This is a genomic window from Paraburkholderia podalyriae (genome assembly GCF_014397785.1).
GTDB classification, from domain to species: domain Bacteria; phylum Pseudomonadota; class Gammaproteobacteria; order Burkholderiales; family Burkholderiaceae; genus Paraburkholderia; species Paraburkholderia podalyriae.
The window spans coordinates 1-57,671 of sequence record NZ_VZQQ01000024.1; the positions used below are offsets into that span (position 1 = coordinate 1).

The following is a 57,671-nucleotide window of genomic DNA, read 5'->3' on the forward strand; positions in this document are numbered from 1 at the left end:
TTCCTTCAAGCTCCTGCTCAAACCACGCCCGATCTTCTACCTGTCGTCTCCCGGCCATTCTTCTCGCGCGTTCATCGTGATGCAAGCCAGGTTACCAGGATTCGCGAAAGAAGTGGGTAATCACAAGCGAGAAGACTGGTGGACGTCAGCTCATGCACTGGTAGCATTTCACCGCGAAACTGTAGTCGCTTTCCTGCGGACCTCGGTGAGGCAAGCAGCTTGAGCTCGCGTAGAGGAAAGTTGCGGGCCTCAAGACAGCGTATCAACTCGCCACCCACGGCGCCTGTGGCGCCCACAATGGCGACTCGTGGCGAAAGTGTTGCTGAATCTTTGTTCAGACCATGTTCAGACATCTTCAATTTTCCAGAATGGAGGTTGGGGAAGGAGCCGTTTCGACGGCCGCAACGGATCAACTACCTGCTCCGATTTAATACCTCGCCTGAATCCTGCATTGCCGCTAACACTCGCGCCATCGCAAAAGAACACACAGTCTCAACGCGCAATCCGTTTCTCTCACCCTCGGATCACCGCCGAGAATGCGACGAATGAGACAACAGCCAGTCCGACAAGCACCGGTATCGCGGCACCATCTGTCTTCATTGCGAGTGCCGCTAAGGCGAACAGAACAGGACCCACTGAGCGCGCAAAGGCGGAAACCATCTTCAGGACGCCCTGCACTGTCCCGTAGTTGGCCGTTCCAAACAACTCCGATGTGATCAGCGCTGCGACGACCAAGGTGAGACCGCCGACCACCCCATTGCAGATGGCAAACAGATACACAAGGACCGTCGCTGGCGACCCCGGGCGACATAACCAGAGCGCCGTCAACGCCACTATCTGAAGGCCGAGAGCCACTCGCCCCCAAAAGGCGGTGGTCAAACTTTCTCCTTTCATTGCTAACAACGCACGTACCGCGATCTGGGCGGGCCCAACCAGCGCCACAACGATCGAAATCTGAGCTGAACTGTATCGCTTGTCGTTCAGAATTCCAACGATGTGGACTGCTAAAGACGTCGATATAGCACCATTACAAGCCAGACCAATGGCAACTCCCCAAAACCGAGCACTGAAGAGAATTTTACGAAGAGAGTTCGAATTCTGAAGGGATTTCGGTTCCGACTTTTTCAGAGTCAGTGTCGATTCAAGCGTCCCTTTGCCTCGGGGCACGACGACTGCGAAACTGACCGCACATACGATGCAGATCAATGCAAGCACGACAACGGCACCGCGCCATCCTTCGTGGCAGACGAGAAACTGGCAGAGGGGGACAAAAATCGCGGCGGAGAGGCCCGTAAACAGACTCGATGTGACGACTGCCCTTTTCATTTCGGTGGGGAAGTGCTGGGCAAATACCACATTTGACGTTTGTAGTGCTGCAACTGAGGTAATCCCAAGACATCCCCACAGTGCAGAAAAAACGACGAAGTTACTGGTTCGACTCCAGAGCGCGAGGGCAAGGGCCGATAGAAGCGCGCCCAGGACCAGAAATGACCGCGCCCCGTACCGATCGGCCGCCCGGCCAATCGGTACGGCAGCTAAGCCTGAAATGAGCAGCGAAGCAGAAAATACCGCTGTTGCTGCCGTCGTGCTCCATCGTAGTTCTCTGCACATCGGCTCCAGGATAACTGCGAACGCGTAATACAACGCTCCCCAGAGTGCGGCCTGCCCCAGCGAAAGAGGCACAACTACCGACAACATGTTCGTATCAGGCGGCCGTTCATTCATGGACGAACTCCAGTGTTCCTTTCCAGCGGCATCAATTCCCCGATTGGCGGCGATATTCGAGCAAAATAACTCATTGAAGATTAGCCGCGACGACCTGCTGCCTAGCCATCTCGCCGCCAGTATCATTTTGGATTCCATAACAGAGTCCGAATGGCTCCCCGTGCGGCTTGCGTACGCGACCGTGATCGACTCCTTGTGACATCCACTCACAAGTACAGCGCTATCGTATTTCATGCTGGCCACCACGCTGGAAAGGAACTGTCCAAGCTAACGCTCGCGCGGCCCTTGCTCCATGCCAATCCCCGTCTAGCCTCAGCGCGGCGGCTAGCAATTAATCAGTCCACTGAAGTCATACCCGACTTCCAAACAACAAAACTCAGGTCATCGCCTGGAAGCGCGCATCACGCTCTCAGCAAGGACGACGATCGTACCGATGAAAAGCAGCGCGCCACCGACTACGCCCGAAACGCCCGCGAACTTTACCAAAATGGTAACGGCGCCGATAAGAAGGACGGTGAAAAATGCCAGCATGCCGTCGTCAACGAACATACCAACAAGTTCAGCAAGCCCGATGCGAATTACGTTCATTTCGATGGTTCCTTAGGCAAGGTAGTGGGTGCCGCGCAGCCAGCGCACGGTGGACAACGAAAAGACAGCGAGTACAATGAAAATGCCGATTAACATCAGATCAGCCCCCGGCCACTCCGCGCCGAATCCCTCACCTGTCCAGAAGATTCCGAAACTGGTCAGCATCAGACCAACAATAAATTTCAGAGTGTTTTCCGGTACTCGCGATAGCGGCTTATGAACCATGAGTCCGATCAATAGCACTGCGACGAATGCGGCCACAGCACCTAGCGCGGCGTAGAGTGTCGCTCCACGGGCTGCACCGACTGCAATTACGATGAAAACCACTTCAACGCCCTCGAGCAGCACAGCCTTGAATGCTGCGATCCCGGCAAGGTAGCTGGCGCGTTTGTCGTCACTCCGCCTCGCAAGCGTTTCGGTCTCTTTGGCGAAAGCTTTTTCCTCGTCGTGAAGTGCGAGATGGCCTGAAGCCCGAAGCACCGCCTTCCTCAGCCAGCGCATGCCAAACAGCATCAGTAAGATGCCGATGACATATTGAAGCAGTTGCAACGGGATCAGTGTCAGCAGGGGACCAATAAAAAACACGAGCGCGGCAAGTACAGTAAAGGCGACGCCGGTGCCGATGAGGGCCGACCGCCAACTTTGGGTAACTCCAACGGCTAGCACGATGGTGAAGGCTTCCACCACCTCGACCGTCGAGGCGAGGAAGGACGCGGTAATTGTCGATGTAATGGTTGTGATGTCGGTCATGATCATTCCGTTCAATAAGTCAATCCAAGCGTTCATTCAGAGAGAATTGTGCAGCGCACCGACGCCAGTAAGAAATCCAGTTTTTACCGTGCTATACGTGAAGCTAATCGATCCTCACCTGTGCCCGCGAATATCTAGCCAAGCTGCCAGCAGCGGCCCTGATAGCCTGTATGTACCGACGCGATAGGCCTATCCCGGTTCTCGGTAGGGACCAGTTAGAAAGTGTGGTGTATACCAAATTCGGTAACAAACTGAGAACTCGTCGAAGAGCTGCTTACGCCAGAGATGTCAGCCGTGACGCCTGACTTCCCTGAGTTGCTGACATGCTCGTATGCTGCTTGCATTATCAAAACGGTGCGTTTTGATAATGCGTAGCCCGCCTGACAGGTAATCTGCTGGTACTTCGGGCGTTCGCCGTTGAGGTGCGAGTCTGTATAGGTGTACGCGCCCAACAGAGTCAACGCCGGTGTAAACCGGTAGCTGCCGTTTAACTCATAGTTTGTGAAGCGTGCATTTCCTTTTAGGGGTAGATTGCTTGAAGTGCCAGCATAACCAGATCCGATAGCGGTGGCGTTGCTGAGTTGTGTTTGCGTAAACACAAAGCCAACGGTGGACGTGTCGAACGTGTACCGGGCGCCTGCGCCCCATGTGCGCTGACGCGCTGCGTAAAACGGGGAATCGCCGGCTACCACTGTACCGCTTGTGTTAGTCGTCGAGCCAACGTTATTTATTTGCAGGTAGCTGGACGCAAGAGTTAACCCTCCGTTCGCATACGACGCGCTGACGTCGTACGCGCGGCTGTCAGCGAAGCTTCCCGCGGCGTTCGAGAAGCCATAAAGTCCGCCGAACCGGAAACCGCCGTAGTTGGCGCTCTGATATTTGACAGAATTGTTAAGGCGGATCGACGCGCCGAGGTTGTCGTTATCGTACGGGTGCGTCGCCAGTGACCCCTGGACCAGCGCATCAAGACCAAGGAAGTTACTCTGGTATTGACGTCCTAGGGTGACTGTGCCGAAGCGGCTGTCCGATAAACCGACGAACGCCTGACGACCAAATTCACGACCATTCTGGCCGAACTTCCCATTCGACGGATTGAAGCCGTTTTCGAGGGTGAAGATTGCCTTGAGTCCGCTGCCAAGATCCTCCGAGCCGAGAAGTCCCCAACGTGAGCCAGACAGGAGGCCGTTACCCAGCTGGTAATTGCTGTGACCACCGGAGTTGTTGGTGTAGACGAGGCCGGCGTCGACCAGTCCATACAGCGTAACCGAACTTTGCGCGTCCGAGGCGCTGGCGACACCGAGCAGTGCGAGCGGGAGTGCGTAGCGAAGTAACTTTTCCATCTTTCTGTCACCAATTAGTACTACATATTAATCAGGTAAAAAAATGAATTCACGTGTGTTGCGGGCAATGCTCCGAACTGTTTATTCATGGAACGCAGCGTCACGGCAGATCAGACGAGCCGATAACATATTGCCCGGGCGCTGCCGAGGCCGTCGGCCAGTGTCCGGGGTTCACACCGGCATCGTGGTAGGACCAGACAAGTGCCGCAATGGTCACCGTCATAGAGATCCATTTGCGCGGGCCCATTACAGACATGGAGGAACTGTCCGACGTAGAGAGCCTGAGCAGATCGCAGGAATGCTTTGTCACTGTCGTTCCTTGAGGTCGAGCTCCTGCTTGACATGTTCAAGTTGCCGGACGTAGTCGTAATTGCTGTCTGAAGCCGTGACGATGCGCTCGACACCTCCCGGCAGCTCCGCCAGGCCTTCAGGATCCTGGAAGGTGATCAACGCATCCTGGTACGCCTTCCGGAAGTCCGCTGGAAGAGCGCCCCGAACGACGTAGGCGGGATTGGGAATAGGATTGGATTTCCAGACGGGAACCAGTTCACCCTTCCCGATCATGCCTTGCGTGACCGCGAGGCCGACGTAGGGGAAGGAGACGGCAGCAACGTCGACTTGCCTGTTACTAAGGGCAAGTGCGGCAGGAATGGCTCCGCCCGCAAATATGACTTCAGAGAAGAAGCGTTTTGGATCGACCTTGAGATCATCGAGAAAGTAGGCCATGGGCGCGAGGTAGCCGCTCGTAGAGTTTGGCTCGCTGAACGCGAGCCGTCTCCCTTTGGTCATGCTAATGGAGGACATGCCGGCATCCGCACGGACCCACAAGCCACCCAGATATCCGGTCCCCTCATGCGTTTTTTCCACGGCGACGGCGTCCACATTGCCCAGCCGTCTCGCTATCACATACGCTTCCCCCCCAATTCGGGCTGCGTCAACCTGACCGTTGGTCAACGCAACGATCACGGAGGCGACATCGCTTACGCGGTAAGAAACAACGGGGATCCCCATTCTTGCTTCCAGGTGCTTGAGGAGCCGGGTATACGCGGCTTGGGCCCCACCTCCTTCGTTGGGCACAATTGCGTAACGTAGCTGTTTGGGCCAAGCACTAGGTTGTGCCGCCCGCACTGTACCCGTTAACAGACTTGTTCCCATCAACGCCAGGATTGATCGTCTTGTCAGTGTCATTCTGCTGCTCCTATAAAGAGTCAAATATCCAAGGTTCCACACTTTCGTAGAGACCGGAGATCTCACGCGCCTCGAGCTTGCCAACCGGAAGACTGAACGGGAGGCGTCTTGTGAGCGAGCTTCGAGCAATCCCCAGCACTTCAGGTGATTGCTTGTTGATCAGGACATACGCAAAACGTGCGACATAGATGCATATGCTCCTTCGAATTCAGACAGACGCATCGATGCACGACTGCAATGGGTGAACGTGCGGCTAGTCGATTCGGTGACGGATGACCGCGGATACATTGTCGATGACCACAACAGTCAGGACGATGATGATGAGAATCGTTGAAACACTGCGGTTGTCGAATACTTGCATCGACTCCTGGAGAAAATAGCCAATTCCTCCAGCGCCCACGACGCCCAGAATAGTGGCCGCCCGCACGTTCGCTTCGAACCGGTAGAGAACAAATGAAACGAAAGCGGGAAGGATCTGGGGCACGAAGGCTTTCATAATAATGGGCAGGGGATTCGCGCCCGTCGATTTCACAGCTTCAACTTGCCCCATATCTATTGCCTCAACCGCCTCGCTCAGGAGTTTGCCAAGCGATCCGATCCCACCTACCGCAAGTGCCATGACACCGCTGAATGGCCCAAGACCTACGGCGGCGACGAAGATCAGCGCTATCACCAGTTCGTTCAGCGATCTGAGCAGATCGAGCACCCGACGTGAAACCCAGTAGACGACTCCTGACCCGACAACATTGCGGGCACCACAAAAAGCCAGCAGCAGTGCGAAGGGAATAGAAAGCGTAGTTCCCCAGATTGCCATTTTTATCGTTACGACCATTTGCGCCAGATAGTCGCCGATTCGCGCCGTACTTGGTGGAAAAAATCCTGACTGTGGCCGATCGGCGGATCCAGCCACGTAACGCCAGGCATTCCCTAAGCCTTCGAAGAGATGCGACGGGCTTATGCCAGCGTCGCCGTAGGACCAGCATAGGACTACCACCATGGCGATCAGGTAGAGCCAGTTGCGCTTGCCAGACCCAACCGCACTACGACTCTTTTTTCCGGGGGCAAACGCCGGACTTTTGAATAGGCGTACGTTCACGATTTCGCCCTGGTCTGAAGCTCAGTCTTGATCTGCTCGAGTTGCCGAACGAAGTCGTATTCGCTGTCGGACGTTGCAACAATCCGCTTCACGCCCCCCGGTAGTGCCGCGAGGCCCACCTCATCCTGATACGAAGTGAGCGCGCTCAAAAATGCTCGTCTAAAGTCCTTAGGAAAATCGCCCCGAACTACATAGGCAGGGTTCGGGATCAAAGGGGACTTCCAGATGGCCATGAGTTCGTCTTGTTTGACGAGTCCTTGCTTCACCGCGAGCGCCTCGTAAGGAAACGATGCCGCGCAAACGTCGACCTGCTTGTTCACCAACGCGAGAACAGCCGGAACTGCGCCGCCAGCGAAGACAATCCGCGAAAAAAATTTGTCCGGATCGACTTTCAGATCCTTCATGAAGTAATTCATCGGAGCAAGGTATCCGCTCGTCGAATTCGGACCGTTGAAAGCGAGGCATTTTCCACGAGTTTGGGCGACCGAATGGATACCGGAATCGGATCTGACCCAGAGACCACCGTAATACCCGGTTCCTTCGCTGGTTTCTTCAGTTGCCAAAGCGTCTACGTTTCCCTGCCGCCGTGCGATGACATAGGATTCACCTCCGATTCTTGCTACGTCTACCTGTCCGTTGGCTAACGCAACGATAACTGCAGGAACGTCATTCACTGGATAGGAGACGACCGGAATTCCGAGCTTTTTCTCGACGTGCTTGAGTAGACGCGCATACCCTGCAATTGCATTGTCACCTTCATTCGGGACGATGGCATAGCGTAACTGCTTCGGCCATCCGATCGGCGAGGCTGCCCAAAGCGGGCTAGAAATGAGACCCGCGCCGATCATGGCAAGGGCGGAGCGTCGTGAAATGGTCATAGTCGGCATACCTTTGTGATAGACGGCTACGATTCGTCGATATCGTAGAGGCTTGATACTTCGGAACGTCCCATTTGTGTAACCGGAACGCTGAAGACAACTCGACCTTTATTCAGGCCAACTGCAAAAGACGTAAAGTCGCGCACCGCGGAGACGGAATGAAGACTCGCGATAACAGAGATCCCGTCTCGAACAGCGATTGACTGAAGCGTCTCCATCACCAATGTCGCGCTTTTGGGATCCAGAGCGGAGATTGGTTCGTCTGCAAGGATCAGTTGCGGGCGTTGCGCGAGCGCTCTCGCTATCGCTATCCTTTGCTGCTGGCCGCCGGACAATGTATCCGCGCGCTGACGAGCACAGTCAGCGAGACCCACGCGCTCCAGCAGATTGAACGCGAACTCGATGTCGTCCGGCCGATATCTGCCTAACATGGTCCGCAATGTCGACTGATAGCCAAGACGCCCAACAAGAACGTTCTCCAGCGCTGTCATCCGCTTCACAAGATTGAACGTCTGAAAAATCATTCCGATGTTACGACGGATTTTTCGCAACTCCGAGCCACGTGCGGCGACTACATTCGATCCGTTGACTAATACATTTCCTGACGTCGGTCTCACCAGACCATTCAGCAGCCTCAGGACGGTCGACTTGCCCGCTCCGGACGGTCCAATTAACGCGACAAATCCTTTTCCATCAAGCTTAAGGTCGACGCCTTGCAGGACGTTCCTGCCTTTGGCGTAGCTATGATGGACGGCTTGCAATTCAATCGATGACGGCTTCATAACGTTTCCAAATCGAATCGTCGGCCATCGCGACGATGGCCGAATTGATTTCAGTCTCAGCGATGGGAGCCAGTGCTGCTCGGCGCGTCGCTACCACCGCTAATCAGATCGCCGGGCGCCCAAGGCGCGAAGTCATCGCGCGTCTTGTGAGCTTCGAGAAAACGATCCGGACGATATGCGTGAAGAAGCTCCGAAAGCCGGCCCGTCAGAATCTCATTCGCGTGCTCCCGTCCAATCAGGCCAGACAATGAGACTCCGCTGTGCATGACCGCAACTGATACGCCGGGGTGACCAGCAAGCTCGCCAACCGCCGGCACGCCGTCCGCCGGGATCGGGCGCACTCCAACGCGTACAGCTTCAATTTCGCTTTGACCGAAATGGCGAAGCCAGGGTTGGACAAGCGCCGCAGTTTCCCGTCCAGCTTCCTGCGCCGCGTCGACGCCAGGATGAACCGGCCGATAATCAGTGCGACCTGCCACGAGGCGTCCACCGCCATCCGGCTTGAAGTGGACCTTGCCCGCGTACACGACGTGTTTAAGGCCGATCGGCAGCGGCTTGGTTACAACAGTCACGCCTGAACGGGTCTGAACAGGCAGTTTCGCTCCCAATATCTCCAGCACGGCGGCGGTGCCCGGTCCACCACAGAGGATCACTCGGTCCGCTTCGACCTCGATTTCATTGCCGGCGACTTTGTATCCCGAGGCGGTTTGTTCGATACGGGTAATCTTCACGCCGCTGGACACTGTAGTGCCTGCAAGCTCCGCGCAAAGCAGAAGGCGTCCGATCATCGGCACCGACTCGAGCCATCCTTCGCCGGGCATTCGATAAACCGGAAAACCCGCCTCCGGGAAGATGAGGTTCGGCTCGAAATCTTTGACAAAAGTAGCCGCACGCATCCGTTCGAACGAGAGTCCCACTGCCGAAGATTCGGCGACGTGCTCCTCCATCAAGCGCACGTCTTCGTCGTTGTCGATGTAATAGACGCTGCCGTCGCAGTGTACGAACTGCTCAGCTTGCAGCTCCGAGCTCAACTGATGCCAGTAGTCAACCGCCTGAACTCGCAGGCGGCCATAATCGCCACCGAAGCGCACTGCATTCAGGTATGAAAACGTTGCGAGAGAGGTCCCATTACCCGGGCGCTGAGCTTCAAAGATATGTACCTTCGCCCCCCCCTTGGAGAGGTGATAAGCTAGGCTCGCACCGACAATCCCCGCACCGACAATTACCACGCGCATATTTCCAACTCCAATTTTTTTTTGACCAATAGACTTGTACAGCTTTAGTTCTTGTGACACACCGACCGATGCAAGCTATCTGGAGCGAGTGCGGTGCTGTCAACACTCATTCGCTCTCATCGCGCGATCACGCCGCAAGCCCGCTACGTCGGCGATGAAGACTTCGGCCCCGGTCGTACGAACTTATCGGCCAAGGGCGCCACGAGCGCCGTCCCCAGCGTCGTTGTGCCGTTACCCGCAATACGCCGGGTAGGCTGGGCTTGGGCATTCGAGAACTTGAGACAAGCTACGCCGCTCATTTCAACGAACGCCCGATACCAACAGCAACACCGCCATGAACTTGTTCGAACAAGATACAGTGAATCAGTTACAGTTACGTGACTACTCTAGGAAAGAGGAAGCCTGAATGTCTGACGGGATGAAAAGCACGGCTTGGGAGCGCGTAATGGGGGCGCTCAAGGCCGACATTGCAAACGGATCACTGCAACCGGGCGCCTCTCTGCCTCCCGAATCAGAGCTGGCGTCGCGGTTCGATGTGGGCCGAGGAACAATTCGCCGTGCTCTAACGCAGTTGCAGGCGGATGGCTACGTCCGCACGGAGCGCGGCTTGGGAAGTTTCGTTGATCTCAGCCCTTACCCCTACGACCTCGCGAGAGAAAGCAGGTTTTCCCATACGCTAGATGGAATGGGCGTCGTGGAAGAGCGTCAGACAGTTCGCAATGAGCTGGTTAAGGCTGACGGACGCATCGGCAAGTTGCTGGGCGTACCCTCGAGCGACAAGCTCGCACTTATCGAAGTATTGAGCTTCGCCGGTGGGCTTCCCTTGCTATTGGCTGCGAATTACATTCCTGCCGATCGGTTCCCCGGCATCGGCGACACCTACAATCGGAAACAGTCTCTTTCGGCTTCTCTACGGCTTTACGACATGACAGTGCAGGAGAGAACGCATACAGAAATTCAAAGCAGACTGCCGAGTCCGAACGAGGCAAAGCTTTTCAGGCAATCGAGAAGCCAACCGATTACCGAAGTCGAGAATGTCGTCGTGGATCAGCACGGTAACCCGAGTTGGGTCGAGGTTTTATGTTTCGCGGCAAGTCGAGTGCGACTTGTTCTGGATCGAGGAACTCGTCTGCCTTAGTTGGTCGCTTGTGCCATGCCTTCAGATCGACTTCGACCGCTGATTGGCCCATTCGGAATAGTGACTTCATGCATTGTGTTATCTCCTGTGTTTTTTGCGTTCAGTTGCAGCTGCGGACCGCGCGGATCGCATCTGCCAGGTCAGTTGGAGTCGGCAGCACCGCCTTCTTCAGGTCGACTGCATAAGGCATAGACACATCACGGCGGGGGCGCGCGTGATCGGAGCGCGCAACTTATCGAATGCGCGCTCCGCGATTACTGCACTGCGCTCAGCGGCAATTCGGCAGTCCTCGCAGTGTCGTCATAGAGAACGGCACGCCCAGTGCGCCGACCGTCATGGCTCGCGGACAGCGCACGGCGCGGTAGCGAAGCTGTTTTCGGTGCCGGAATGCAACCGCCCTCCTTCGCCTTCGGCGCGCTGTACCGGCTCGGACGCTGGACAGGCGGCCGGCAGACGACAGTCGGGCGTCCGATGGCCATCGCTGCGGAGGATGGCCCGCAACCGCTGTTCGACGAAGGAATGCCGCCACATCCATGACGGCGAACAGACGACTCGCATGGGCTTCTCCGCTCTGCCGAGCCATGATTGTGCAGCACGCGTCAGTGACACTGCGACCAATGCCGATAGTCGTTCGAAAGACCGTTCGTGCACGGAAACGGTCGACAAGCCCGCCGCGCCGAGGCCCACACCGTAGCGGGCGGTCGCAATTTTCACAGTGACGCGATCACTGCCTGGATCACGCGAGTCGCAGGCAGCGCTGCGACCATCCTGATCGCGTCTACTGCCTCCTAAAAAATGCCGGCGATGAGCGGCGTGATCACGACGACCGGAAGAGTCGGCGGCAAGCATCGCGTCGGCGAATCGCAACGCTCCGTCAACTGGCGCGCGCGTCCCTTCGCGCCGGCTGAACCAGGCTCCGCCGCGCCGCTGCCATGACCAGTTCACTGATCGCCGCGAGCGGCTCGGGCTCCTGCTCCCAGTGATGCCAGTAAAGATCGATCATCAGGTCGTGCCCGGGGGCGAGCGCCAGCAGTTTGCCGCCACTGATCAGCGGCTCCGCCTGCATGGCGGGGACCAGCCCGTAACCGAGCTCGTCCAGGATCGCATTGAGCAACGCCGCCGGCGAAGGAAAATAGTGTCTGGGGTACCGGCCGACCGTCACCCCGAAATGCAACCCGAAAAACACATCGTGCAGGGCATCCTTCCGGTCAAACAGGATGGCGGTGGCCGCGAGCACGCCCGGCAAGGTCAGGCCCCCGGCGAAATGCTCGCGGGCGAATCCGGGTGTGGCGACACACTGATAGCGCATCTGTCCGACCGGCTCCGCCACGAAACGATCGACCACCGGTTCCGGTTGCGTGGACAGAAAGCCTTTGACGTCGCCGCGCGCCAGCGCCTCGAGCGTATGATCCTGATCGTCCACGACGATCTCAAGCGCCACATGGTGTTGCGCCAGCTCACGCGTGACCGGCTCAAACCAGGTGGCAAGCGAATCGGCATTGACGGCAAGGGCAAGCGCTGTTGTCGCCGCCCTCCCCGGCGTGACACGCCGCAGCAGGTCATCCTCCTGAAGCCGGACCGTCATGAAATGACGAAACACGTCTTCGCCCGCTTTCGTCGGCATCACCGTCGGTTCGCGGATCAGGAGCAGCGCCCCGATCGACTGTTCGAGCCGCTTGACGCGGCGGGTCGCTGCAGCAGAGGAGATATTCAGCGCGACCGCCGCCTGCGTGAAACTGCGATGTTCGACCACCGCGGCAAACGTCTCCAGCTCGATCATGTTCAATATCGCGCCCACTTTCATGAAAGCCCGTTTCGTCAATGTTCCGCAACGATGTCTGGCGCGGAGGGACCTGAATAGAGATAGCCCTGAAGGCAGGTCGCCCCGCACTCCCGCGCCTGTTGCGCGTCGTCTTCAGTCTCGATGCCTTCGACGATGACGCTCGCCGCGTAAGTCTTCGCGAACTCGATAAGCGGGCGCAGACCCGGGGGACTTCGGGTGCCGCCTTCCTGTCTCAGGCAACGCAGGTCGATCTTGACGATATTGACGCCAAGCCCGATCAGGGCGATCAGATTGTTGTGGCCTTTGCCCAGGTCATCCAGTGCGATCTGGCAGCCGAGAGCCTGGAGCGTCCTGACGAAGTTCCGTACCTCTGTCGTCGACGTCAATGCGGCTGTTTCCGTGATCTCGATCGTCAGCCTCGAAGCAAGGCGTCTGTCTGCATGCAACTGGGAGACGATCGGTGTCCACCACGCATCGAGTGTGGCGCTATGCCCGGACACATTACAGCCGAGTCGCAGCGCAGGATTGCGGCGCAATGCGGCGATCGTCGAGTCGACGACCCATTCGTCGAGCCGCCTCACCATCCCCAGGCGCTCAATGGCCCCCACGAGACTACCGATACGGATGCGCTGGCCGTTCCTTATCTCGCAAAGCAGTACCTCGTAGTACGTTACATCCTGCGAATCGCCGGCGGCGCAAACGGGTTCCCGATCGAAATCGAGCCTTTTCTCCTCCAGCGCCGCGAAAACGGCAGCGGCTACCACCATATCTGCCCTGTACCGCTCACACCAGTGATGGCCCGCAGTCGCCAGGTTTGCCGCATCGATGAAATCCTGAAATGGTTGATACCCGGAGCGCATCGCTGACGCGCGTACCACAGGCATGATGGCCGCGTCTCCCAGTGGGACGGCGTGCGCGCCAAGTACCTTGACAACCCGGTGCTCGATAAGGGGCCCGCATAACTGCTCCGACGCGTTGCCCTTGCAGGACAGCCAGGACAGGTCGAAGATAAAAACGATATGCGCACCGGTTGTTGCAACGGTAGCCCTTCCTGATCGTGAGAGCGCCCGGGCCCGCTCATAGACGGCATGCCGTACGCCAAGTGCAGTCGTCTCGCCATACACCTGCTCGATCTCGCGCAGATTGACGATCGTAGCGACGACGCAGAGCTCCCCGACCGATCCGGCAGGCTCCGCCTGCGCGTCGACCCGTGTGGGCATCGACCACTGGTAAGAACGTGGACGATCTTCCGTCTGTCGCTGATCATCGAAACTCTCGTTCCTCGCGTCGCACTTACTATCACCGGCCTCCCGCCCGGCAGGCCGGATCGACGCGGATCTGGGCAGCTCGTGAGCAGGATTTCTGGATGCCATAATCACCTCGGTATGCTAAACGTCCACACGTACTTTCCATTGCACGCCGCGTAGCCACGCGTGGCGCGGATACACGCATTCACCGGTTCCCGGCCGGCACGCGTTCGATGATCGCAGCGAACCGGCCACGCAACCACGAATCAGGACGTGGAAAAACTGATCGCCATCAACGACGCTCACCCCCAGCACACGAAGAAAGTCACTGGCGCATCGTCGGTGGCGCCGAGCATGCTCCGAGCGTTCGGCCTAACGTTTAGTTACACCGTCAGTCCGGGCATACGAAACTTCAGCGATGCGCATGGCAGGTCTCTCTGGACCGGGTGGGAAAATGCACCATTTTCCGTTTCGGTGTCGAAAAAAGAACATCGCCTTTGACCCGCCGCCGTTATCTGCGACGACGCAAACGTAACGTCCCCTGCTGGATCGTCCGTAGTGGCTGACCCGAAACCCTCTGTTCGGGTCGGGCGCCAACCAATCCTCGACCATACTCCTCAACGACATTCCCACGCTCGTCATAACTTTCTCATCCTTGATGAAGGTTACGGTACGGCGACCTTCAAGATCGCACCTCAGGTCCTCCGAGTACTCCCTACCCCACGTGGAAAGGGGTGCCAATGGCCGCAGTCTGGGGGTGTGCAAGACATTGATGTCTGCGGTAGCCCACGCGCCGCCGCGTCAAGACCGGTGTCTGATCACACGAAAACAGCCATACCAAAACCTCCGCCCACGACGATGTGCAGGCGCGCTCCGCCCCCGTCTGCTCCAAAATCCCTCGCAGCCAGGCATTCGGTCCACCAGGCCAGTTGCGCTCACATCTTTTCCATACGGCCACCGAATCAAGGAGTGCTGAGCGCAAGTCAGGCCTGATCTCTCTGCATTGGGCGAAAAGATGCACTGTTTGAAGCTGAAGTCAGGCCGCCCGCTATACTGGATCGAGAAACCGGACGGCCGCCATGCCCGCTCCTGAGCGCACGAAGCGCGAGCTCGGCGATATGCAGGACCGGTCGCTTCACACCTTGTTCGATCTGCTCACGGCAACTGAAGCCGTTGGTCATGATCAATGCATCCGGCGGGGCTGCGCGCAAGAGCGGCAGCAGCTTGTCTTCCGCTACTTTCATCGACAGATCATAGTGCTCGTTGTTGAAACCGAACGATCCAGCCATGCCGCAGCATCCTGTATCGAGCAGCTTCCAGCGCACACCGAGTTTGTCGAGCAGCGCGGTTTCGCCATGCATGCCGAACAGCGATTTCTGATGACAATGCCCGTGCACGATGACATCGGCATCGAGCGTCGGCCACTGAAATTCCGTTTCGGCGAGGAAGTCCGACAAGAGATGCGTTTGCGCCGAGAGCTTTCGCGCAATGTCATCCTGCGGCAACTGCTTGAGTAATTCGTCCTTGAACACGGACAGACAACCGGGCTCAAGTCCGACGACCGGAACGCCGAGCAGGATGTCTTCCGATAGCTCGTCGACCGCGCGTCGCAACAAGGCCTTCGCCTGGTCAATGAGCCCGTAGTCATACAGCGGACGCCCGCAACACAGACGCTTGTGAGGCAATACCACGTCGTATCCGAGCAGTGTCAGGACATCGAATGCGGCGCTTGCAATTTGAGGCGAGAAATGATCGTTGAAGGTATCAACCCACAGAATGACCTTGCCCGTCTGCTTTGCATTCGGATGCCTGTCGCGTACGCGATGACCATCCGCAAGTTGTCTGAACGGTTTCGACGCGAAAAGCGGCAGATCGCGCTGCGGCGCGACGCCCGCGACCCACTTGCTGATAGGCGCGATGAAACGCGACGACGTCATAAGATTCGTGAGCCACGGAAAACGACTCGCCAGCGGCGCCCATTGCCCGATCCTGCCCATGAACATCGCCTGCCTGGGCCGGCGATGACGCTGGTAGTAGTGAGACAAGAACTCGGCCTTGTACGACGCCATGTCGGTATGCGTCGGACAGTCAGACTTGCAGCCCTTGCACGCGAGACAGCCATCTAGCGCTTCCTTCACCTCGCGGCTGTTCCATCCGTCGGTGATAACTTCTCCTTGCAGCATTTCCCAGAGCAGATGCGCGCGGCCACGGGTCGAATACTTTTCTTCGCGCGTCGCGCGAAAACTCGGACACATGGTGCCGCCATCAAGAGAACGGCACTTCCCCATGCCGATGCAACGCTCCACCGCGCGCTGCAAGCCATCGCCTTCGCGGCTGGCAAACGTCAGTTTCGTCGTGAGCTTCACGGGCTTGTACGACGGTCCCATGCGCAGATTCTCATCCGCGCGGTACGCGTTCACGACCTTACCTGGATTCAGCCGGTTCGCAGGATCCCAGATGGCCTTGAACTCCTCCATTGCCCGCATGACTTCGGGCCCGTACATAATCGGAAGGAACTCGGCCTTCGCTTGTCCATCGCCATGTTCGCCGGACAGTGACCCGCCGTAGTCGACAACAAGTTGCGCCGAATCGCGCAAGAATTCGCGCCACCTGAGCACGCCTTCCGGCGTTCGAATATCGAACGTGATTCGCGCATGCACGCAACCGTCGCCGAAGTGTCCGTAAAGGCACGTCTCGTAGCCGTAGCGGTCGACCAGCGTCTGGAACTGACGCAGATAATCGCCGAGACGCATTGGGTCGACCGCAGCATCTTCCCAGCCGACGATCGGGTCTGGCGTAGCCGGATCGATCGACAGCGAAACAGCGGATGCACCCGTCTCACGAATCGACCAGATCTTCTGCTGCTTCACCTTCTGCTCGACGACGAAACTCGTGACATTCTCACCACCCAGGCCCGCCTTGAAGTACCCATCCGCTTCCTGCGCTTGCGAAAGCGCGTCCTGAACCGTGTCGGCGCCGAATTCGAGCACGACCCAAGCGTCGCCTTCAGGCAGCAGCGCGATCTCTTCCGATTTCAGTCCGCGCACCTCCAGACCACGAATGATGCCGCGATCGAGCCCTTCGATGGCGAGGGGTGAAAAGCGATTGAAATGCGGTACCGCATCCGCCGCTGTGTAAATGTCCTTGAAGCCGAGCACCAACAGCACGCGACATGCCGGGCTATGCACCAGTCGAACCTTGGCCCGAAGCGTCACCGCGCACGTGCCTTCCGTGCCGACGAGCGCGCGCGCCACGTTGAAGCCGTTCTCCGGGAGCAACTGGTCGAGATTAAAACCAGAGACGCGTCGTTTGATTTGTGGAAACTCGTCGCGGATGTGACCCGCGTAGCGGTCGCGCAAATCGCGCAGCTTGCGATAAATCTCACCGCGCCTTCCACCTTCGCAAATGATGGCATCGAGTTCCGCGTCGCTCGTCGGGCCTACCCAGAAGCGCGCGCCATCGTAAGTGGCGATCTCGAGCGCCTCAACGTTTTCCACGGTCTTCCCAGCCATCACCGAATGCGCCCCGCACGAGTTGTTGGCGATCATGCCGCCGAGCGTGCATCGGCTGTGCGTGGCCGGGTCGGGGGCGAACGTGAGGCCGTGCGCTTCGGCGGCGTCGCGCAGCGTGTCGCAGATCGCGCCCGGCTCAACGATGGCCGTGCGCGTCTTCGCATCTACCGATACCACGCGATTCACATACTTGCTCGCGTCGGCCACCACGGCCACATTCACGCACTGCCCGTTCTGCGAGGTACCCCCTCCGCGGGTCAAAAATGGAACGTCCTTGCGACGGCATACGTCGAGCGTTGCGACAAGATCTTCGATATCGGCGGGCACGACGACGCCGAGCGGTATCTGCCGATAGTTTGATGCATCGGACGCATACAGCGCTTTGGAGCCCGCGTCGAAACGCACTTCGCCGCGCACCCTCGCACGCATTTCAGCTTCTAAGGCTTGCAGAAGGGGCAAGCTCGCCTGGAACGGTCTGGCTGATTTCACGTTACTTCGCTGCCTTGGCTGTCATCTTGAAGATACCGGTGGCGTTGCCCGCATCGAAGCGCAGGTCTACCTGCCAACCGCGCTTTGCCTGATCGAATTCACGCTTGCGCGTGATGAACTCATAGAACGAGCCCGGCACCTCTCGGGTAATCTCGTCGCCATCGGACGAACGGAAAGCGCGCCGCACTGTATCCGCCCTATAAGCCGTCTGGAACACGCGCCCAGAACGCGAACGTTCGACATCGGGCTTCATCGGACGACCCTTCGACTTCTCATCCTCCGAAAGGCTGAATACGTCCTCGACACGATCTGTTGCATGATTGAAGGCATTCCCCTCAGTCGCGATCCATGCCATCTCCGCCGATTCAAGCAGCAACGTGTCGTAATCCGTCTCTCGTGGAATGGCGTGCTGGCGCGAGAATGCGCCGACGATGACGGGCAGCAACTGTTCCGCCGCGTCGCCGGGCAACGATCCGTCGCGCTCCAGGTCCGAAAGCTGTGAGATCGCGAGCGCCGTCAACGGATCTTTGGATGAAGCGACGACGTTCGTCACAGCCTGCTGGAACTCCTTCGAAAAACGCTCCGGGTGTAGCTCACTGACGAAGAACTGGGCGATCTCATCGGGTGCGTCCTCGTGCGCATACGCACGGCCGGTCATGCCGAGCTTGACGAGTGGATAGCGGCCGTTGAGCCTGAAGCCGAGCGGACGAAGAATCCGAGTGAACGCGGCCTCGCCGGGCGGCAGCGCGCCGTTGTGGGGCCAGCGCACCGTGCGCAGCGCTCCGTGATCGAAGAACACTGACCCGCCCTTCGCAATCGCTTCCTTCGTGTAGGTGCGGCCGTTTTCCGACCGCTGTAGAAGATCATCGAAGAGCGCCATATTCATCGCTTGCGCCAACTCGGCGCGGGTTACAGTGCCTTCTTCCCAGTCGTTGAGAATGGAGGGGAAATTGAGCGTGGAAAAAAGGACACGAGTCTTTTCTTCGCCAAGTAGGACATTGAGCAGTCTGGATACGTTTGCGTTGTGCATTGATCTATTCTCTTGAACCCGCCGCCGCCGCGGAGTACGTGTTTGATGGTTTGACTTGGCCCATGGCCTTACTTTCTGCGAAGGGATCCGGCCTCTACGTCGGTGATCAGCTTTTGATCGTGACGGCTTTGGTAACCAAATAAGGTTCCAACGCCTCAGGACCGCCTTCCGAACCGTAACCGGAATCCCCGACGCCGCCGAACGGCATTTCAGGCCACGGCGTAGCGCCCTGATTAATCCATAGCATTCCAACATTCAGGCGTTGCGAAAGCTGATGTACGCTCTTCACGCAATTCGTGAATGCGTATCCCGCAAGTCCATACGGAAGCCTGTTCGCTTCTGATATCGCTTCGTCGAGGGCATCGAATCCTCGTATCGCAGCGACAGGACCAAATGGCTCCTCATTGAAGATCGCGGCGGTTAATGGCACGTCGGAAAGCACCGTAGGCGCGAAAAAATTGCCTCGATCGCCGATCTCGTTTCCACCCGTCAACAACCTGGCTCCAGACTCACGTGCGTTGCTCACGACCTCTTTCATGGCCGCCAAGCGACGCTTATTTGCCAACGGCCCTAGCGACGTGCTTTTTTCCAGACCGTCACCTATTTGCAACTGTTCGGCATACGCGACCATCGCAGCCTCGAACGACCCGCGCAAGCTGTTATGCACGAGGAATCGCGTGGGCGAAACGCAGACCTGTCCCGCGTTTCTGAATTTTGCGGCACCTAAAACTTTCGCAGCCTCCTCGACATCAGCGTCTGCAGCGATGATGACTGGCGCATGACCGCCCAGTTCCATCGTCGTCCGTTTCATATGTCGGCCGGCCAGACTGGCCAGCTGCTTGCCGATAGCCGTTGATCCTGTGAACGTGACCTTCCGAACTGCTGGATGGGAAACAAGAAACTCAGAAACTTCCGCAGGATTCCCGAAGACGAGACCTAAAACGCCCCGAGGAACGCCTGCGTCCGAAAATGCCCGAATAAGCGCCGCCGGCGAGGCGGGCGTCTCTTCCGGCGCTTTCACAATGAAAGAGCAGCCCGTGGTCAGCGCGGCCGACAGCTTTCGAGCGATCTGATTAACCGGAAAATTCCAGGGCGTAAAGGCTACGACCGGTCCGACCGGTTCCTTCAACACGAGTTGTTGAACATTCTGACTTCGCGACGGAACGACGCGTCCATAGACGCGCAAGCCTTCATCAGCGAACCATTCGATGATCTCCGACGCCGAGAAGACTTCCGCCCGCGCTTCAGCAAGCGGCTTTCCCTGCTCTTGCGTTAGGAGGGAAGCGATGGTCTCGACGCGCTCCCGCAGAAGCATTGCCGCGCCTCTCATTATCCTCGCTCTTTCAACCGCTGCGAAGTTGCGCCATTCAGCGAAGCCCGCTTCTGAAGCGGATGCAGCGCGTTCAAGGTCCTCCTTTGCCGCGCAGGCGACCACGCCAATCCTTTCGCCGGTCGAAGGGCTGATCACATTGATGGTCGCTCCATCAAGTGCGTCACACCAAGTTCCGTTAATGAAAAGCTTGGTATCTGAATAGGTCATTTAACTACCTTCCGTCATAATGCAGCTCAACGCGACTTTGCGAAGACGCTTCGCGAGTCAACTTGCGACGTCGTTGGTGACGCTTCTCAGGTGAGAAGAACGTATATCTTTCGAACTGCCTCGGTGACTCTCAAAGTTCCTGAGAAGCCGGCGGGGATAACGCCCGTGTCGCCCTTGGAGAATTCAGTCTGTGGTGTGGTTTCGCTCTCGAGCGAGAAGGTACCCTCCAGGACGTGGAAGATCTCGTTGCGCTTTGATGGATAGACGAACTTCCAGGCGCCAACCTCTGCCTCCCAGAAACCGACACCCGGACGTGATGGTTCAAAGTCCACCAAAGGACGGCTGATTCTCTTCGGCCTACCAGCGATTAGCATTTCGTCAGCGGGATAGCTCATATTCTCCTGCAGCTGAGTCGGGTCGATCTTACAAACCCGTTCGAAAGTCAACTGTTCCATAGCTTCTCCTAATAAAAAGCGCTGTTACGTTGCCCGTGTCATAGGGCAACGCGTAAGAGACGGCGCATGCGGGCCCTTCGGGCACCTTCGTGCTTAGCTGCTGACACCTGGTCTGCACGCCGCCGCACGCCAGCTCCCATAGCCCGACGAGCCCGCACGCGTGGTTGAAAATGGCGCTTCTAAAACAGTTATGTTCCGTCCACAAAACGTCCTTCCGCCGCCATGTCGACCAGTGGTCGACGGTCACTCGGCACCTCCTTTGGCTGGAGAAAATGCGGAAGTAGCGCAGCATCCCCAGCCCGACCCACTGCTACGCAAGCTTCGATTGAAAAATCGTCTGGAATGCTCAGTTCGCTACGGATGTGGTCGCTGTTGATCCCTGCAAGAGCATGAGCGCCCCACCCTATAAGGCTAGCCTGCAACGCAAGAAACGCCCAGGCAGCTCCAGCGTCAAATGAATGCGTGGGCAACGATAGTTCCTCATCTTTTCCAGTTATCCGAAATGTCCGCTTTGACATAACCACAACGATCGCCGCGGCACGGACTGCCCACGAGCGGTTGAAGTCATTCAAAAACGAAAGAAACGAGTCCCAGTGATCCGTGTCCCGATGGACGTAAACAAACCGCCAAGGCTGAGAGTTATAAGAGGAAGGAGCCCAACGGGCGGCTTCGAGAATAGTGAGAACGGTACCCTCATCGATAGGATCCAATGTGAAGGCGCGAGGTGACCAGCGCTCGACGAACTGCGTATCGATTGGATAGCTAGGTATGCGAAGCGTTTTGATAGCCATAGTCAGAGCTCGATAACGATCTATTCGAAACCAAAAATAGACGCAACATTTGAGACGGATGTCTCAGGAGTCACGCCTGAGTCTTAACCTATTCAAGAAATCAATCGACACCGCCGGTGCCACCCCGGGGTTAGAAGAGTCTCTGCGGAGTCATACAGGAGGTCTGCAAGCTGCGGCCACCTCAGCGAACCATCGGTCACGACACTCCTTCATAAACAAAACAAATGTTCGCCCTACTTTCGACAACGGGCGAGACCTTGGGTATAGCAGTCCAACCCTGAAGGTAATGCAAGGGTCTACGAGACGAACCTCGACCCGATCAAGGTATCCGTGAACACTGAATGGATCGATAAGACCGACACCCATTCCCAGTGCGGCCAACTCGCATGTTGAGTGGGAGAACGAGGTATCGACGCGCATGACACGGTGTACGTCTCGCGATTCGAAAAGGCGATCAACATGCGGCCGGGCTTGATAGTGCGCCGTGGTGGAAATAAACGTACGCCCTTCGAAATCCGTCGGTGAAAGCATCGACTTTTCCGCGAGCTGGTCCCCCTTCTTCATGACGGCGTAGTAGGGAACATTACAGAATTCGTCTACTGAAAGGTCCTCGCGGTCGTAAGGTACTTCTGCAAGGCCAAGATCGATTCGTTCCGTCGCAATCCAGTCTTCCACCTTCGTGGAGCTTTGAACATCCAGTGAGATATCAACGTCTGGATGAGCTTCACAAAACCGGGCTATGACTGCCGGCAAAAAAGTTATTCCTAGGGCCGGCATGCATGCGATCGAGACGCTGCCTACGCGAAGTTTCCTCACATCAGCGGCAAGTTCCCCGATCTTTTGGTACGCACGAAATGTGTTCTCTACTTGCTCGTGGATCATCCTTCCTTCAGGCGTCGGCACCAGCCTGCCAGCAGCGCGGTTGAACAATGTCACGCCGAGCTCCTTTTCGAGCTCGGTGATCAAGCGACTCACCGATGGCTGAGACAGCCCCAGTAAGTCCGCAGCACCGTTTACAGTGCCGACCATCATAGTCGTGCGGAATGCTTCAAGTTGCCGGATGTTCATAGTTTCCCAGTTGATAGCCCACTTTTAACAGCCATCATCTATGTTTCGGACCAGCGTCGCAAGGATGTACCGACCATGGTGTTCTGACGGTCGGGCCTTCCTGGTGCTTCGCGGCTGGCACTACTCAATAAAGATTCGGTCACGATGAGCGATTACACTGGCCGACAATCCGTTCGACTTGAAGCACCGGCGTCCGCAGTCAAATAGTCAGAGGTGCGCTCCGTGCAAAACCGCGTTCGTGCCACAGAAGGCATCCCGCATCAGCGGTCTCATTAAATGCAATCTCTCTGATCACTCCAACGATGATGGAGTGGGTGAATCCGTCATGCTGATCACTGATTTCACAGTCCAATGCAACCGTTGCATCAGCCAGGACCGGTGCACCGGTCACGAGAGATGCCCATTGGTTGGAAGTGAAGCGGGCTTGCCCTTTAGTTTTGCGAAATGTGTCAACGACCCCGCAGTGCGCTGTCGAAAGGAGATTTACGGCAAAACTACCTGCCCTCAGGATCGCGTCGTGGGACGAAGCGCTCTTGTTCACGCAGACGATGACCGACGGCGGGTCGTCGGATAGACTGCATACCGATGTAGCGATGAGGCCGACCGGCTTTGCGTCGTGCATTGCGGTAATAACTGTAACGCCGGCAGCGAACAACGACATCGCCTGCTGGAAGTTAGCTCTTGAATCGATGGTTTGCATTTGGTCACCTGCCTGGACTATGACGGATCACGCAAGCTTGAAGATGCTGGGTTTGAGGCCAAGGTTCTCGCGCAGAGTTCGTCCTTCATAGCGATCCCTGAACAACCCGCGGCGGCGCAGTTCCGGGATGAGGAGATCACTAATGTCTTCCATGCCGCCCGGAAGGATGGCCGGGCAAAAATTGAAGCCGTCGGCGCCATCATTCTTGAACCACTCTTCCATCTCATCAACGATGTCGCTCGCAGTTCCAATCGCGAGGCGTACCCAGAAAGTCGATGCGACGCGCTGGTAGAGTTGCCGAATTGAGAGTTTCTCGGTACGAGCCATCTCCAAGAGGTTTGATGCGATGCTCCTGAGTTTCTGACCACCGATGTCCGGCACCGGCCCGTCAAGCGGATACCCAGACAGGTCGCCCAGTGCGTTATAGAGCGAGGCCAGACCACTCAGCGGGTGGATAAGCTCCTGAAGCTGGTCGAACCTGTCTTGCGCCTCTTGCCTGGTCTTACCTACGAACGGTGTAATGCCCGGCATGATTAGCAACTCTTCGGGCTCGCGACCATACTTCGCAAGCCGCGCCTTAAGATCGCCGTAGTAATCTTGCGCATGTTTCAGGTCGTGCGAGTTACTGTAAACCACATCCGCGCATCTAGCAGCAAGTTCACGTCCGGCCTCGGAAGCTCCGGCCTGCACGATGATCGGCTCTCCCTGCGGTGTGCGCGCCGAATTCAGTGGACCCCGCACCTGGAAGTGCTTGCCCTTGTGATCAGGAACGTGCAACTTGTCTTCGTGGTAGAAAAGTCCGCTTTCCTTGTCTCGGACGAACGCGTCATCCTCCCAGCTTCGCCAAAGGGATTTGACGACATCGACGAACTCGTCGGCTCGTTCGTACCGGTCCTCATAAGCAAGGTTCTCGTTCCTGTTGAAGTTTTGAGCTTCCTCATCTGACCATGATGTGACGACATTCCATCCGGCGCGGCCACCGCTGATGTGATCGATCGAAGCGTATTTGCGCGCGATGTGAAATGGTTCGTTGTACGTGGTCGAAGCGGTTGCCACCAGGCCGATATTTGACGTCGTCGCGCCCAATGCGGCGAGGAGTGTGATCGGTTCCAACTCAGCATTCCGCATGTCACGCGCAAGAGATCCTTTCGGATTGTCATTGGCGCGGATCCCGAGACCGTCAGCAAAGAAAACCATGTCGAGATGCGCTGCTTCCGCCTTGCGGGCCGTGCTCAGGAAGTACTCGAAACTGAGCGCGCCGTCCGCGGGCACGTCCGGATGCCTCCAGGCGGCCACGTGATAGCCGAGATATCGCATCGAGAGGCCGAGCCTCATTTTTCCGTCTTTGGTCATTGCAAGCGCTCCCATTCGTGGACTGTTCCGCCCGAAACATGGCGGTATGGGTGAATATTCGCGCTTCACCGTCCGATAAACAATGTCGCCAAAAGCGGCCGACTATTTGAAAAGTGGATAAGGGTATCCCCCTATTCTTCGGGTAAAGGCTAGACGGATGCGGTGTACTGCCTGCAACGCAGCCCTGCATCTCCGGCGGTCTGTGCAGTGCGCACCGGTAGCCGCCTTATCGACATCGACGTTGGAGATCGACGGCCAAGAAATGCTCGGTGCGCGAGGCAATGAGTTTGCCGAGTGAAGTCTGTCCGTATCCGGGGAAACCCTCTATACGAATTTCAAATACCAGACCCTTTTTGACGGCATTGTGTCGTTCACGTCGACGGCACACCATCCTACTCATGCCACCCGTGCATGGCCCGGCGGCGCAACGAATAACCACCGCAACTGAAAGACACCGATTTCGGCGGCGAATGCCAAGAAGCGATGTCTCTCTCTGCCGCTGCTGTCGCGACGCGACGCGCGGCGATACACCCGTTGGGCTGCTCGCCAGCACCGACTGCAAAGGAAACAAGATGCCGAACAGAGCCAACACCCTTGACCCCATCGTCTGCCCGAAGCCAGCAACAAGTTGGATGCGCGATGTTATCGCCGCAAACTTTGGCACATTTTTCGAATGGTTCGACCTGCTCGTCTACGCAATGTTCGCAATCACTGTGTCGAAGCTATTTTTTCCGACCGGCGACGAACAATCGGCGCTGTTGCTTAGTCTGCTCACTTTCGCAAGCTCATTCCTCATCCGTCCGGTCGGTGCGATCATCCTGGGCGTGGTCGCCGACAAACATGGCCGGCGTTTCACGTTAAGCCTCACGGCGTTTCTGATGCTGTGCGGCACTGCCTCGATCACACTTGTGCCCACATACGACAAGATCGGCGTGTTCGCGCCGGTAATTCTAGTCGCGGGACGCCTGCTCCAAGGCTTCTCAGCAGGCGGCGAATTTGGAGCGGCCAATTCATTTTTGACCGAACAGGATGCGAAGCGCAGGGGGTTTTTCGGAAGCCTGCAATGGTCGACGTCAGGTCTCGCCGTACTGGTGGCGTCGCTCTTCGCCTACTGCGTGAATCGCTATCTGTCGCCGCAACAGGTCGAATCGTGGGGCTGGCGTCTGCCATTCGCCTTTGGCTGTCTGATAGGACCGATTGGTCTCTATATCCGACGAAAGGTGAACGAGACGGTGGCGTTCGCGCAGGCAAGTGCAGCGGTTCGCAAGCCGTTGCGCGAAACGGCGCAATCCCATATGTCGAGCGTGCTCATGGGGGCGGTCATTTCAGGCGCCGGTGGCCTCGCTAGCTTTATGAACATCTACATGCCGACGTTCGCAATTCATAATCTGGGAGTCAGCAAGGACGCAGCCTTCCTGTCGTCGACGCTCAGCGGCCTCGTATCCGTCGTTTTCCCGATAATCGGCGGCATCGCAGCGGACCGGCTCGGCACCGTCAAGGTGATGCGTGCCGCGCTACTGTGCGGCATGGTGCTCATCCTGCCGCTCTTTTACATGCTCACGCGTGCGCCGAGCACCGCAACGTTGATCACATTCCAGTGCACCCTTTCACTGGTGTTCTACAGCTTCTACTACGCGCCGGTCGGCTCGTTGCTCTCACAACTGTTTCCTACGTCCTGCCGTACCACCGGCTCGTCGCTCGCCTACGTAATCGCGATGACGCTGTTCGGCGGACTCACGCCTGTCGTGACCAACCTTCTCGTGAAATTGACGGGCAGCATCATGTCGCCGGCCTATTACCTGATAGTGATTTCGACTCTGGCGCTCGTGGCTCTGATCGCCAGCCGCAAGCGCGTCAACTGACATATCTCCGAGCTAACATGCTGCCCATTCAAGAAATCACATTGAAACCCGAATTGCCCAAGCAGGTCTCCGTCGCAATTATTGGCGGCGGAATCATTGGAATCAGTTGCGCGCTTGCGCTGGCGCGCAAAGGTGTCGACGTCGCGGTGTTCGAAAAAGGCGCGATCGGTTGCGAACAGTCTTCACGCAACTGGGGCTGGGTGCGCTCCATCGGACGCGACATTAAGGAACTGCAACTGTCTGTCCTCGCTAACGAATTGTGGCAGTCAATCCAGTCGCAAATCGACGTGGGCTACCGGATGACGGGACTCGCATATCTTGCGAAAGACGAGTCGGAGATGGCGCTGCATCAAAAATGGATCGATGCATCCGGCGCCAGCGGTGTCCGCGTCAGCCTTCTCGGCAGGGCCGAACTCGCGAGCTTTCTCCCACAGTCGAGCCGCACATGGGACGGGGCGCTGTATAGCGCGACCGACGGTGTCGCCGAACCCACGATGGCCACACGCGGCATCGCCGAACTCGCTCGCGCGAGCGGAGCATCCATCTTCGAGCACTGCGCGGTGCGCGGCATCGACGTGTCGGCGGGGCGCGTGTCGGGGGTCGTGACCGAGCACGGCGTCGTGAAATGCGCCGACGTGGTACTGGCAGGCGGCGCATGGTCGCGGCTATTCTGCGGCAACCATGCAATTGAGTTTCCGCAACTCAAGGTCCATGCCTCCGTGCTGCAAACCGCACCTATCGACGCTAAACTGAATGTCGCAATCAACGGGGGCGACTTCACATGCCGCAAACGCTGCGACGGCGGGTACACAGTGTCGAAACTCGGTGCCTCGGTCGCCGACCTCACGCCCGACAGCATTCGCCTGAGCACGAAATACCTGCGGGCCTGGCTCAAAGAGCGCAAGTACCTGCGACTCCGTTTCGGACGCCCCTTTTTTGATGAACTGAAGATTCCGCGCCGCTTCAGCATTGACCGCCCGACGCCGTTCGAATCGTACCGCGTGCTCGATCCTGAGGCGAACAACGGAATGCTCAACGACGCAATGAATTGCCTGAAGCAGACCTTTCCGTCGTTCGCCAATGCGACGATTGCACGTACGTGGGCAGGTATGATTGACGTCACGCCCGATGCGCTGCCGGTTATCTCGAAGGTCGAGCAGATACCGGGTTTCTATCTCGGTTCCGGCTTTTCAGGCCATGGCTTCGGCATAGGACCGGCCGCAGGCGCTGTGCTCGCCGATCTGGTGACAGGCGATCGCACACAGGTCGGCATCGAAGACTTCGCCCTAAGCCGTTTTTGCTCGTAGGGATGGAGGTTCCTCCTTTGACGGCGGGACCCATAGCTCGCACGGCTATATACATCCGCCACCGAGACGCCTTCGAGCCCAATGGAGCTCGGTGTGCGCTCAGCGGAGCGGCGGAAATGCTTGGGTGCGGGTTCGAGACCCGACGCAAACGCACGCGACGCAACGAGTTTCTTGACACGATGAACACGATCGTTCCGTGGGCCGAACTGTGTGCGCGGTAGTCGAACTGTATTACCGGAAACGCGGGGTCGCCCGCCGATTCGTTCGGAGCCGATGCTGTGGATTCTCTTCGTGCAGCGCTGCTTCAATCTGGCCGAGCTCGCTTGCAAAGAGGCCCTGTATGACACCACCAGCCTGCGTCGCTTTGTGGGCATTGATCTGGGCTGGGAAGCCGTACCGGATGTGACAACGCCGTCAAGTCCGACGCCTGCTTGAAGCACCAACTCTGCGAACGGCTCTTCGCCGAGGTACGGGGAGTGTATCGACGCCACTGCCGTTGTCCGCGCGGTGCCGGCACCGCAGGACGGGCCGGGCCACCCGCGTACGTGCACACGGCCAACACCGACGACACGTCATATATCGCGCGGCGTGCAGCAACGACCTTTCGGAAGATTGCGTCGGACTCCGGCGGTCGAGTCGGAGACAGCCGGAGATCGTAAAAAGCAGCGTCGCCCCGGGTTCACCCCCTAGGGTGCTGCGATTCCCGATAACCCTTCACCGCCTGCGAGACGGGTAGCTCAGACACGCGTCACAGCCTCATATCGCGCGCCGCACGCAAAAACGTATCGAGCAGCGGCACGCAGTCGAGCAACTCAGGGCCGCCTGCGCGGTGGAACTCCGGGTGCCACTGCACGCCGACGACGAACGCCGCGCGCCTATAGCGGATTCCTTCGATGATCCCGTCGTCGGACGACACGGCCTCGATGTTAAGATCGCGACCGAGCTCACGGATCGCCTGACGGTGGATCGAGTTCGCGATCACTTCCCTGCGCCCCGGCAACATGCTCGCCAGCGTCGAGCGTTCCGGAAAGCGGATCGCATAACGGTGCTGGCTGTAGCGCTCACTCACGTGCGCGTTCGCGGTCGGCACCTCGGTCGCGATGTCCTGATACAGCGATCCGCCGAATGCGACGTTGATGAGTTGACAACCGCGGCACACACCGAGCACCGGCTTGCCCGACTCTACGAACTCGTGCAGCACTCGAGCGCGTACATGTCGTGCACCCGATCGCCCGGCCATTCCGGCCGTGCGTCGGATGCGGCGTAGGTTTGCGGCGACACGTCCGCGCCGCCTTGCAGCAGCCCATTGAGATGCTTCGCGTAGTCGCGCAGCCGGATGTTGCTCGGATGCAGCGTCCCTTGGTGCCCGACGGTCGGGATCATGAACACGAGGACGTCGCGCGACATCACACGGTGCGCAATCGATTCCTCCACATACTGCAGAGTCTTACCACGCAACCCCGGCGCGCCGGGCTTCGGATGGAAGATCCGTGCTGACACGCCGATGCGCAGCGTGCGCTGCGAGCTTCGCTGGCCAGCACGATCGAACACGCGCCGAGCGCGCGCCGCAATGATCCGGCCGAGCGCCGACCATCGCCTGTCGCTACGACGCAGGTACGTGCTGGTGCCGCCGACGCCGCGCCGGCCGGCGGTGGCCGCAATGATTCGAAATCCGGCTGCGCCGCGAAGCCCGGCGGCATGCTCGCCTTGGCCGCGGCGGCGGCCCCCGATCTGGCGAATAGCGCGGCGGCGGGTGATCCGGCGTTGGGCGGCGAAGTAGCCGAATCGGTAGTTGAACCGGCCGACGAAGCATCGGGGGCAGTAGCCAATGAATCTTCGGCGTCGGGTGCAACCAGCGCGGCGAAGTCGCCACCTGTCGCACACCGGCGTCAGTGGCATCGTGCGCGGGCACGGTCTGGACCGGTGATGCGGCGGACAAAGGCGTGGTATCGCTCATGACGAGGGTCTGGCTCGTCCTTTACGCGAATAAAGAGACCAGAGATATATATCTTTCAAAAGTACCACAGGTAGACGGAGCGCCGTCCACCCGTGGACCATTGTTCTGCATCTTTGGATGTCAGAATCGGTGACGCATACCGACAACCACCAGTGTCTGGGAGTTACCGTTTCCAGTCAGCCCATATGAACCGACCGACGCGACTGCATCAACGAGCCCTCCTGCGGCCGTCCGCTGCGTTCCGCTCGCATGCTGGTAAGCGGCAACCGCGTAGAAGTCCGTGCGCTTCGACAAGGCGTAGGTAGCGCCCGCCGTCACCTGGTTATACGTTGCAGACGTGTCACCTCCAGCGCGGGTGTAGATGTATCCGAGTCCGCCGAGGACACTGGGACTAATCTGATAGAGGGCATACACTTTTCCCGAATTGAAGTGCTGCTGCGATTTGAACGTCGACTGCGCGTCCGCGTTAAACGCCGCGTAGCTATACACAGCTCCGAGCGTCAGCGCAGAAAGCTGATAGCGGGCCGCTGCATGCGCTATTCCGATCGTTGCAGCAGTTTGATAGCCGTTGCTGATGGGTCCGTCAAAGATCGAATCCATCGTACCACTCCACGTGGTCCGAAGCTGTCCCGAGGCGGCCGCAGTATTACTTCCATGAAGATAGCCTGCCGCGATGCTCAATGCTCCGCCAGTGTAACTGGCTGCCGCAGAGTAGGTATTTCCTGACCCAGGCTGCCCAGCCACACCATTCAGTGCGTACAGTCCTTCAAACTGGATACCTCCAAACAAGGGGCTAACGTATTTGATTGCGTTCGAGATGCGCGCACTGTTGTCGTTGTTATCGACGTCTCCGGGAGTTGTGGCTGGAGATCCGAAGACGCTTTCGAGTGTCAACCCTTGAACCTTGTCAACCACCGGATCATACTGCCGCCCCAGCTTAAGAGTACCGACACTGGCGCTCGTGATACCGACCCACGACTGCCGGCCAAATTCGCGCCCACCTTGACCAAATGCGCCGGTGCCGACATTAAAACCATTTTCAATCTGAAAAATTGCCGCCAACCCACCACCCAGGTCTTCTACGCCTTTCAACCCCCATCGATCACCATTGAGATTACCGTTCATCATCGCATAGCGGCTGCCTTGATTGGTGTTGACGTAGCCAAAACCTGCGTCAATCAAACCGTACAAGGTAACGCTCGATTGCGCATGAGCCACGCCGACGAGTGCGGTTGACGCCAACACAATAGCAGCAGACTTTTTCTTGTGCATTTGATCTCCATCGATCATTGAAGAATGACTGTGCAGACTGCGACACAGTGACATGTTTTTATATGTTGTACTAAGTTAATAGTCTTCGACCAATCCCCCCGATACCCATTTGAATTTGAACTGACACGGTCGACAGCGCGTCCGAATCAAGGTGACTTCGCCGCAACCACGTTACGGCTGGATCGCGTCAAGGTCGAGCGTCGCTAACAGTCGTTGATCCATACAACGACGCCTGTTCCTGCGAACAACCCGCGACCCTGGTCGGCGCGCAGACACCGGTGCCGTATCAGCGACGTTCGTCCCCCACTCCGGAAGCCGAGCCGACGCATGGTAGACAGCTCGCCTCCAAGGAAGGAGCGTCAGACGCGGCGCGGCATCGGGGGGCCTGCAAAGAGCACTCCCGCACTGTGATTCGCCAGGCCGTCCGGGACTGCGACGGACTCCTTCTCAGTCGGCCTGTTGCGGCAAGCGGGGGCCCAGTTCGGGGGGCATCAGGCAGGTGAATGGGTCAAGTGCGCTTTGCCGCTGGAACTCATCCTTGACGGCCGTGCGGAGCCTATCGTCCGTCAAGACGTCCGCTCCGGTTGCCGCCATGACCTTCGCAGCATAGGCCAAACCCTTGCGCGCCGGATCCGAATTGCTCTGGGCGGTCCATTGCCAAGTGTGGGACGGCGGGCCAATGACATGGGTCGCCGCCAGAAGCTGCACTGTTGGCACCGTGCGACTCACATCACCAACGTCCGTCGATCCCATGACCGGCTCAGTGACGTCGCGCAACGGCCAGACTTCGTCACACAGCACCGTGTGCTCGCGCGGCGCGAGCTGCCACAACTCGTAGGAAGCAGCGATCGCTTTCGCCGAACAGGACGCCTGATAAGGCGCCGCGATTGCGCGGTCACGTTTGTCGAAGCCAGTAGGCCCCAACTTCGTCAAATTGGCGTGGAGCGCTTCTTCGAAGGGACGATTGCGAAGCAAGCTTGCGACCGCAGCGTGCACGTCTTCGCTCACCTCGGTCTCTGTCATCAACGCTGCGCCTTTGGCTACCTTGCGGACCCGTTCGGCTAGTTCGACCAATTCCGTCTGTTGGGCGGCGCGGATCGAATAACGTACCGTAGCGTGGCTCTGCACGACATTCGGCGCGATGCCGCCTGCATCGATGATGGCATAGTGTATGCGGGCATGGCTCGACATGTGCTCGCGCATATAGTTGACGCCGACGTTCATGAGTTCGACGGCGTCCAGCGCGCTGCGGCCGAGATGCGGCGTAGCTGCAGCATGGGCGGTGCGCCCCGTAAAGCTGAAGTCGATTCCGAGAGTGGCGAGAGAGCCAGAGTCCCATACCATGTTAAAAAAGGCTGGATGCCACGTGATGGCGGCGTCGACGTCGTCGAAGGCGCCTGCGCGCGCCATAAAAGCCTTGCCCGCTCCACCCTCCTCTGCTGGACAGCCGTAGTAACGCACGCGGCCTTTCAATCCGTTAGCCGCGAGATAGTCCTTCACGGCCGTCGCCGCCAAGAGAGCCGCGGCGCCAAGAAGGTTGTGCCCACACCCGTGTCCGTGTCCGTCCTTTTCGACCGGCGAGAACTCGGCCAGTCCGGCCGCCTGGCTCAGTCCGGGGAGCGCGTCGTATTCGCCCAGGAACGCGATGATGGGTCCGCCTTCGCCGGCCTCGCCCAAAACGGCGGTCGGAATGCCGGCGACATTCCGGACAATACGAAACCCCTCCTGCTCCAGCATCGCCACATGCTGGGTAACCGATCTGAACTCGTTATAGGACAGTTCCGGCGTTGCCCATACCTTGTCACTGAGCACGAAGAAGTCTTCCTTTTTTGCTTCGACGAGGTTCCAGATTTCTTCCGCGACTGCCATTGATATGCCTCTCTGCATCAGTTGAAAATAGGTTTGAAACTCTAGTCTTCCGAGGGACAGGCCGCCTTCAATCCAACACAACTCCATTCGCGTGACCGAACCGGTCAAGACCTTTTGGAAAGGCCATGATGGCAAAAAGCATGACCGCGCTTGCCATAACCGCATAGAACGCTGGAGAAGCGGGATTGCCGGTGTGTTTCAGCAACCAGGTGACGACAACCTGTGCGGTGCCACCGAAGATAGTGATCGGAACGGCATAAGTGACACTGAGGCCGAGAGCTCGCACGCGCGCCGGCAACGCTTCGCCAATCAGCATCAGAACCGAAGGTCCCGCTACGGCCGGCATGGCACTCATCAATACGGTGGCGATGAGCAAGGTCGGCACGCTATGCGAGAGAATAAGAAGGTGGTATGCCGGGTAGATTCCCGCGAGCAGGACCGTGTATGGAAGCGCCACTATGACCCGGACGTTATAGCGATCACAGAGCCACCCACCAAGCAGACCGAACACGATCAGCGACGCACCCAACACTATCGCCGAAAACATGCCGATATGCGGCGGCATTTTCAGTACCGCGATGGAGTATGTGGTCATGTAGAGCGCCACGTAGAAAACCGCGGTGCTAGCTCCGAGCATGGCCATGCCGGGCAAAATGGCTCGGCGATGGCGCCACAAATCGCGCCATGGAGTGGCCGTCGTATTCGCCTCACGGCTACGGCCATCGAAGGTCTCGGGCATCTGTTTGCGCAAGTAGAGCGCAACCGGGACGAGTAGGAGCCCAAGGGCGAACGCTAATCGCCATCCCCAACTCTGCATGTTCTCCGGCGCCAGTAGCGATGTGAACGTGACGCCGACAATCCCTGCGGCGAAACCCGAAATGCCCTGGCTGGCGGTCGACCAACTCGTATAGAAACCGCGTCGCCCCTCGGGGGCAGCTTCCATAAGGAATGCTACGGCCGGCCCGACTTCGCCGCCCAAGCCGAACCCTTGGATGAGCCGGCTGATGACCACGATGATCGGAGCGGCGACGCCGATGGTAGCCTGATCGGGAGTCAAGGCCAGTCCCATAGTGCCGACAATGATCAGCGCGATGGTAAGAAGCAAGGCCGGCTTGCGTCCGAGGCGGTCGCCGAGCCGGCCGATAAACAGCGCACCAAGAGGGCGAGTCACGAAACCCACCCCAAAAACTGCGACCGAAGCAAGAATTCCTGTCAGTCCGTCCAAGGATGGAAAGAAAGCCCGTGCTGCGTAGACCGCGAAGAACGAGTAGATCCCAAAATCATAGAACTCAAGAGCGTTGCCCGCGATCGCCGCAACAACCGCTCTCGTAGGCACTCGTCGTTCCGATTGCGCGAATCGCGAGTGTGGCGGCCGGCGCTCATCAAGCACAGTCATCTTCTGTCTCCATTGGGCGAATTCTTCGTTCGCGGTTCGTGATTCGTGATTCGTTGCTGTCCGCCACTAACGAATGCAGTGGCATCGATAGAAGTCTGCCTCGCTGATGTGAACGACACAATCCGGCCAAAATAGGTCAGGTATTTGGAACCCGTATAGGGTGCGCCTCGATACCGATTCTGGATCGACACGCCAGCATCCGATGCTTCACTAGGGTAGACTTGATACGTCCTTTGAAGTAATTCTCACAAAAGACCGTACCGACATTCGAACTGGCGAGCCACGTGAACACACCAGACGGAGCGTGTCACTACGTCAGCATTCAATACAGCCAACGACTGACTGAGGCTGGAATCGACCCGTCGGTCAGAAGCCGGCCGACGAGCGTGACAACGCGCTGCCTGAACCGATGAACGGCATCTACAAGACGGAACTGTTTCATCGCCGCGCCCCTTGGAAAACGAGGGAATCCGTCGAATAAGCAACGCTGGAATGTGTGGGCTGGCAAAACCATCATCGTCTGATGGAATCGCTCGGCTATCTCCCGCACGCTGGGGCTGAAGCAAGCTATTACAGGCAAGTCTGACGTGCCTGCATGTAGTTAAACCAACCAGCCTGCGGTTCAGCTCGCTTGCACGCATCCACAACACAGCGATGATCGGACTCTTGGATCGGAGCGACAATGACTGTGCGTGGAAAGCACATTCAGCGGATCCTCACATCGGCCACACAAACGGCTGTTAGCTTACTCAAAGCTATCCGGAATCATCTCCGTCTTTCCCGGCAATCGTACTCGTGAATGAGTCTTGTGAAGAACGTCGTCCGAAAAGCCTCTCACATTCGATTTTGAACGCCTCGATCTCTCGCCACTTCTCCGCAGAGGACAGGCCGCGCTCCGTCGCTAGCACGGACGCTGCTTGATCGATCTCAGCCTCGCTGAATTGATGCCGCCAACCAAGTCCGGTGCGCCGAAAAAGAAGATCCATGAGGGTCACGGCATGTTCTTTCTGTATGCCATGCTGGAGATCTGAAAGTCGTGTTGACAGTCCCGATACCAATGCGGGTGAACTGTCGCTTGCGGGCGGCTGCTTTGGCGCATAGTCTGGTCGTTGCCGTCGGTGCTGGGGTCTTAGCCGCTTTGCAACCGCCTTAGCCAAGAGGCGGCCGGCCGAACGATGGCTCAACACGGGCCCGGCGGTCATCGCGAGTACATTTGGCATACCGTCCTCAGTAAGGTCGTGGAGTTGCCGGGAACGATTCCCGAAAGGAACGGCTTTGTCATACGTCAGCGGCCTGACGCCTGCCCAGGTCAGCCGAACCTCCTTCTCCGAAAGCCCTATGCCTGGCATAAGACGGTTAGCTTCTTTGAGCAGCCAGGCCTGTTCCTCGTTAGTGACATGGATGTCCTCTTTGTTTCCCTCGTAGAGGGTCTCTGTCGGCCCGAAATAATGCAGGTCGTGCCAGGGAATACAGTAAAACGGTTCGCGCTTACTGTTCAGCGTTGCGACGCCGTAACCGGCGCAGGAGTTCGGGAGCTTGACAACAATATGCGTTCCCTTGGTCCCGAGCACGCGGCGTTTAGCGTTTGGCTCAGGCGTGGCGTTGACCTCGTCGATCCAAATGCCTGCTAGGTTAAGCACGATAGAAGCACTGACTTCTACGGTCGCACCGTCCAATTGATCCCTAAGCACGACTGGCCAGACGCCGCCGTCGCGACGCCGTCCGAGCGTGGCCAGGGTGTAATTGCGAACGACCGCCCCCATGCGTTCCGCGTCGAGGATACAATCCATGCATACTCGCTCGGGCCAGTCGAACTCGTACTCACGATACACCGCGACTGAATGGATACGGTCAAGATCACGCAATTCGTTCATCAGCGGCATATTACGCGCTTCGGCACCAGAGATACGGTGGTAATCAAGAGGCGGGTTGCGAGGACCGAGCAGTTTCAGAATAAGGAATGCAATATCCACTTTCCAGGCGCGATAGGGACCTTCCTGATAAATCGGGAAGGCGAACTGGAGCGGTCGAGTGCGCAACGATGACGTCTCGACGAACTCGGCCCGCGCCTCCATCGCTTGTTTCGCCATTTTCATCGCTGTCATAAAGCGCGTGGGATGCACAACAAAGTCCCAGATCGAACGACCTGGCGCCAAATAGCGCAGACCACAATGCAAAAGACGACTGGAGCGACTCGAAGTCCCCGAACCGAAGTCACCTTTATCGACGAGAAGGACGCTGTGACCCTGCCCAATGATTTCCTGGGCGGCGGCGGCGCCGTTAATGCCTCCGCCAATAATGACAACGTCGAAGGTCTCGTGGTCGAGAAATTTAAGCGGTGGTCGCACGACTTCTCTCCTTAGTCGCTCGTTAAACGCATGCATCACCCCAGCCGACCTCCCTTCTTAAATGGCGAGATACGATTGGCGAGATGGCTGCGTCGCGCCCGCAATCGCGGACAAACTTCTCAGTAAGTTCATCGGCAGTGACACGGCTACGAGACGGCAACGGCGAAATGATCGTCAGCCGTGAACGCAGGGCTCTGGCGCTAACGGAATTTCGCATTGAACTTATGGATGGAATGGTAGGCCGTGGATACATTTGAAACAATGTAGCCAATAACGGTTAGCTATTTGCAAAACAGATAGGCTTGGCCGCGCATCGTCAGCGACGACGCGCCTCCGGCGCAGTACGCGCCAGCGTGGTATCAACCGTGTGAGACGTCCGGGGTCGGTGTCCGGTTCAACTGCGCGACTTGGTCGAGCATGATCTTGCCCGGCAGGCCCAGCAGAGGTTTTCCTATCCGCCCTTTCAGCGCGACGATTGATCAATATGGCTTGTCCTCGCGTTGCGAGTGGCATGGAGTTTTTCACGTTTTGCCGGAACCGATGAGATGATGAACGGTGGCGCATAGCGCAGAATCGACCGCATTCCTATGCCGTAGATCCGTGCGCAAGCGCGAGCATCATCGCACAACGTGCTGACGAAATTTAGCAGGACACGTGCGGGGAGTAAGAGGTCCAAAGAAGACCGAAAGCATATCGCGGTTTGATACCGACTAATCGAATCCCGTCGTTTACATCGTCTGGAATGTATGAAGGATACTGCTCAGAACTCCCACGCTTCGTTGAGCGGACCTTAGGCGCACACCACGCGTCCGTACTGGGCAGACAATTTTGAGGCGAACAATACGAATAGGGAATACCCTTATCCACTATTCGAATACCTAACCGTTATTGGCCACATTGCTTCGGCCGCATCGCAGTCCTACCATCCGTCCCATAACACCTTCGCCAGAAACATGGGCCTACGGGACGGCTACTTGTTGGAAGTGGACAGTATTGAGAATCGTATGACATAGGTGCAAACAGAAGAGAACCGTTCGGATCTGATTCAAGGATGGCCTGCGGATATGCTCCATGGCACCGACAGATTCATCGCGGAGTGCTCCGACATCGCTGCGGATTTCAACATGGTTGCGGTCATCGAACGGGGCGGCAATATCAATTAGTGATTAGGGGGGAGCATGGTGCGATGCGAGACATTAAGCGACTTGAGATATCTCCTGGAGAAACAGGATCTCACAATTACGGACCATGACCTAAAAGTGTTGTGGGAAGCGGTGCCTCATGTGCTGCGCATTTGTGAATACTCCGGCGCCATTGAAAACAACGAAGCCGTCGAGCATTCCCATATTTTTACAGTGCTCGACAATTTAGCTGCATAGGGATCTTTTGATGCAAATACCTACGATTGCTGAAGCGTCGAACCTGATACACAAGCGCAAACTATCACCGGTCGAACTTATCGACGCGTGTTTAACGAGGATCGAGTCTGTCGACGCCAGCTTGAATGCATTCATTACAGTAACGGTGGACAGGGCGCGCCAAGAAGCGATTGAGGCCGAACACCGGATGATGAAAGGCGAGCTACGTGGAAGGCTGGACGGCATTCCAATCGGCCACAAAGATATTCTCTTCACGAAGGGCGTCCAGACTAGTGCGCATTCGAAACATCTCAAAGGTTGGGTGCCGGAAGGTGATGCTCACGTCGTGCGTTCGCTCGCGGATGCAGGCGCGATATCGTTGGGCAAACTGGCGATGCACGAATTTGCGCTAGGTGGACCGTCATTCGATCTGCCGTGGCCGCCAGCCCGGAACCCGTGGGATACACGGCGCTTCACGTCCGGTTCATCGAGCGGTACTGCCGCTGCCGTTGCGGCCGGCCTTATTTTAGGCGGTACAGGCACTGATACAGCGGGCTCAATCGCTGCGCCGGCGGCCCTATGCGGCGTTGTGGGGCTGAAGCCGACATACGGTCTATGCAGCAAACGGGGCATCTTACCGCTCGCGCCCTCCTTGGATCATGTTGGACCCTTGTGCTGGACCGCCGAAGATTGTGCGTTGCTTCTTGAGGAAATGGCCGGATATGACCGCGAGGATCCGGCCAGCGCAAAGCGAGCGCCTGCGGATCTCGCTGTGCGGGCTGAAGAAAACGTGCGAGGGATTCGTATTGGTATCGCGTCAGACTGGCATGAAACAGAACACCCCGTTACGCCCGCTGTCAAGGAAGGTCTGGATCGCGCAATCTCAGTTTGGACGGAACAGGGCGCACATGTAGACCAGGTGACGATGCCGCGGCTAGAAGAGTATCGGGCAACGTGTTTCGTGATCTTGACAGCAGAGGCTTATTCCGTTCACGAGAAGGCGTTGCGCTCCAACCCATCTGACTTCGGCGAGCAGCTAAGACTTCGACTATTGCTAGGCGCAACACTCAGTGCCGCCGATTATGTCAACGCAGTCAGGCAGCGCAGACGGTTATGTATGGCAACGGCTGCCGCAACTGCCGACGTGGACGTGATTGTTACCGCGGGTGCAGCCAATGGAGCTCCATTCATGACGGATGTGCCCAGGTGGGGTGATCTGGAAAAACCAGGGTTTTACGAACCGTTCAATATCACTGGTTGGCCAAGCATCGTCTTCTGCTCCGGATTCGGGATAGACCACATGCCAGTGTCCGTTCAGATAGCAGCAAAACCGTTTATGGAACACAAACTTATCCAATTAGCGGCGGCCTTCGAGAAGGCTACAAACTTTCGCAACATCCGCCCGCGCATCACTAACGGACAAGCACGCGCTTTCTGTTGATCATTTTCCGCTTTCCGCGGAGTGCCTTGATGGAATGAACCAAAAACGAAATTCGATCACGGATCCGAGGCTCACCCTCATTCGCGATACCTCTCGGAACGGCTTCGAACGTCTCGACCGGAAGCCATCGTATGCCATGGGAAGTTGGTTCCAAGGGCCACTCGGAGCCCAGAGCCGACGAGGGTCCAACTTCGCACGCAGCAAAACAGGCCATTTACCGACTATCTCGCGGGCAAATGGCGACAGGTTGGAACAGGATAAAGGACAGTGACGTGAGAAAACTCTCGATCTTGTTACTGCAACGAATCGTGCTAGGCGTGGTGACAGCACTTGCAGTTTCGATGGTCATATTTTTTTCTGTGCAAATGCTGCCGGGAGATTTCGCTAGTGCCATACTCGGACAATCGGCCACTCCAGAAACAGTGTCAGCGCTGCGAACGCAACTTGGACTTGCTCAGCCATCGCCGTTGCGGTACGTGCATTGGATCGAACACCTCTGCCGCGGGGACCTCGGATTCTCTTTCTCAGGATGGTCGCCAACGGGCGGTCGATCGGTTTCTGGAATCGTGCTTCCTCGTCTCGGCAACACCCTGTTCCTCGCATGTCTAACCGCTCTCATAGCCGTTCCGGTTTCATTGGTTCTTGGGATCACGGCCGCGATCTACCGAAATTCCTGGTACGACAGAGTAGTGAATTTGATAACACTCGGCGCCATCTCGTTTCCGGAGTTCTTTATCGCGTATCTCATGATTCTTTTCATGAGCTCGAAGCTCGGGATTTTTCCGTCAATAGCGTCAATTGGCCCCGACTCCTCGCTCGTACATAGGTTTTATGTCACTCTCCTTCCAGCGCTCACACTGACGCTCATTGTGACGGCTCACATGATGAGAATGACGCGTACTGCAATTGTTTCGCTCTTGACGCAATCATACGTCGAGATGGCCAACCTGAAGGGTCTCCGGCGCACGCGGATCATTGCATTGCACATTCTTCCAAATGCAGTTGCGGCGATCGCCAACGTCATCGCGTTCAATCTCGCCTATCTGGTAGTTGGCGTTGTCATCATTGAAGTGATTTTTGTTTACCCCGGCATGGGCCAGTTAATGGTGGACTCTGTGGCCAGCCGCGACATTCCCGTGGTTCAAGCTTGCGCGCTTCTTTTTGGTGGTATCTATATCGTCCTAAACCTGTTCGCTGACGTCGCTTCAATACTAAGCAATCCTAGGCTCCTGCATCCGAGATAACTCATGAATACAATCCATCACGCGTCAACCCAGCCGGATTCGTCGGCTGGTCTCGATCAGAACTCTCGTACTGACCGAATTATCGCTTTGATGTGTTCGTCGCCGGCGAACGTAAAGATCGCCACGACGATACTTCTATTGGTTTTCTCGGCAGCAGCCCTTGCCCCGATAATTGCACCCTACAGCCAAACCCAAACGTTTGATGCCGTTTTAGCACCTTGGAGCAGCCAGTTCTGGTTAGGTACAGATCAGTTGGGACGAGACGTCTTTAGCCGCCTTCTTTTCGGTGGTCGAAACAGCATCCTCATCGCAGTAGCAACCACAACGCTTTCCTTTTCCGTTGGGGCGACGGCCGGTTCCCTTTCTGCGATCCGCGGTGGCTGGACAGATCAGATCATGAGTCGCGTGAACGACATCCTAATGGCAATCCCGACTTTGATCTTCGCCCTGATGCTCCTGTCCGTATTCGGTACAAACGTACTCAACCTTGTGCTGATCATTGCTTTTCTCGATGCCACCCGGGTCTATCGTCTTACTCGGGCCGTTTCAGTCAACGTTGTAGCAATGGAATTTGTCGAGGTTGCCCGTCTGCGGGGGGAAGGCTGGATTTGGGTCATGCGGCGAGAAATTCTACCCAACATCATCCCGACTCTTGTAGCAGAGTTTGGAATACGCTTTTGCTACGTTTTTCTCACCGTCGCTGCGCTCTCATTTTTAGGTGTCGGTATTCAACCGCCAACCGCGGACTGGGGATCAATGGTCCGGGAAAATGCTTCATTGGTGGGATTCCTGGATAGCGATCCCATGCTTGCGCTAACGCCGCTCATTCCGGCGTTCGCGATAGGCATGGTGACTATCTCGATGAATTTGATAATAGATTGGACTCTTCAACTCGTTGGCGGATTGAAGGAAACGCGATGACCAATAGGAACCTGAGTGAAAGCGATGTGATTCTTCACGTGGAAGGCCTTGTGATTGACGGTTTCAGCAAAGGTCAATGGCATAGGATTATCGACGACATTGATCTTCGTGTACATCGCGGTGAAGTCGTAGGTCTGATAGGTGAATCGGGCTCAGGCAAGTCGACGCTGGGGCTGGCAGCCATGGGTTATGTGCGGCCGGGGTGCAGAATCGTGAGCGGAAAGGTCGAGTTCTTGAACAGAAACCTTGTCACCGCGTCGGAGTCGGAACGACTGAACATCCGCGGATCACAAATCACCTATGTCGCCCAGAGCGCCGCAGCTTCCTTCAATCCATCGCAGAGACTCATACGGCAGACAGTGGAAAGTGCTGTGGTCCATGGCATCAAGACCCGTCGCAATGCGGCCCGGGATGCCAAGGATATGTTTCGCGCGTTACTGCTTCCTGAACCCGAACAGATAGGCAGGCGCTATCCACACCAGGTATCCGGCGGTCAACTGCAGCGAGTGATGACAGCGATGGCAATGTCGCCGGAACCGAATCTGATCATCTTTGATGAACCCACAACCGCTCTCGATGTGACGACGCAGATTGAGGTATTGGCCGCGATCAAGGATGTCGTTGAACGTTATCACGTGGCCGCTATTTTCGTCACGCATGACCTCGCGATAGTGTCCCAAATGGCTACACGTCTTATGGTTCTTCACAAGGGAAAATGCGTAGAGGAAGCGCCCACGAGAGAGATGATAGATGAGCCGAAACACGAGTACACACGCTCATTGTGGGCTGTACGGTCGCTGGAAAAACCGTTCGTTGCCAATCAATCTCGAGAGGTTTTTCTCAAACTAGAAGGCGTTTCAGCGCATTACGGCAGCGTCAAGGTTCTTGATCAAATAACCATGACTATCCCCAAAGGGAGGACTGTTGCAATCGTCGGTGAAAGCGGATCGGGTAAAAGCACGATAGCTCGGGTTATTGCAGGTTTACTGATTCCAAGTAGTGGTGAGGTTGTGCTCGAAGACCGAATTCTTCCTAGTTCTTATGTGAATCGCTCCCGCGAGCAGCTCCGCCGCGTACAGATGATTTATCAAATGGCCGATACTGCACTGAATCCGCATCACACCGTGCGGGATATCCTTGCTCGTCCGCTCGCGTTCTATTCAAAAATCACCGATCCCGAGCTATCCAGACGAGTGTCAGATCTACTCAAGAAGATTGAACTCGATGATAGCTTCGCCTCGCGTCGGCCATCTGAGCTTTCTGGTGGCCAGAGGCAGCGCGTAAGCATCGCCCGTGCTCTTGCGGCTAGTCCTGAGCTCATCATCTGCGACGAAATCACCTCAGCCCTCGACCAGGTCGTGCAGGAGGGCGTACTTAAGTTGCTGATGAAACTGCAGAGGGAGTTCGGTGTCACGTATATCTTCATTACACATGATCTCGGCGTAGTAAAAGCCATCAGTGACGAAGTGGTGGTAATGCAGAATGGGCGAATAGTTGACCAGGGAAGCAAGGAGGCCATTATGGCCCCACCATATGCTCCCTACACCGAATTGCTTCTTTCATCAGTTCCGCAAACTGACCCTGGATGGCTTGACTCGACGATCAGTCAAAGGCGGCCGAAGGGTTCCACAAGACTTAAGTCTTCGGTTTAACCGTCGCGGGTCATACAGACCATAGGCGTGGTTCAACCAGAGGGAGCTGCGCAAGTTGGGAAATTTCATCGCTAATTGGAGCGAAACGGCATGAGCAATCCGCTCGGCGCTTGACCGGACGTAAGAGACGGTTGTTTTTCACTTTAGCTCGCACATTCCAAAAACCCGCAATCCATTCTACGCACAACGAGGAAATATGAATAACGAAATGGGCTATAAACTGGAGCTTCTCTTGCGAGACGTCTCCAGATCCCAAGTTTCCCGCAGACAATTTTTGCAAACATCCGGGGCGCTCGGGCTAGGTGCGACTGCCCCTTCTTTGTGGGCACAAACTGCATACGCCACGCCGAAAAAAGGAGGGACCTTCCGCGCGGGGCTAAGCGACGGCAGCACGACCGATTCGCTTGATCCGGCAACGACAGCCAGTCTGTACATGATCCAGTTGCGGTATGCATTTAGAACATACCTGACTGAGATCACTCCGTCCAACCAGGTAGGGCCGGACTCGGCTCAATCATGGGAGTCGTCGCCCGATGCCAAGGTATGGAAGTTCAAGCTCTTTCGCGGCCAGCAATTTCATAACGGCAAGACATTAACTGCGAGCGACGTCGTAGCCTCAATTAACTACCATCGACGGCCAGGTTCCACATCTGGCGCTAAGACCCTCCTGAAGGACATCGCGGACATTAGCGCTGATGGTGTTGGTGTTGTCGTTATCAAGCTGAGCGCCGGCATGGCAGACCTACCTTATCTCATGGCAGACTACCACTTCCCGATCATGCCCGGAGACGGTAATGGCGGGATTGACTGGGGATCGGGAATAGGCGCTGGACCGTACAAAATTATCCGCTTCCAGCCCGGTATAGGCGCAGAACTAACACGTCATGACAGGTATCACAGACCTGACCAGGCGTACTTTGATGCGCTTCACCTGATGGTATTGAACGACGTCAACGCTAGGCAGACGGCGCTGCTCAACAACGAGGCCGATGCCATCGTAAGCCTTGACCTGAGAATCTTACCTCTTCTGAGTCGCAATCGGTCAGTCGCAATCGACGAGGTCGCGGGCGGTAGCTACAACGGGATGCCGATGAATTGTCTGTCATCGCCGTTCAAGGATCCGAATGTCCGACTCGCGCTGAAATATGCGTTAAATCGCGAAGAAATCGTCGCGAAGATTATGAACGGTCACGCGACGGTGGGAAACGATCAACCAGTGAGCCCGATCATGCCCTACGCCGCGAAAATTCCGCAACGTCACTACGATCCCGACAAGGCTAAGTTCTATCTTCGAAAAGCAGGACTCGATTCGCTTAAGGTTCAACTTTCGACAAGTGATGCTGCAGGCGCTAGCGCCGTAGACATGGCAGTTCTGTTCGCGCAGGGCGCATCGAAGGCAGGGATCGACATCGGAGTGGTCCGGGAATCTGCTGACGGTTATTGGTCAAATGTGTGGTTAAAAAAGCCGTTCGTCGTTGTCAACGCCGGGCAAAGACCAACACCGGACGTTGTGTTCTCGCAGTTCCTTGAGGATGGCGCTGCGTGGAATGATACGCACTGGCACAATGACAGGTTTCAGTCGCTTCTTCTGACGGCGAAGTCAATGCTCGATCAGAAAAGGCGTTCTGAGATATACGCAGAGATGCAAGCCATCTGTAGCGACGACGGAGGTTATTTGATTCCGTTCTTCGCAAACAAGGTTAGCGCACGCAGAAGCAACGTGAAGCATACCAAAACAATTTCCAGCGCATGGGAGCTTGACGGCGGGCGAGCATATCAACGATGGTGGTTCGGGGATTGATGATCTCTTCCACGTTAGCAGGATGGTTGTACGGGTGAGTTTGCGCGATGAAGGAGATAAGATCGCTTTATCACGGCCACTAGCCGACTGCGTCGTTGAAATGGCACTGATCGAACTCGCCGCGATGGATCGTCGTACTTCCATTTAATCGGCCTGGGATTCTTGTTGTGCTCGCGGATATAGCGCATCAGCTTGCGCTCCAGATCCTTTACCGTGGTGAAGATGCCTCGCGCAAACACGTCGCGCTGGATGCGCGAGAATCAGTTCTCCACCTGATTTAGCCAGGAGGTATAGGTCGGCGTGTAATGCAACCGCACGTTTCGGTGTTGCCGCAGGAAATCTTGCACGCGCGGGGTCTTGTGACTGCTGACGTTGTCGCAGATCACATGGATCTCTTGTTTGGGCCGCTGGCTGGCTACAACGTCGGTGAGGAAGGCCACGAACTGCTCGCTGGTATGGCGCGGCGCCATCTCGTGCGGGCACGGGGCACGGTTGTTACGACTGCAGGGCCGACCGTCGTGTCGACTGTGACCTCAGCCGCGTTTCCGTTGTCCGTCATGCCGACGTACCTGTCTTCACGCCTGCCGCTGCATCCGCCCGCACCACCAGTTTGGCTGGGCGCTGCAGCACCAGGTTCTGGAACTGCTGTGCCTGGGCGCCTCGCTGCGGCGTACCGCCGCGACTTTCGCGCTTGCTAGCTACCACCCTGAGCGGCGCTGGTGTCAGCTGGCAAAGTGGATAGATGGCATGAACGCCGCCCTCCGCTCGGGGAAAGAAAGGGCGTGCTGAAGTCGCAGGAGCCAAGTCTGTACCGATGCGACCTTCCTCGATATGCCAAAGTGACGCGGCTAGCTCCCGTTTTTGAAGCGAGGAACGACCAGGGCTACCACGACCTACGGGCTCGACATCTCGAAGCGCGTATTTCAGATGTGCTGGATCGAAGACGAAACCGGTGAATTTGATAGCCGGCGCTTTGACGGAGCCCGGCTGTTCAATGCCGCCGTTGCTTCGGGCGTCCATGTATCGCGGATCCCGACCTGCATCTCGACATCCAGTTCAAACCGGTGGATTTCGTTGCCCAGCAGGCTGATATCGCTGTGAGCCGCGGCGCAGTAAGCTGGCCGAGACCGACGCGGACAAATTGACGATGAAAGGGTCTATTCGGTTTGCCTCCTGCCCTGCTCCGTCCTCCGGTAGGTACAGGCGCGTGCAGAAGCCGGGTGAAAGCCGCCATAGGCGGCTACGCGGCATCCCGGCGTCGGGCCTAGCCGTCAGATGATCGTTGCGTACGCGCGACAAAGCGGCGTGCTTTTAGTAGGCAGCAGCAAACGAGTACATCAATGAGTACATTGGCGAGGGCGAACCAGAAAATATCGTCATCAAATCAGTCACCTGCGGGTGCAATCCGAGTCCTCTCCTGGAGTCCAAAATCGAATGAGGAAGTACAGAGAAGGCTGAGCACCTCATGACCCATTGATTCGATAGCTTTCTCCCAATTACCACTCGATCCGGAATCTCGCATCGCAGAGCAGCCAGTGCTTCCGCAGCACATCAAACTTCGAGTGCCGGAAGCGGACTCGTAGCCTTGCTCCTTCGCACGCTCAGGCGCTGCCGCCCTCCCCGTTTTTGCTATTCCGCGAGGCAACAGCGACGACCCACGCCTCGTTTTCCCCGAAAACCCGACGGCACCCCACGCACGTCCAGTGAGCTTGTGTCATACGCGGCAGACATCGCCGTACCCTATGTTCCAGTCTCGATGCAATGGTTGCGAATACATCTTTTTCGCACGGCTAGCGCGCAGAAGCATGTTGAGCGTAACGACAATTTTCAAATGGACGCGATCACTGCCGTGGATCACTCGATCGCAGAGGGCGCCGCGACCATCATGGTCACGGCTACCGCCCCTGTAAAAAAAATGCCGGCGATGACGGGCGCCGTGCTTACGGCGCTCAGAAGATTGGACGCACAGAATCGTGTCGGCGAGTCGCCACGCTGCGTCAACCGGCGTGCGCTGCCGTCGGAACCGACTGAACCAGGCTCCGCCGCGCCGCATTCATAACCAGTGCGCTAATCGTCGCGAGCGGCTCGGGCTCCTGCTCCCAGTGAGGCCAGTACAGATCGATCATCAGGTCACGCTCGGGGGCGAGCGCCACCAGCCTGCCCTCACGGATCATCGGCTCCACCTGCATGGCCGGGACCTGCCCGTAACCGAGCTCGTCCAGGATCGCATTGAGCAACGCAGTCGGCGAAGGAAAATAGTGTCGGGGGTACCGGCCGACCGCCACCCCGAGACGCAGCCCGAAAAACACATCGTGCAGGGCGTCCTTGCGGTCAAACAGGATGGCGGTGGCCTCGAGCACGTCCGGCAAGGTCAGACCACCGGCGAAATGTTCGCGCGCGAAGCCGGGTGTGGCGACACATTGATAGCGCATCCATGCCGGCAGGCGCCGCATGAGGGAGGTGCTGCCCAGCAGCAGTGCGGCGGTCTGTGCGCCGATCAGAACCACGCAGACGGCGAGGCGCGGAACGGGAAACAGTACGCGCAGCAGTGGCGCGCGGGATGGACGGAACGGAAGATCATTGGAGTTGGGTCAGAATTTTGGTAAGCCCGGCGGGTTGCTTTCGGAACGGTTCAGCGCCTCGGCCTGAACCCCCCAGCGCGCGAGCGAGCGCGCGTAAGTACCGTTGGCGAACACACCGTTGGTCGCGTGTCACTCCGTCGACGAGTCCACTACCCTTGCGCCTTGCAATCGCAACATCCGCTCTCGCGGGCCAGCCCGCGTTCACGGTTCCCACCTGGCGAATCGCGCCGGTTCGCGGGGCGTCGTAGGCAAGCGGCGCATGGACGACAAGCGACCTGCCAAGAGGAGGTCGCCATCCGCACAATGCGGATAAACAGTCCACCGTCTGGATACGGAGCTGCACTGTAACAGTAGCGCGTCAACCCCCGCTGGCACCTACATCCTGGACCGGAACCCGCGACGGACAAGAATTAACCTCGAAGTTCCAACGTGTGGAAATCGCTGTCTGGGCAGGTCCGACGCTGCATACCCTTCCCACGCGCTTGTCCCTAGCATGCTCCCCTGCGCATGTCGCTCTGCGGCCCGCACAAAGCGGCGCTGAGCAAATGGCAACGATGAATCACCAGCCGACGATCGGCTCGGACTACAAATGAACAGTTGGAGACTGCCGTGAGCAATCAACGCAACACCGTTTTTCTTTCCCTCGCTTTGGCACTGCCGATCTGCGCTCAGGCTCAGAGTAGCGTGACACTCTACGGCGTACTGGACGCCGGCCTCATCTTCGCAAACAACGTCGGCGGCTCCCATCTGTATGCGACGCAAGCCGGATGGTACCAGGGCAATCGTTGGGGTATGACAGGAACCGAGGACCTGGGCGGTGGCTTCCAGGCCATTTTCCGGCTGGAAAGCGGTTTCTCGCCGTTGACGGGCGCGATGGGACAAGGTAACTCCATGTTCGGGCGGCAAGCTTTTGTTGGAGTGACGAGCCCCTATGGAGCGGCAACCCTCGGGCGGCAATACGATTCCATCGTCGACTATGTTGAACCCGCGCGTGCGAGCACGGCGCTGCTCATCAATCATCCGGCAGAGCTCGACAATCTCGGCAACGACTACCGCCTGAATAACGTCGTCAAGTTTGCCAGCGTGGATTACGGCGGTTTGAAGTTCGGCGGGCTGTTCAGCGCCGGAGGCGTAGCGGGAAGTTTCGAGCGCAATCGCGCGTGGTCGCTCGGTACGTCGTATAAGCGTGGCCCGTTATTCTTCGGCCTCGCCTATCTCAACGCGCGCGATCCGAACTTCTCGTACTACGGCAACAACCCGTCGTCGAGCACGACCGCATCCAACATGTCGTCATACCGGGTCTTTTCCGGCTATGCGTCCGCGCGCTCCCTGGAAACCTTCGCCGCCACCACGGGATACACGGCCGGCGCGTGGAGTCTCGCCGCCACATATACGAACGTGCGCTTCAAAGGCCTTGGCGCGATAGCCGCGCTCGACTCGAACGGCTATCGCGGGACCGCGTCATTCAATACAGCGGAAGTCGCGATGGGCTACTCGTTCACGCCTTCGCTGAAACTGGGCGCTTCGTATCAGTACATCCACGGCGCTCCAGTGAACGGCGGCGATGCAGGCCGTGTGACTTATCACGAAGCCGATGTCTCGCTCGACTACTTCCTCTCGAAGCGAACCGACGTGTACGCGATGGTGATGGGGCAGCAGGCATCAGGGCGAGATTCCACGGGCCGCAACGCGGTCGCGCAACTGTGGGCGCTTTCCGCGTCGTCCTCGAACCGCCAGGTTGGCGCCGTTGTCGGGCTGCGTCACAAGTTCTGATCGAAATTATCCGCTGCGCCCAACGGCGCGAGCCGATGCAACTCGTTGCGGGCCAGTTCCACTGCCTGGGAATGAGGCCCTTGGATCCGTCGGGCGGCAGGCCCCGCGGTTCAGGTCAACCAGTACGATGAACATCAAAGCCGTCGCGAAGCGTGGCGCCGGACACGACAAAAAGTTTGGAGACAAGAAGCGATGAAATTCCGCGGACAATACCGTACGATCATTCTGGCGATGCTCCTGCTCGCCACGGTCATCAACTACATCGACCGTTCTGCGTTGTCGATTGCCATGCCGTTCGTCACGCGTGATTTTCATCTCACGGCAGGCGAGAAAGGCATCATCTTCGGCGCCTTCTCGATCGGCTATGCGGTCTTCAACTTCCTCGGGGGTTACTTGGCCGACCGATTCGGCGGACGCCGCGTGCTGACCGTCTCCATGGCAGGCTGGTCCATTGCGTGTGGACTGACGGCCGCCGTCTCCGGCTTCTGGTCAATGCTTCTGGTCCGCATTGCGTTCGGTATGGGCGAAGGGCCGAATGCATCGACGGCCAACAAGGTCGTGAACACGTGGTTTCCGCTCGGCGAACGCGCGACCGCCGCCGGCATCAGCCAGGCCGGTGGTCCAATCGGTGGCGCACTCGCGGGCCCAGTGGTCGGCTTCCTCGCGCTTTCGTTCGGCTGGCGCGCAGCGTTTCTCGTGATGGCCCTGCTCGGCATCACGTGGGCGATCATGTGGCGCTTCCTCGCCACCGAAACGCCGGCACAACATCCGCGCGTGAACAAGGCGGAGCTTTCACACATAGAGTCCGGTCAGGAAGCGGTAAAAGCGCCGACAGGCCAGAAGGTCTCCATTCGCGAGGTCATCACCACTCGCGCCGTGCTGACTACCGGCATCTCGCTCTTCTGCTACAACTACATCCTGTTCTTCTTCATTACGTGGTTCCCGAGTTACCTCGTCGATGCGAAGAACATCAGCCTGAAGGACATGAGTCTTGTGAGCTCGTTGCCGTGGATTACCGGCGCGATCGGCTTTCTCTCAGGCGGCTTTCTCGTCGATGCGATTTATCGGCGCACCGGCAAGCGCATGTTCTCCCGCAAGGTCGTGCTGGTGACGTCGCTTCTGATTGCGGCTGCGTGCATTGCACTGACCGGTGTGGTCGATTCGGTCTGGACGGCAGTTGGTGTGATGACGGTAGCAATCGGCTTGCTGATGCTTGCGGCGCCTGCATATTGGGCGATCATTCAGGACAGCGTGCCGCGCCATCAGGTAGGCACGGCGAGCGGATTCATGCACGGGCTCGCGAACTGTTCGGGCATCGTCGGACCTGCAATCACCGGCATGCTCATTCAGACCACCGGCAACTATGCGAGCGCGTTCGTGCTCGCGGGTGCGGTCGGGCTGGTCGGCTCGCTGATTCTCGCCTGGTTCGTCGACGGCACTGATCGCGTGCTGGAGCCCAAGCCGGCCTCGGTCTGCTAACGCCGCACACGCCGCTTGTCTGATGCGCATGTCCTGTCAGGACATGCGTTTTTTTTAAACAAACTTTATGAACGAAGCCGAAGCCGGAATCAGCGAAGGTATGCATGCGTTCATTCGATCCGCCGCCACCTTCCAGAGTGCGACCGCCGACTTGCCGGACCGCCGAGCCGCGTTCGCGCGTCAATGCGCGCATTTCACGCCGCCGGCACCGCACGGGTTGGTCGTTAGCGACCAGATAATCGGCGGCGTGATGACGCGTTGCTTTCGGCCGGCCCGCAATGCACCGCGCGGCGGCTGGCCGGTACTGGTCCTGTTCCACGGCGGCGGCTGGACCGTGGGGAGCCACGCGACGCACGACTGGTTCGCACACGCGTTGTTGGAACGCGCCGATCTGGCGATCGTGGCGGTCGATTACCGGCTTGCGCCCGAAGCGCGCTTCCCCGCCCCACTCGACGATGGTCTTGCTGTGTGGGATGCGCTGGGCAGCGCGGCCACCTCGCTTCAGCTCGACCCAGGGCGGCGCGCGGTGGCCGGCGACAGTGCGGGCGGCACGCTGGCCGCCGCGGTGTGCATAGCCTTGCGCGATCGTGTCGACGCCGAGGCGCAGACGCAACCTCAGGCACAAGTGCTGATGTATCCGGTGGTGAGCGCGAGCCAGACCTTCGCCTCGATGAAACAATTCGCGCAAGCGCCCATGCTTTCCGCCCGCGGCCTTGCCGATTCGATTGCACTGTATGTACCGAACGAATCCGACCGACGGCTTTCTCTCGCCATGCCGCTCGAATCCCATGATTTGTCGCGCCTGCCGCCCGCCCTGATGATGGTGGCGATGCAGGACGTGTTGCGCGATCAGTGCATCGAGTATGCAGCCTGCCTGCGCGAATCGGGCGTGGAGGTCGAGGTGTGGCGCGGCGACGGTCTCGTCCATGCAGGACTGCGCGCGACGTTACTAGCCGAAGTGGCGATAGCCTACGACCACATGGCCACCTTTCTGATCGGACGTGGCGTCGCGCAGTATCGTCAGCCTGAGTAAAAACGGCGAGCCGCGCGGCCCGCCGTTTTTTCATCTGCTGATCGGCTGGCCGCGCAAAGATCAGGTGCCCCGTTCAGCGAGCCCTAACAAACCGCCCAACGACTGTTTCGTCAGGCGCAAGCCCAAGGCCCGGCGCATCAGTCAGCGCGAACGTGTGTCCCTCGCGAATCGGCGAGAGGCCGATCAGTTGGCCTGCGGGCTCGACATAGTGGTATTCGACTTGCAACATGTCTTGATACGCAGTCGCGAGATGCAGCGTGGCAATGAATCCCGGACCGAAATACGGACTATGCGGCAGCACTCCGACCTTCGCATTGCGCGCGAGTGCGATGATATCGACGAACTCCGTGATGCCGCCCACCTTGGTCACGCTGGGTTGCAGATAGTCGACGGCCCCGGCCTGCACCGCCTGCGCGAACTGGACGGCGGTGCACCAGTTTTCGCCAGCTGCAATCGGCACGCCGTGCTGGCGCAGGCCCGCGAGACGCGCGAAATCCTCGGGCGGGAAGATCGGCTCTTCGACCCATGAAAATCCGCCCAGCCTTTGCATGCGCGCGATGGCGCGAAGCGTTTGCTGGTCGTCCCACGCACAGTTGACGTCGACCGAGACGGGCGCGCGCCCGGCGATCTCCGCGTGCGCCGCTTCGATCACCGCGAGGTCGATCTCGTGCAGCTTGATGTCGCGATAGCCCTGATCGAGCGCTCGGCGGCACATCGCCGCCGTCGCCGCGCCGTCGCCGTAACGCACGAGGCTCGCATACGTCGACAGACGCGTGACTTCATCGCCGCCGAGCAGCTTCCACAGCGGTAGCTTCGCGCGTTTCGCGGCCAGATCCCACAAGGCCATGTCGACGCCGGAGATCGCGAACATGGTAATGCCGTAGCGGCCGAAGATATGCAAATGACGCTGCGTTTGCTGTGTCCATTCGGCAATCGATTCGATCGTCGCGCCTTCGGCCAGCGGTTTCACACGCGTGTCGACCACGCTGCGCACGGCGTCGGCGACAAAATAGCCGAACGCCTCGCCCCACCCCACGTTGCCGTCGGTGTCTTCGACGCGAACCAGCACCGTTTCCAGCGACGTCCACGCCGAAGCAACGCCTCCGAGCGCATGGCGTCCGTCTTCAAATGGAATGTCGACGATCCGGGTCTCGACCGAGCGGATCTTCATAGCGGCGATTTCACGATCAGCGGCTGCGGCACGTAGGGGCCGCCGACGAAGTCTGGCCCGGCTGAAGCCGGCATCGCGTCACGGGCGACGAAATCAGGCGCCAGATTATCGAGCGCCGAATCCTGCGGCACATAGCCGAGCGCGACGGCGCGCGCGTTGTCGAAGAACGGCGCGGGACAGCGCGACACGCCATAGACGATGTCGCTCTTGATGTCTTCGCTTTCCAAGCCGATGCGCACGAGTTGCGCTAGATCGCGGCCGCTTACCCAGATGTGCTGACGGCGGGCGTCGCTCACGCGATCATCTGCGTTGCCGATGCGGATCGACAGTGCCTTGATGCCGTGACGGTGCGCGTAAAGCGCGCAGGCGGCCTCGCCGAACACCTTGCTGAGTGCATAGAAACCGTCGGGCGCGACGCTCGCATGGTCACCCGCGAAGCCGTCGACGCGATGCTGGCCGAGCACATGATGGCTGCTCGCAAACACGAAACGCCGGACGCCGTACTCGACGCACGCATCGAGCAGATACAGCTGCGCGCGATAGTTCGCATCGAGGGTCGCCTCGAAGTCGATGTCGAGGCTATAAGCGCACGCCAGATGCAGGATGCCGTCGACGCCTTGTGCGACGCGCCGCACCACTTCCCGATCGGTAATACTGCCGACGATCGCGGTTTCGTTAGCCGCGAGGTCAGTGGCCTCGCGCAGGTCGAGCAGTCGCATGTTGTAATGCTCGCGCAGCCATGGGCGCACGCGGGTCGCGACGCCGCCGGCCGCGCCGGTCACCAGAAGGGTTTTCATCGGAATACATTGTCCTGGTTCAGCGGGTGTAGTCGCAGGCGACCCACTCGAAGTAAGTCTTCAGATCGGCGATGAGCGCCTGATGCGCGGGATGCGGCAGGTAGCGCTCGACCGCCTCCGAGTCGTCGAACGTCGCTTCGAGCAGATAGTCCCAGCAGATCGGCCGCGCAAGCTCGTTCGCAGAAATGCGCCACGCGCGGATGAAGTCGATCTCGCCTTCGAGATTGCGCATGCGTTCGACCAGCGTCGCTTCGCGCTGCGCGTCTTCGGCGATATGGGGCAAGCGGCGAAACATCACGACGTGCTGCATCATACCGTGGCTCCTCCATGGTTGGCGTCGATCGCCCAGGGGGGCGCGTCCTGCAACGCGACGGGCCGCAAAAAGCGCTCGATCGCGGCGTAACCGACCGACGTGGTCTGCGGCTGCGTCGACGCGGGCCACGGCCCGCCGTGCTGCTGCGCGTCGCACACCGCGACGCCGGTCGGCACGCCGCGGAACAGCACACGCCCTGCGATGCGCTGTGCCACCGCGGCGAGCGCGCGATTCGCGGCAGTGTCGGCCTCGGCGCCCCATAGCGTGACGGTCAACGTACCTTCCACCGCCGTCAGCACGTCGAGCACGTCCGCGTCGTGACGAGCCCTCACGACCAGCGCGGCCGGGCCGAACATTTCCTCATGCAACGCGGCATTCGCCACGAACGACTGCGCGTCGATCTCGAAGAGGCGCGGCGTTGGCGGATGGCCGGCGGCGGAGCCAGCTTGCGCGGCGAGACGCGTCACTACGCCGGGCTGCGCTGCAATGTGTTCGGTTGCTTTTTCGAAGCCGCAGTGCATCGCTGGTGTGAGCATCGCGTGGGTCCTCTGCGCGGCGAGCGAGCGCGCGAGCGCTTCCACAAATCGCGTGCCGGTTCCGTCGTCGCGAACCACGATCACGCCGGGGCTGGTGCAGAACTGGCCGCAGCCAAGCGCGATCGAAGCCGCGAGCGTGGCGGCGGGCGTTTCGACCTCTTGCGCGAGCGCCTGCGGCGTTACGACGAGCGGATTGACAGAGCCGAGTTCGCCGTAGAACGGTATCGGGCATGCACGCGCATTCGCCGCTTTCCACAACGCCACGCCGCCTTGATACGAACCGGTGAAGGCCACCGCGCCCACGTCGGGATGACTCACGAGGCGCACTGCGGCTTCGCGCGACGCCTGATCGACGAAGCCGATCACGCCTTCGGGCAGCCCCTGCTCGCGCAGCACGCCGGCCGCTAGCGCATGCACACGGCGCGACAACTCCGGATGGCCCGAATGCGGCTTGATGATCACAACGCAACCCGCCGCGAGCGCCGACGCAGTGTCGCCACCCAGCACCGAGAACGCGAAGGGAAAGTTGCTCGCGGAGAACATCGCGACGGGACCGAGCGGCGCGAACATGCGGGTCAGATGCGGACGGCCTGCGGGCGGTGCGCCGGCAACGGCAGCGTTGTCGACGATGCGCGCAGCGATGCCTGCGTCGAGGCGATCCGCGAATCCGCGCAGCTGGAACGCAGTACGGGCGAGTTCGCCGTTCAGACGCCCGGCACCGAGCGACGTCTCCTCGTCGGCGAGCGCGATCAGTGGCGCGGCGTCACGCTCCAGCGCATCGGCCAGACCGCGCAGGAGTGCGCTGCGTACCGCATGCCGCGCGGCCGCGTAGGCCGCCTGCGCTTCGTGTGAGCGCGCGACGACGGAGTCGATCGCAGCGAACTCAGAGATTGCTGCTTCAAGCACGGCGCTCACGACTGCTCCTCCGTTTTCGCGTTCGCCGGCTGCGTGGTTTGCGCCTTCAGGTGGTAACCGCGTTCGTGGTAGTCGAATGCAACGAGTTCGTTGATCGCGACGCCCTTGTCGGCGGGCGACGCGTAATAGGCCCGAATCTCCTTGATGCGGCAAGTGTCACGATCGAACACATACCATTCATCGCCGCGCAGCGCGGTGCCGAGCTTTGTCTTCCAGTGCGTCCACTCGATCACAGCTTCGGCGGAGTCGTGCGACACGAGGATTTTCTCGATGGTCCATTGCGAGCCCAACTCGGCGACGCACCATTGCCACTTCCGCGCGATCGTGTTGGCGCTGCGCCACGGCACGTCGGGCAGGCCAGCGGGGAAATAATGCACGGCGTCAGGCGTGAAGCACGACACGAGCTTGTCGTAATCGGCTTCGTTGCAGGCGTCGAAGTAGCGGCGAATGAGTGCCGCGTAGCGGTCCTGATCGGAATGGGTCATCAGTGATGCTCCTCCTGGTGGAAGTTCGCGCGCGAGTCGCGCCAGACATGGCACGTGCGATACGCTGAACTGAGTGTGGTCACCAGTTTAGTGGCGCATCGATGCGGATTTCGGACCGCGAGAGACGCGCCAGCGACGCGAGTTCCACCTTATGGAACCGGACGCTATCGCGCGTCCCGTCAGCGATTTGGTTCCCAAGCTAGCGTGAGCTGCGCTGCGAACACTTCGCCCGGCGCGAGCACCTTCAGGCCGGTCCCCTCGATGCCGCGAGCGGCGAGATTGAAACCGTTCGCAACGTGAGTCACTGGCTCGACGCAGAAATACGGCGCACCCCGCGGCGCGAACGCAACGAGATGCGTGAACGGCGCGGCAGCCGTGATGAGCAAGGTGCCTCTGCGGCGCTCCAGCGTTCCGTTTCCGTCCCATTCGCTGGCATAGATCGCGCAATCGCCCGCTTCGCAATCGCCGCGCGTCAGCGAAGTCGATTGCGAACTCGGCCGCGTGCGACCGGTCGGCAGGAACGCGGCATCGAGTTCCCAACGCCGCAGTGCATCGAAGCGCAGCGTCGAATCCGCGTCGATCGCGAGAAACGGATGCCAGCCGAGGCCGGCCGGCATCGGGCTGTCACCTTCGTTGCGAAGTGTGAACGACACGTCGAGTGCGTTCGCACGCAGCGCGAAGGTCATGCCTGCTTCGAACGGCCACGGCCAATGCCCGCATGCGCGCTCGCGCAGCGACATTTTCGCGTGCCGGGAATCGTGCGCCAGCACTTGCCATGCGCAGCTTTGCGCGTGCCCATGCAACGTGTTCGGCAAATCCAGAGGATGCGGTGTGAGTGCGTGAATTTTGCCGTCGAAGGCAAGGCGTGAATCGGCGATCCGGTTGGAGTACGGTATCAACGGGTAGGCGCCCGCTTTGGGCCAGCCATGCTCGGGCGCGCGCCATACGCCGAGGGGCATGACGAGATCGGTGTCGCCATCGAGCGCCTTCAGGCGGCACATACGTGCGCCCAGTTGTGGCGCGATTTCGGCCTGCAGCGTGCCGTTTGAAAGCAGAAGACGGGATGATTCGGTCATGGTAAAGAGACTGGAAAGAAATGCGTGATGTCAGGCGTCGAACTCCAAGCGCAGCAGATGGCCCGAGAGCGGCGCGCCTGCCAGCGATTCGATCGACTGATGATTGCGGTCGCTCGTGATATAGAGCGACGCGCGGCCGGCATCGCCGGGAACGAATGCAAGGCCGGTGGGCGCCGCGACCGGCAGGCTGACGACGCGCTCGAGCGCACCGTCCGCGCCGAAGCGCATGAGGCTCCAGCCGTCACGCAGCGCGGTCCAGATGCCACCGGTGTCGTCGAGTGCGACGCCCGAAAGGCGGCCCGAACCGGGTGGCATCGATGCAAAGCGGCGCACGTTCGACGAACCGCGCCGAAGCATGTAGAGCGTGCCCGACGCGGACGCGGCGGCGTAGGCGG

At 58.5% G+C, this 57,671-nt stretch carries 46 protein-coding genes and 6 pseudogenes (1 of these 52 running past the window's edge); 16 read left to right on the forward strand and 36 right to left on the reverse strand.

What is annotated here, in order from left to right:
• Positions 1–71: 71 nt before the first annotated feature.
• Positions 72–353: a hypothetical protein gene (locus F6X42_RS24985; RefSeq protein ID WP_187636761.1), complete on the reverse strand. Its 282-nt coding sequence runs from the start codon at positions 351–353 to the stop codon at positions 72–74.
• Positions 354–513: 160 nt separating this feature from the next.
• Complete coding sequence (locus F6X42_RS24990; RefSeq protein ID WP_187636762.1) at positions 514–1,725, reverse strand: MFS transporter; 1,212 nt, start codon at positions 1,723–1,725, stop codon at positions 514–516.
• Between F6X42_RS24990 and F6X42_RS24995 the strand changes: the two genes are divergently transcribed.
• The gene (locus tag F6X42_RS24995) at positions 1,724–1,924 is read left to right on the forward strand and encodes a hypothetical protein (protein ID WP_187636763.1); all 201 of its coding nucleotides are present in this window, start codon (positions 1,724–1,726) and stop codon (positions 1,922–1,924) included. The genes F6X42_RS24990 and F6X42_RS24995 overlap by 2 nt on opposite strands.
• Before the next feature lie 182 nt (positions 1,925–2,106).
• Here F6X42_RS24995 and F6X42_RS25000 read toward each other — a convergent pair whose 3' ends face one another.
• From F6X42_RS25000 to F6X42_RS25035, 8 genes are all read right to left on the reverse strand, one after another.
• A complete protein-coding gene (locus F6X42_RS25000; RefSeq protein WP_187636764.1) occupies positions 2,107–2,313 on the reverse strand; it encodes a hypothetical protein in 207 nt (68 codons plus the stop codon).
• A 12-nt stretch (positions 2,314–2,325) separates the two neighbouring features.
• Positions 2,326–3,063, reverse strand: a complete 738-nt coding sequence (locus F6X42_RS25005) for a COG4280 domain-containing protein (protein ID WP_187636765.1) — start codon at positions 3,061–3,063, stop codon at positions 2,326–2,328.
• 215 nt (positions 3,064–3,278) lie between these two features.
• A complete protein-coding gene (locus tag F6X42_RS25010; RefSeq protein WP_187636766.1) occupies positions 3,279–4,403 on the reverse strand; it encodes a porin in 1,125 nt (374 codons plus the stop codon).
• Positions 4,404–4,709: 306 nt separating this feature from the next.
• Positions 4,710–5,591, reverse strand: coding sequence for a phosphate/phosphite/phosphonate ABC transporter substrate-binding protein (locus tag F6X42_RS25015; protein ID WP_187636767.1), 882 nt, complete (start codon positions 5,589–5,591; stop codon positions 4,710–4,712).
• 253 nt (positions 5,592–5,844) lie between these two features.
• Complete coding sequence (gene phnE / locus F6X42_RS25020) at positions 5,845–6,687, reverse strand: phosphonate ABC transporter, permease protein PhnE (RefSeq protein ID WP_187636768.1); 843 nt, start codon at positions 6,685–6,687, stop codon at positions 5,845–5,847.
• Positions 6,684–7,565 (reverse strand): phosphate/phosphite/phosphonate ABC transporter substrate-binding protein, encoded by an 882-nt coding sequence (locus F6X42_RS25025; protein WP_187636769.1) that lies wholly within the window; start codon positions 7,563–7,565, stop codon positions 6,684–6,686. The genes phnE and F6X42_RS25025 overlap by 4 nt, the downstream gene beginning before the upstream one ends.
• A gap of 26 nt (positions 7,566–7,591) precedes the next feature.
• Positions 7,592–8,347, reverse strand: coding sequence for a phosphonate ABC transporter ATP-binding protein (phnC, locus tag F6X42_RS25030; RefSeq protein WP_187636770.1), 756 nt, complete (start codon positions 8,345–8,347; stop codon positions 7,592–7,594).
• 56 nt (positions 8,348–8,403) lie between these two features.
• A complete protein-coding gene (locus F6X42_RS25035) occupies positions 8,404–9,582 on the reverse strand; it encodes an NAD(P)/FAD-dependent oxidoreductase (protein WP_187636771.1) in 1,179 nt (392 codons plus the stop codon).
• A gap of 406 nt (positions 9,583–9,988) precedes the next feature.
• Between F6X42_RS25035 and F6X42_RS25040 the strand changes: the two genes are divergently transcribed.
• Positions 9,989–10,720: a GntR family transcriptional regulator gene (locus F6X42_RS25040; RefSeq protein WP_187636772.1), complete on the forward strand. Its 732-nt coding sequence runs from the start codon at positions 9,989–9,991 to the stop codon at positions 10,718–10,720.
• Positions 10,721–11,107: 387 nt separating this feature from the next.
• Positions 11,108–11,257, forward strand: coding sequence for a hypothetical protein (locus F6X42_RS25045; RefSeq protein WP_187636773.1), 150 nt, complete (start codon positions 11,108–11,110; stop codon positions 11,255–11,257).
• A gap of 337 nt (positions 11,258–11,594) precedes the next feature.
• Here F6X42_RS25045 and F6X42_RS25050 read toward each other — a convergent pair whose 3' ends face one another.
• Together F6X42_RS25050 and F6X42_RS25055 are read right to left on the reverse strand one after the other, a co-directional pair.
• Positions 11,595–12,524, reverse strand: coding sequence for an HTH-type transcriptional regulator ArgP (locus F6X42_RS25050; RefSeq protein WP_187636774.1), 930 nt, complete (start codon positions 12,522–12,524; stop codon positions 11,595–11,597).
• A 14-nt stretch (positions 12,525–12,538) separates the two neighbouring features.
• Positions 12,539–13,723 carry an EAL domain-containing protein gene (locus tag F6X42_RS25055; protein ID WP_187636775.1) on the reverse strand — a complete coding sequence of 395 codons (1,185 nt, stop codon included), beginning with the start codon at positions 13,721–13,723 and terminating at the stop codon, positions 12,539–12,541.
• A 300-nt stretch (positions 13,724–14,023) separates the two neighbouring features.
• Between F6X42_RS25055 and F6X42_RS25060 the strand changes: the two genes are divergently transcribed.
• Entirely contained in the window at positions 14,024–14,251 is a 228-nt protein-coding gene (locus tag F6X42_RS25060) for a hypothetical protein (RefSeq protein WP_187636776.1), read from the forward strand.
• A gap of 482 nt (positions 14,252–14,733) precedes the next feature.
• On the opposite strand, the gene F6X42_RS25065 is transcribed toward F6X42_RS25060, so the two are convergent.
• The 8 genes from F6X42_RS25065 to F6X42_RS25100 form a co-directional block, all read right to left on the reverse strand.
• Entirely contained in the window at positions 14,734–17,691 is a 2,958-nt protein-coding gene (locus tag F6X42_RS25065) for an FAD-binding and (Fe-S)-binding domain-containing protein (RefSeq protein WP_222945712.1), read from the reverse strand.
• Positions 17,692–17,752: 61 nt separating this feature from the next.
• Positions 17,753–18,781, reverse strand: coding sequence for a DUF1338 domain-containing protein (locus tag F6X42_RS25070; RefSeq protein ID WP_116140890.1), 1,029 nt, complete (start codon positions 18,779–18,781; stop codon positions 17,753–17,755).
• A gap of 106 nt (positions 18,782–18,887) precedes the next feature.
• Positions 18,888–20,321: an NAD-dependent succinate-semialdehyde dehydrogenase gene (locus tag F6X42_RS25075; protein WP_187636778.1), complete on the reverse strand. Its 1,434-nt coding sequence runs from the start codon at positions 20,319–20,321 to the stop codon at positions 18,888–18,890.
• 86 nt (positions 20,322–20,407) lie between these two features.
• On the reverse strand, positions 20,408–20,776 hold the full coding sequence (locus F6X42_RS25080; protein WP_187636779.1) for a cupin domain-containing protein: 369 nt from the start codon (positions 20,774–20,776) through the stop codon (positions 20,408–20,410).
• Between the two features lie 188 nt (positions 20,777–20,964).
• Positions 20,965–21,567 (reverse strand): nitroreductase family protein, encoded by a 603-nt coding sequence (locus tag F6X42_RS25085; protein ID WP_187636780.1) that lies wholly within the window; start codon positions 21,565–21,567, stop codon positions 20,965–20,967.
• 150 nt (positions 21,568–21,717) lie between these two features.
• Positions 21,718–22,635 (reverse strand): LysR substrate-binding domain-containing protein, encoded by a 918-nt coding sequence (locus F6X42_RS25090; protein ID WP_187636781.1) that lies wholly within the window; start codon positions 22,633–22,635, stop codon positions 21,718–21,720.
• 199 nt (positions 22,636–22,834) lie between these two features.
• Positions 22,835–23,335 (reverse strand): flavin reductase family protein, encoded by a 501-nt coding sequence (locus F6X42_RS25095; protein ID WP_116140882.1) that lies wholly within the window; start codon positions 23,333–23,335, stop codon positions 22,835–22,837.
• A gap of 27 nt (positions 23,336–23,362) precedes the next feature.
• On the reverse strand, positions 23,363–24,688 hold the full coding sequence (locus F6X42_RS25100; protein WP_102631013.1) for an LLM class flavin-dependent oxidoreductase: 1,326 nt from the start codon (positions 24,686–24,688) through the stop codon (positions 23,363–23,365).
• Positions 24,689–25,260: 572 nt separating this feature from the next.
• Here F6X42_RS25100 and F6X42_RS25105 point away from each other — a divergent pair.
• The 3 genes and pseudogenes from F6X42_RS25105 to F6X42_RS25115 form a co-directional block, all read left to right on the forward strand.
• Complete coding sequence (locus tag F6X42_RS25105; protein WP_102630908.1) at positions 25,261–26,550, forward strand: MFS transporter; 1,290 nt, start codon at positions 25,261–25,263, stop codon at positions 26,548–26,550.
• Positions 26,551–26,567: 17 nt separating this feature from the next.
• Complete coding sequence (locus tag F6X42_RS25110; protein ID WP_102630907.1) at positions 26,568–27,857, forward strand: NAD(P)/FAD-dependent oxidoreductase; 1,290 nt, start codon at positions 26,568–26,570, stop codon at positions 27,855–27,857.
• A 116-nt stretch (positions 27,858–27,973) separates the two neighbouring features.
• A pseudogene (locus tag F6X42_RS25115) lies at positions 27,974–28,327 on the forward strand (transposase); the annotation flags it as partial.
• A 278-nt stretch (positions 28,328–28,605) separates the two neighbouring features.
• Here F6X42_RS25115 and F6X42_RS25120 read toward each other — a convergent pair.
• The 4 genes and pseudogenes from F6X42_RS25120 to F6X42_RS25135 form a co-directional block, all read right to left on the reverse strand.
• Positions 28,606–29,686, reverse strand: a pseudogene (locus F6X42_RS25120) (gamma-glutamyl-gamma-aminobutyrate hydrolase family protein).
• A 248-nt stretch (positions 29,687–29,934) separates the two neighbouring features.
• Positions 29,935–31,086: a porin gene (locus F6X42_RS25125; protein WP_116140878.1), complete on the reverse strand. Its 1,152-nt coding sequence runs from the start codon at positions 31,084–31,086 to the stop codon at positions 29,935–29,937.
• Positions 31,087–31,533: 447 nt separating this feature from the next.
• Positions 31,534–32,955 carry an amidohydrolase gene (locus F6X42_RS25130; protein WP_187636782.1) on the reverse strand — a complete coding sequence of 474 codons (1,422 nt, stop codon included), beginning with the start codon at positions 32,953–32,955 and terminating at the stop codon, positions 31,534–31,536.
• Between the two features lie 67 nt (positions 32,956–33,022).
• Complete coding sequence (locus tag F6X42_RS25135) at positions 33,023–34,351, reverse strand: MFS transporter (protein ID WP_187636783.1); 1,329 nt, start codon at positions 34,349–34,351, stop codon at positions 33,023–33,025.
• A 305-nt stretch (positions 34,352–34,656) separates the two neighbouring features.
• Here F6X42_RS25135 and F6X42_RS25140 point away from each other — a divergent pair.
• A pseudogene (locus tag F6X42_RS25140) lies at positions 34,657–34,937 on the forward strand (IS3 family transposase); the annotation flags it as partial.
• A 169-nt stretch (positions 34,938–35,106) separates the two neighbouring features.
• On the opposite strand, the gene F6X42_RS25145 reads toward F6X42_RS25140, so the two are convergent.
• The gene (locus F6X42_RS25145) at positions 35,107–36,699 is read right to left on the reverse strand and encodes an FAD-dependent oxidoreductase (protein WP_187636784.1); all 1,593 of its coding nucleotides are present in this window, start codon (positions 36,697–36,699) and stop codon (positions 35,107–35,109) included.
• 1,389 nt (positions 36,700–38,088) lie between these two features.
• Here F6X42_RS25145 and F6X42_RS25150 point away from each other — a divergent pair.
• From F6X42_RS25150 to F6X42_RS25170, 5 genes are all read left to right on the forward strand, one after another.
• On the forward strand, positions 38,089–39,498 hold the full coding sequence (locus tag F6X42_RS25150; protein ID WP_102630902.1) for an amidase: 1,410 nt from the start codon (positions 38,089–38,091) through the stop codon (positions 39,496–39,498).
• A gap of 272 nt (positions 39,499–39,770) precedes the next feature.
• The gene (locus tag F6X42_RS25155) at positions 39,771–40,742 is read left to right on the forward strand and encodes an ABC transporter permease (protein ID WP_116148400.1); all 972 of its coding nucleotides are present in this window, start codon (positions 39,771–39,773) and stop codon (positions 40,740–40,742) included.
• Positions 40,743–40,745: 3 nt separating this feature from the next.
• Positions 40,746–41,663 (forward strand): ABC transporter permease, encoded by a 918-nt coding sequence (locus F6X42_RS25160; RefSeq protein ID WP_116140869.1) that lies wholly within the window; start codon positions 40,746–40,748, stop codon positions 41,661–41,663.
• Positions 41,660–43,315 carry an ABC transporter ATP-binding protein gene (locus F6X42_RS25165; RefSeq protein ID WP_102630900.1) on the forward strand — a complete coding sequence of 552 codons (1,656 nt, stop codon included), beginning with the start codon at positions 41,660–41,662 and terminating at the stop codon, positions 43,313–43,315. The genes F6X42_RS25160 and F6X42_RS25165 overlap by 4 nt, the downstream gene beginning before the upstream one ends.
• Before the next feature lie 196 nt (positions 43,316–43,511).
• Entirely contained in the window at positions 43,512–45,116 is a 1,605-nt protein-coding gene (locus tag F6X42_RS25170; RefSeq protein ID WP_222945713.1) for an ABC transporter substrate-binding protein, read from the forward strand.
• A 14-nt stretch (positions 45,117–45,130) separates the two neighbouring features.
• Here the strand turns inward: F6X42_RS25170 and F6X42_RS25175 are convergent.
• The 4 genes and pseudogenes from F6X42_RS25175 to F6X42_RS44195 form a co-directional block, all read right to left on the reverse strand.
• Positions 45,131–45,583, reverse strand: a pseudogene (locus F6X42_RS25175) (transposase); the annotation flags it as partial.
• Between the two features lie 88 nt (positions 45,584–45,671).
• Positions 45,672–46,136: a hypothetical protein gene (locus tag F6X42_RS25180; RefSeq protein ID WP_146014278.1), complete on the reverse strand. Its 465-nt coding sequence runs from the start codon at positions 46,134–46,136 to the stop codon at positions 45,672–45,674.
• Positions 46,137–47,113: 977 nt separating this feature from the next.
• Positions 47,114–47,548, reverse strand: a pseudogene (locus F6X42_RS25185) (LysR substrate-binding domain-containing protein); the annotation flags it as partial.
• 159 nt (positions 47,549–47,707) lie between these two features.
• A pseudogene (locus tag F6X42_RS44195) lies at positions 47,708–47,960 on the reverse strand (ABC transporter substrate-binding protein); the annotation flags it as partial.
• A gap of 347 nt (positions 47,961–48,307) precedes the next feature.
• Between F6X42_RS44195 and F6X42_RS25190 the strand changes: the two are divergent.
• The 3 genes from F6X42_RS25190 to F6X42_RS25200 all read left to right on the forward strand — a co-directional run bounded on the left by F6X42_RS25190 (position 48,308) and on the right by F6X42_RS25200 (position 51,983).
• Positions 48,308–49,471, forward strand: coding sequence for a porin (locus tag F6X42_RS25190; protein WP_187636785.1), 1,164 nt, complete (start codon positions 48,308–48,310; stop codon positions 49,469–49,471).
• A gap of 192 nt (positions 49,472–49,663) precedes the next feature.
• The gene (locus F6X42_RS25195) at positions 49,664–50,950 is read left to right on the forward strand and encodes an MFS transporter (protein WP_187636786.1); all 1,287 of its coding nucleotides are present in this window, start codon (positions 49,664–49,666) and stop codon (positions 50,948–50,950) included.
• Positions 50,951–51,017: 67 nt separating this feature from the next.
• Positions 51,018–51,983 (forward strand): alpha/beta hydrolase, encoded by a 966-nt coding sequence (locus F6X42_RS25200; RefSeq protein WP_187636787.1) that lies wholly within the window; start codon positions 51,018–51,020, stop codon positions 51,981–51,983.
• 73 nt (positions 51,984–52,056) lie between these two features.
• Here the strand turns inward: F6X42_RS25200 and F6X42_RS25205 are convergent, their stop codons facing one another.
• The 7 genes from F6X42_RS25205 to F6X42_RS25235 form a co-directional block, all read right to left on the reverse strand.
• A complete protein-coding gene (locus F6X42_RS25205; RefSeq protein ID WP_187636788.1) occupies positions 52,057–53,154 on the reverse strand; it encodes a mandelate racemase/muconate lactonizing enzyme family protein in 1,098 nt (365 codons plus the stop codon).
• Positions 53,151–53,951, reverse strand: a complete 801-nt coding sequence (locus F6X42_RS25210) for an NAD-dependent epimerase/dehydratase family protein (protein ID WP_187636789.1) — start codon at positions 53,949–53,951, stop codon at positions 53,151–53,153. Before F6X42_RS25210 ends, F6X42_RS25205 begins: the two co-directional genes overlap by 4 nt.
• A gap of 19 nt (positions 53,952–53,970) precedes the next feature.
• Positions 53,971–54,264 carry a Dabb family protein gene (locus tag F6X42_RS25215; RefSeq protein WP_187636790.1) on the reverse strand — a complete coding sequence of 98 codons (294 nt, stop codon included), beginning with the start codon at positions 54,262–54,264 and terminating at the stop codon, positions 53,971–53,973.
• Entirely contained in the window at positions 54,261–55,715 is a 1,455-nt protein-coding gene (locus F6X42_RS25220) for an aldehyde dehydrogenase (NADP(+)) (RefSeq protein WP_222945717.1), read from the reverse strand. Before F6X42_RS25220 ends, F6X42_RS25215 begins: the two co-directional genes overlap by 4 nt.
• Positions 55,712–56,200, reverse strand: coding sequence for a nuclear transport factor 2 family protein (locus tag F6X42_RS25225; protein ID WP_187636791.1), 489 nt, complete (start codon positions 56,198–56,200; stop codon positions 55,712–55,714). Before F6X42_RS25225 ends, F6X42_RS25220 begins: the two co-directional genes overlap by 4 nt.
• 179 nt (positions 56,201–56,379) lie before the next feature.
• Entirely contained in the window at positions 56,380–57,276 is an 897-nt protein-coding gene (locus F6X42_RS25230) for an aldose epimerase family protein (RefSeq protein ID WP_187636792.1), read from the reverse strand.
• Positions 57,277–57,306: 30 nt separating this feature from the next.
• Positions 57,307–57,671, reverse strand: the 3' portion of a protein-coding gene (locus tag F6X42_RS25235; RefSeq protein WP_187636793.1) for an IclR family transcriptional regulator domain-containing protein. It continues 1,234 nt past the right edge of the window; 365 of the gene's 1,599 nt are visible here — the last part of the coding sequence; the start codon falls outside the window, past its right edge; it ends in the stop codon at positions 57,307–57,309.

Coding starts and splice junctions, on each gene's coding strand:
- F6X42_RS24985 (WP_187636761.1), bottom strand. CDS start 353: ATGTCTGAACATGGTCTGAACAAAGATTCAGCAACACTTTCGCCACGA.
- F6X42_RS24995 (WP_187636763.1), top strand. CDS start 1,724: ATGGACGAACTCCAGTGTTCCTTTCCAGCGGCATCAATTCCCCGATTG.
- F6X42_RS24990 (WP_187636762.1), bottom strand. CDS start 1,725: ATGAATGAACGGCCGCCTGATACGAACATGTTGTCGGTAGTTGTGCCT.
- F6X42_RS25000 (WP_187636764.1), bottom strand. CDS start 2,313: ATGAACGTAATTCGCATCGGGCTTGCTGAACTTGTTGGTATGTTCGTT.
- F6X42_RS25005 (WP_187636765.1), bottom strand. CDS start 3,063: ATGACCGACATCACAACCATTACATCGACAATTACCGCGTCCTTCCTC.
- F6X42_RS25010 (WP_187636766.1), bottom strand. CDS start 4,403: ATGGAAAAGTTACTTCGCTACGCACTCCCGCTCGCACTGCTCGGTGTC.
- F6X42_RS25015 (WP_187636767.1), bottom strand. CDS start 5,591: ATGACACTGACAAGACGATCAATCCTGGCGTTGATGGGAACAAGTCTG.
- F6X42_RS25025 (WP_187636769.1), bottom strand. CDS start 7,565: ATGACCATTTCACGACGCTCCGCCCTTGCCATGATCGGCGCGGGTCTC.
- phnC (WP_187636770.1), bottom strand. CDS start 8,347: ATGAAGCCGTCATCGATTGAATTGCAAGCCGTCCATCATAGCTACGCC.
- F6X42_RS25035 (WP_187636771.1), bottom strand. CDS start 9,582: ATGCGCGTGGTAATTGTCGGTGCGGGGATTGTCGGTGCGAGCCTAGCT.
- F6X42_RS25040 (WP_187636772.1), top strand. CDS start 9,989: ATGTCTGACGGGATGAAAAGCACGGCTTGGGAGCGCGTAATGGGGGCG.
- F6X42_RS25045 (WP_187636773.1), top strand. CDS start 11,108: ATGCAACCGCCCTCCTTCGCCTTCGGCGCGCTGTACCGGCTCGGACGC.
- F6X42_RS25050 (WP_187636774.1), bottom strand. CDS start 12,524: ATGAAAGTGGGCGCGATATTGAACATGATCGAGCTGGAGACGTTTGCC.
- F6X42_RS25055 (WP_187636775.1), bottom strand. CDS start 13,723: ATGCCCACACGGGTCGACGCGCAGGCGGAGCCTGCCGGATCGGTCGGG.
- F6X42_RS25065 (WP_222945712.1), bottom strand. CDS start 17,691: ATGCGTGCGAGGGTGCGCGGCGAAGTGCGTTTCGACGCGGGCTCCAAA.
- F6X42_RS25070 (WP_116140890.1), bottom strand. CDS start 18,781: ATGCACAACGCAAACGTATCCAGACTGCTCAATGTCCTACTTGGCGAA.
- F6X42_RS25075 (WP_187636778.1), bottom strand. CDS start 20,321: ATGACCTATTCAGATACCAAGCTTTTCATTAACGGAACTTGGTGTGAC.
- F6X42_RS25080 (WP_187636779.1), bottom strand. CDS start 20,776: ATGGAACAGTTGACTTTCGAACGGGTTTGTAAGATCGACCCGACTCAG.
- F6X42_RS25085 (WP_187636780.1), bottom strand. CDS start 21,567: ATGGCTATCAAAACGCTTCGCATACCTAGCTATCCAATCGATACGCAG.
- F6X42_RS25090 (WP_187636781.1), bottom strand. CDS start 22,635: ATGAACATCCGGCAACTTGAAGCATTCCGCACGACTATGATGGTCGGC.
- F6X42_RS25095 (WP_116140882.1), bottom strand. CDS start 23,335: ATGCAAACCATCGATTCAAGAGCTAACTTCCAGCAGGCGATGTCGTTG.
- F6X42_RS25100 (WP_102631013.1), bottom strand. CDS start 24,688: ATGACCAAAGACGGAAAAATGAGGCTCGGCCTCTCGATGCGATATCTC.
- F6X42_RS25105 (WP_102630908.1), top strand. CDS start 25,261: ATGCCGAACAGAGCCAACACCCTTGACCCCATCGTCTGCCCGAAGCCA.
- F6X42_RS25110 (WP_102630907.1), top strand. CDS start 26,568: ATGCTGCCCATTCAAGAAATCACATTGAAACCCGAATTGCCCAAGCAG.
- F6X42_RS25125 (WP_116140878.1), bottom strand. CDS start 31,086: ATGCACAAGAAAAAGTCTGCTGCTATTGTGTTGGCGTCAACCGCACTC.
- F6X42_RS25130 (WP_187636782.1), bottom strand. CDS start 32,955: ATGGCAGTCGCGGAAGAAATCTGGAACCTCGTCGAAGCAAAAAAGGAA.
- F6X42_RS25135 (WP_187636783.1), bottom strand. CDS start 34,351: ATGACTGTGCTTGATGAGCGCCGGCCGCCACACTCGCGATTCGCGCAA.
- F6X42_RS25150 (WP_102630902.1), top strand. CDS start 38,089: ATGCAAATACCTACGATTGCTGAAGCGTCGAACCTGATACACAAGCGC.
- F6X42_RS25160 (WP_116140869.1), top strand. CDS start 40,746: ATGAATACAATCCATCACGCGTCAACCCAGCCGGATTCGTCGGCTGGT.
- F6X42_RS25165 (WP_102630900.1), top strand. CDS start 41,660: ATGACCAATAGGAACCTGAGTGAAAGCGATGTGATTCTTCACGTGGAA.
- F6X42_RS25170 (WP_222945713.1), top strand. CDS start 43,512: ATGAATAACGAAATGGGCTATAAACTGGAGCTTCTCTTGCGAGACGTC.
- F6X42_RS25180 (WP_146014278.1), bottom strand. CDS start 46,136: ATGGACGCCCGAAGCAACGGCGGCATTGAACAGCCGGGCTCCGTCAAA.
- F6X42_RS25195 (WP_187636786.1), top strand. CDS start 49,664: ATGAAATTCCGCGGACAATACCGTACGATCATTCTGGCGATGCTCCTG.
- F6X42_RS25200 (WP_187636787.1), top strand. CDS start 51,018: ATGAACGAAGCCGAAGCCGGAATCAGCGAAGGTATGCATGCGTTCATT.
- F6X42_RS25205 (WP_187636788.1), bottom strand. CDS start 53,154: ATGAAGATCCGCTCGGTCGAGACCCGGATCGTCGACATTCCATTTGAA.
- F6X42_RS25210 (WP_187636789.1), bottom strand. CDS start 53,951: ATGAAAACCCTTCTGGTGACCGGCGCGGCCGGCGGCGTCGCGACCCGC.
- F6X42_RS25215 (WP_187636790.1), bottom strand. CDS start 54,264: ATGATGCAGCACGTCGTGATGTTTCGCCGCTTGCCCCATATCGCCGAA.
- F6X42_RS25225 (WP_187636791.1), bottom strand. CDS start 56,200: ATGACCCATTCCGATCAGGACCGCTACGCGGCACTCATTCGCCGCTAC.
- F6X42_RS25230 (WP_187636792.1), bottom strand. CDS start 57,276: ATGACCGAATCATCCCGTCTTCTGCTTTCAAACGGCACGCTGCAGGCC.